Origin of the sequence: Ensifer sp. BR816 (assembly GCF_000378985.1) — a bacterium.
GTDB lineage: Bacteria > Pseudomonadota > Alphaproteobacteria > Rhizobiales > Rhizobiaceae > Sinorhizobium.
The window spans coordinates 507,378-564,478 of record NZ_KB905370.1 but is presented as its reverse complement, the minus strand read 5'-3'; the positions used below and the strand labels follow the sequence as shown (position 1 = coordinate 564,478).

Genomic DNA, 57,101 nt, shown 5'->3' with positions numbered 1-57,101 from the left:
ACCCAGGAGGTTCTCTCCTATGGGCGGACTGCGGAGGCCGAACCGCATCGCCGCTTCGTGGCACTCCGCCCGCTGGTCCAGGATGTCGGCGAGCTCCTGGCGGTCGATCGCAGCGACATCGAATTCGACGTCCAGGTCCGCGACGACATCATGGTCGATGCGGATAGCGAGCAGCTTTTCCGCGTCGTCCACAACATCTGCCGCAATGCCGTCCAGGCGCTGACCAGCCACCACCCCGAGGACGGCCGCCCGAGGGCGATTTCCGTCTCGGCCGTCAGGACCGGCAGCGTCGTGACGATTTCGATCGAGGATACCGGCCCGGGCATGCCGCCCAAGGCTCGCGAAAATCTCTTCGCCGCCTTCCGCGGTTCGGCGCGCTCCGGCGGCACCGGGCTTGGCCTGGCGATCGCGCGTGAGCTGGTGCTCGCCCATGGCGGCACGATCGCGCTCGTCGAGAAGCCGACACCCGGCACGCTGTTCCGAATCGAGCTTCCGGACCGCCCGGTGCGGCTCGATGCTTTCCGCGCGAAGGGACGCTCCTGAAGCCTCTCCTGCGACGGGATTGTTAGCGCAACGCCGGCTTGTCCACCGCTCGCAAAAATGAAGTTTTTTGCCGAAAGGCGCTTGCAATCCCCGAGAGGACGCTTTAGAGGATCGCCACGCAAGCGGTGGTCACCGCTTCAGGCACGCACCCGTAGCTCAGCTGGATAGAGCACCAGACTACGAATCTGGGGGTCAGGAGTTCGAATCTCTTCGGGTGCGCCATTCTTTCCAAATTGACGATTGTCACGCTATTTTGCCTTGTTGGCCGCGATGGCGCCTTTGGCCCTCACTGCGGTCTCTCGCAGCAGTCCCCGCGACATAGCCAAAAGGTGGTGCCTGCTTATCCAAACGAAGTACTGCCGTTGGTTGATGAAAATCAACTAAGCAAGATAGTGGATACCGATCACCTTAATTGAAGCTCTTCGCTGCGAAACAGTCTTGCTACGCTGAACGTTATGCTTGCGGATCATCGGCGGCGTGCGCGCACGACCCGTAGCAGCCGCGCATGGCAGGAAGGATCACGGATGGCTGATCTAAGAAGGTCCGTGGCGACGTGCGACAGCTCTGTATGCCCCAGCAGCGATGGACGAACGAAGGCGGCTTCACGTCATCGCGGTCAGCACGTCTTTCTTGAAGCCGCGCTCCGCTTCATTCCAATCTGCCTTATTGTGCTGTTTGCACCTTCTGCGGGAGGCCAGTCGGCAACTGACGACAGACTCGCCCCGCAAGATACGGTCGAGATACGCGTTTCGGGATGGCTGCTGAACGACACTTTTACGATCGGGACAGACGGGACACTCGAACTTCCGGCGATCGGACGCCTACCCGCGGCAGGTCTGCGTGCGAGTGAACTGGCAAAACGGATAGCCGATCGCTTGCAGGCCAGAAGCGGTAGCGACCTACGGCCGGTCGCGAACGTCCAACGACGAATGCCGGCGCCCGAACTACAGTCATCGCGGGCGCCAGCGGAGGAGCCGCGCGCGGTGGAACCCGAGGCGCCGGAGCCATCCCGAGCTCTGGACCGCCGCAGAGCGGACGATTTGCTCCGTCAACTGGCGGCTACCCGCAACGATGCATTCCAATACAAGCAGAGCCTCGCTGGAGATCATCGACGGATGGCCGCCTTGACGCAGCAACTTGCCGCGGCACGGCAAGAGCTCAAAGCCAACAGGGCTCAGCTGGAGCAGGTAGCGAGTGCGGCGGAGCGAGACAGACGCGCTGCGGAAATTTCGATCAAGGTAGCTCGTGAGCTGGCGGCGCGTGAACGGGCCAAGGGCGTCGCATCGGAGGAAAAGCTCCTCGCGGCCCGCAGGGAAGTCGACGCAATCAAGAACAGCGCTCAAATGGCCGCTGGCGAGCGTGAGCAAATTCTCCGCCGGGAGTTGGACGCGGCCAGGAGGGATCTCGACAGGGCACAGCAGGCGGCCGCCGACGCTGGCGCACGGGCGCGAAAATATTCCGAGATCGCGGCTGACCAGGGACGAGCCCTTGAACAACAGCGGCAAGGAGCCGAAGGGCTCGCGCGCGATCTGATGGTGATGATCCGCGAAATCGAGCGTCTGGAGGATGAGGCGGCCGGACTCACCCGCTCAAAGGCCGCCGTGCTCCGGGCGCGAAACGCTGCGGAGGTGTCGCTGGGGAGCGCCAGACGAACCCTTGAACAGGAACGGCGAAAGTTTGCGGAGGTCGAACGCGACCTTGCCCTGGCCCGACAATCGGCCGCCACTTTGGAGGCTGGCGTCAAGCAGGCAGCGGCAGACCAAGCCGCCGCGGTCGCGGCCGGAAAGCGTGCCGAGGCCGCGGCAACGCGGGCCGGGGAAGCACTCGCCTCGGAACGCGAGAAGGGAGGATTGCTGGCGCGCGATCTCGAAATCGCACGCCGGGAGCGTGAGAGGGCAAAGGAGGAACTGGTCCGGCTATCGGCCGCCGCTGCACAGGCTGGCGTGAAGCAGGCGGCAGAGCAAGCCGCCGCGATTGCGGCCGGAAAACGTGCCGAGGCCGCGGCAACGCGGGCCGGGGAAGCACTTGCCTTGGAACACGAGAAGACAAGATCGCTGGCGCGCGATCTCGAAATCGCACGCCGGGAGCGTGACATGGCAAAGGAGGAGCTGGTCCGGCTATCGGCGATGCAAAGCGGCGAGAACAACCAGGCCCCGGCAGAGGGTCACGACGTTGCAACGGGATCGACGGAAACCGGCGGACTCAAGGCTAGGGTTCAGCGCGTCAAGGCGAGCGTCGAGCGGGAACCGAAGGCACGCGTCGGCAAGCGAACCAGCGAACGTGCAAAGGCGGTTGCGCGCAGGCGCGCCGGATCGGCCGGTGAAGCAAAATCGTTGGAATTCCGCAAGGTCGAGGTCCTCAACCCAGCACCATCCGTTCGATCGTTCACGGTAGCGCTCCCTAGCGCACTGCTCCCAAGACGGTCGCCGGCACGTAGCCGCTGATAGAGAAGATGGAAGGCAAATGAGGAATCGAGCAATGCGCAAGTACTTGGCTGCCACATTGTTGATTGCTGTTGCGATTGGACCTGCTTTGGCCCTTGACGCCGGCCTTGGCGCCAAGGTCGGACCCGTCGGACTCGGCGTGAGTGTGGGGGCCGGCAAGGGCGGCGTGTCGGCTGGGGTCGGCGGAAACGTCGATGGTGTAGGCGGAGCCACAGGCGGAACCTCGGTCGGCACGAAGGGCGCGTCGGTCGGGATTGGAACGTCTGGCAGCGGCGTCGGCGGTGCCAACGCTGGCTCCTCTGTCGGAACGAGCGGCACATCGAGTGGCGGAGCGTCGGCGGCAGCCGCTCCGAAAAGCGGATCGTCGACAGCCGGGGCCGCCGGCACAAATCCGGGGAGCGCTGCAGGGGTCCGGGCAGGTTATGGAAGTGCCAATACGACGACCGTCATCGCTCCGGCAACGGGCGCAAGACCCGCTATCGTGCTGCCGCGAATCCTTTGGCCGTTGAAGGCGAAGCGCCCAGCGAACGAGCGCGGCGAATGGGCTTATCCCTTGCGGCTGCCGATGTCACTTGTTGCTGTTCCGGGTACCCCGAATAATGTGGTTCTCACCTGCCGCCAAGCCATCGCGTCGTCTGCGAGGGCCCTTGGCGCCGTGCGGGTGCAGGCGGCAAGTGCCGGACATTTACTGCGGCATCGCGGCGGTGCGCTCACGGCGCCGCTTGCTGTGCGCATAGACTATCCAGATCAAGGCGGCGTCCAGGTCCGCCAGGCGCGAATCCGCTGTCGCCTCGACCCCTCAGGCACGGTCGTCGCTGTGATCTAGGGTGTGTGCACGATGTGACCGGCTGGCCCGCAACCCGTCGGCGACGCGTGCACGCCCGGGCTCGTCAATACATAACTGTGTTGAGTGTGACGTAGACAGGCGAACCAGCCTCGACCTGTGTGCTGCCGCGTGCGACCAGCCAGCCATCCGCCCGCTCCAAGCGCGCGACGATCCGCAGCCTTGGCGAAGCAGTCGAGCTTGCGGGCGGGAGCAAGGAAAAGGCTATCGCCTTCGACCCGCCGTCGCTCTTGATGCGCGTATCCGAGGCGCGACGTCGCGCATTATCCTGAATGCCAGGGTCGTCGAGGTAAATCTCAAGGTGACCTTCCGGGATGACCGCGCCGCCTTCGAAGGTAACCGTGCCGCGAATCTCCGTCGATTGCGCAGCGACTGCCCCGGCGACCGCGGCGACAGCCGCAGCTCCGACGGTCAACAATATTGTGCGGCGGCCGGTCGGGCGCTTCATCTCACACTCTCCCATGATCGCCCCGCAAGATCCTTGCGGTAGCGGTCTACAACTGAAGCACCAGGCGGGGCGCCTGAAAGCGCCCCGCCTGCGGTCGAGTCAGATGATAACGAAGTCGGCCGCCGAGAGCCTCAGATTTGTGCTCAGTTGCGCAAACTGAATGGCCGCAACCTCGCCGCCGCCATCGGCGTCATAGGACAGGATGCCGCTATCGGTATCGTAGATAATCCGGTCGTCGGCGTCATGAGCGACACCCGCCGCACTCCCGTAGAACGCGCCCAAGGCGAGCGCGCCGTCGGCACCGACGCTCTCAAAGACGAGGTTGTCCAGCAGGATCGTGTCGTCGATGACCCTGAAGTCCTTGATCCAGTCGACATTGCTGTTTCCAAGCTCGGTCGAGAAGCGGAATGTATCCTCTCCCTCGCCGCCGGTAAGCGTGTCGGCCGCCAGACCGCCATCCAGCAGATCGCTGCCAGCGCCGCCATCGAGCGTGTCGGATCCCGCAACGCCCGGCTGGGGCGGCGCAGGGGGGAATTCGACCGATACGTTCAACTCGTAGGTCGAGCCCGTCGGCACGGCTTCCGCCCAGCCATCGCCCGGCACCGTTGGCGACCAGCTGCCTTCCAGTATGTAATAGCTCCCGGTCTCCTGAGCGACGAATACCAGGCTTGAATCCCGGTTGCTTGCAGAGCCGGGGTCGCCGCCGCCATCATCGTTCTGGGCGACGATGTTGCCGGCGCTGTCGAGCAGCCTGACCCAGCTGTCATGGACATTCGGATCGGCAATTCCGTCGATGTCGATCGTAATGACGGTACCGGCCGCCAGGTCGATCTTGTAGTATCCGCCCTGGCCGTTTCCGGTGGCGTTGACGGTCGTATGAGGCACCGTCGTCGAATCGAAGATGTCGGGGTCGGCGGTCAGGGAGAAGTTGTTGGAGATGTCGAAGGCGGCTGCGATGGAGTTGTTCGTCGCGTCCGGTCCGAGCGTCGCATAGCCGGTTCCCATGCCCGGGCGTGGCGGCGCGTCGCCCTGATAGGCAAAGTCGCCGAGCAGGGTGTCATCGCCGCGGCCGCCGTCGATCCTGTCGTTGCCGCCCTGACCGGTCAACACATTGGCTGCGCCGTCGCCGGTCAGACGGTCATTAAATCCCGAGCCGGCAAGATTTTCGATGGAGACATATCTATCTCCGCCGGACCTGCCTCCATCAAGACTGAGCCTGACACCGCTCGTCGCGTCGGCGTAGTCTGCCGTGTCGCTGCCGGCGCCGCCGTTCAACCGGTCCGCGCCGCCGCCGCCGGTCAGCGTATCGTCGCCAGTCCCGCCGGAGAGCGCGTTGGCAAGTGCACTGCCGATCAAATGGTCATCGAAAGACGAACCGACGGCATTTTCGAAGCCCTCGAGGATATCGTGCCGGATCGCAGCACCTCGGCCGACGATTTGCACCGGACCGTCACCGTCGCCGCCATTGGCGGTGCCGTTCTCAAGATCGATCGTCACACCGTCGGAGCTGCCGGCGTAGATCACCGTGTCGATACCGGAGCCGCCGTCCAGATAGTCCTGTCCGGCGCCGCCGATGATCGTGTCGTTGCCGCCTTCGCCATAGATGATGTCGCCATCATTGCCGCCATCCAGAATGTCGTCGCCGTCGCCGCCGTTGAAGTAATCGCCGCCGCCCTGGCCCCAGAAATGGTTTGCGGCGGCCGTGCCGATGAAGCGGTCGATGCGGTCATCTGAACCGATCAGGTTTTCGATGCTGTAGAAAGTGTCACCCGAGGCAGTACCGCCGCTGGCGACATTGGTGGCGAGGTTGACCAGCAGCTGGAAGGGGCTCTCCTTGCTGAAATCGACCGTGTCGACGCCCGCTCCGCCCCTGAATATATCGATACCGTCCTGGCCGCTCAGCGTATCGTCGCCATCGCCGCCGTCGAGAATATCGTTGCCCTGGCCGCCGAGAATGGTGTCGTTGCCGCGGCCGCCGTAGAGCGTGTCGTTGCCGTCGTCGCTTTCGGTCTGGTCTTCGAGGTCGTCCACATCGATCGTGTTGTTGATGTCGCGGCTGGCAAGCGAGTCGCGGCCGCCGATGATCAGGTCGTCACCGCCCTGGCCGAAGATCGTGTCGTCTCCGGCGCCGCCGTCAAGCGTATCGTTTCCGTCGGTGCCGAAGATGATGCTCGCCATCGTGCTGTCGCCGATGCTGGGCGGGGTCTCGCCGCCGCCCTCGCCGGGCTGGATCGTCGACTCGTCGGCATAGATGATGTTTTCGACGTTGGCGATTTTCCTGATCTTCAGGTGCCTGGACAGGAGGATGACCGTGTCGTTGCCGCCGTTCGCCTCCTCGCGAACGATGTCCTGCCATGAATCGACGAAATAGATGTCGTCGCCGCCATTGCCGGCCATGCGGTCGCCGCCGGCGCGGCCGTCGAGCGTGTTGGCGCCGTCATTGCCGATCAGGATGTCCTTAAACCTGCTGCCGATGCCGTTCTCGACATAATAATCGGTCGCATCCGCATTGTGTCCGGCGAAGATCGACACATTGTTGCTGTGGCCGTTGACGCTGGAGAACTGTCCGGCGCGCAGGTCGAGGATCGTGCCCGCCGTCGAGCCGGAGAAGTCGATCGTGTCGGTTCCGCCGGTGTCATGGATCGCAAAGCCGATGTCATGCTGCATGCCCGTGGAGGTCAGCTGGTAGCCATACTGCGTGCTGCCGAAGCCGTAGACATTGTCGCCGGTGTTGAGCTCGATGTGCTGATAGGTGCGCACGCCATTCTCGTCGACGGTCGAGAAAAAGCGGCGAATGACGGCCTCGATGTCGGCGATCAGCGGCGTCGACGCAGACCAGCGGCTGGTTTCGCCGACATCGATCCCATCGAAATAGGACATGACGCTGTATTGCTGGCGGTCATAGGTCCAGGTCGCATTGTTCAGATAGTTGATCTGCACGCCGCCGGGACCGCTGTAATTGTAGAGCCCGGGATGGTTCAGCCCGAATTCATGGCCGAATTCATGGATGAAGGAATCGAAGACGTAGCCGCCGATATCGGTCTTGTTGGGTTCCGTGTCGTGGAAACGCTGACCGACGCTGACATAGCGATCGCTCGAATAGGCGCTGCCGTCGTCCTCCTCGCCGAGCTCGGGGCTGACAACCTCCATCCAGTCCGTGGTGCTGTCGAACGGCGCGTCGTCGACGATTTCGAATTTCAAAGGTGTGACAGCCGCCCACATCTCTAAAGCGCCGATCGCGGCCGCCTTGTATTCCGGATGGTCGTTGAGCTCATAAACGTTGATCCTCAGCGTTCCCGCTGCAATCTCCGGCGTCAGACTGCGGGGCAATGCCCCAAGATAGTCGAGAAAGGATTCATAATCCTCGCTCTTGCCATAAGGGTTGTCCGGCGTCTGATCGTTCACCCACCATTCGTCGCTCGTCTCACTTGGATTGGGCATCGTGAGGTTCCCTCTCTGAGGATTGTGCGCAGTTACGGCCATACCGTTCTGCAGCTAGCCAATTTTCCATCACACGCGTCGCGTGCGCCTGCCTGCCAGCCCCGTCACCCGGCGCGAATAATGTTATTGCAACCTTTGATTTGTCACCCCCACAAAGACGGGGGTGATGTTAACAATTGGGAGCGCGGCGAGCGTCCTGGAGGACGTCAACGGAACGTTGCGAAATTCAGAGACAGACACGCAGCGCGCGCGACGCCGCGCGCTAGATCACTTCATCGTTTCATTGAAACGGTGAAATGATCCAATTCTTTGAAATTACGCAATTCCGGACGGAAAACCGTTACACACTTTTCCTGGAATTGCTCTAGATAAGCCTCGCGACGAAACAGAGCATTACGGATGGGGATTGGCGCGTCCTTGCAATGACCATGAACGGGATCAACGCCGCAGCGATCATAACGCTGCTTCTATCGCGTGCGATCGACCGCTCCGCCTGATGCCGCTCCAGGCGCTGCCGGTATCGCGCCGGCGCGCGCGGCATTCTGCGGCGACCTGTTGCTCGATGCGAGCACAAGCCGCCGCGTCTCGATTTCCTCGGCTGCCGGATGGATACGGGTCAGCCGTCGGCCTCCGCCGTCTTCAATTTCGGCTCGAGCTCATCGAAATGCCCGTGCACTTCGATGTCGTCCAGCAGGCCGACCCAGAGCGAAGCGCATAGGCCGACCATCACGATCAGGAACGGCGCGGCGGCGATGATCGACGCCGTCTGAAGGCCGCCGAGGCCGCCCATGACGAGCAGCACGCAGGCGGAGGCGGCGGCAAGCAGCCCCCACAGCATGACGACGCCGGCCGGCGGATGCACGGTGCCGCGCGACGACAGCATGCCCATGACGACCGAGGCCGCATCGGCGCCGGAGACGAAGAAGATCGCCACCAGGAACATCGCCACGGTCGAGGTCAGCGTTGTCGCTGGATATTGCGACAGGAGCGAGAACAGCGAGACCGGCGCTCCCTTGTCGTTGACCGCTTCGACCAGACCGCCGGCGCCCATCAGTTCGGAATGCAGAGCGGTGCCGCCCATGATCGTGAACCAGACGAACGTGACCGCGCTCGGGATGACCAGCACACCGATCACGAACTCGCGGATGGTGCGGCCACGGGAGATGCGGGCGATGAAAACGCCGACGAACGGCGCCCAGGAAATCCACCAGGCCCAATAGAAGATCGTCCAGCTGCCCAGCCACTTGCCGTCGCTGAAGGCGGCGGTGCGGAAGGACATGGAGACGAGGTCGCTGAGATAATAGCCGAGAGACTCGATCAGCGTATCGAAGATGAACACCGTCGGGCCGGCGATCGCCAGGAAGAGCAGCAGGAGCACGGCGACGGCCATGTTCATGTTGCTCAGGAACTGGATGCCTTTGCCGACGCCGGACACGGCCGACAGGATGAAGGCGAGTGTGAGCGCCGCGATGATCGCCAGGGCGATGGCCGGCGTCTCGCCGGTGTTCCAGAGGAAGTTCATGCCGCTGTTGATCTGCTGTGCGCCGAGGCCGAGCGAGGTCGCCGTGCCGAACAGGGTGGCGCTGATCGCCAGCACGTCGATGGCGCGGCCGATCGGACCGTGGATCTTGTCGCCGAGGAGCGGGTGGAAGGCGCTGGAGACCAGGGTCGGCAGATCGCGGCGATAGCTGAAATAGGCGAGCGACAGACCGACGACGGCATAGATGGCCCATGGATGCAGCGCCCAGTGGAAATAGGCGTACTGCATGGCAACCAGCGCCGCTTCCTTGCTCTGCGGCTCGGCCATGCCGTGCGGCGGAGCGCCGAAATGGAAGATGGGTTCGGCAACCCCCCAGAACATCAAACCGATGCCCATGCCGACGCTGAACATCATACAGACCCACGAGACGGTGGAGAACTCGGGCCGCTCGTCGTCATGTCCGAGCTTGATCCGGCCGAAGCGGCTGATCGCCAGGAAGATCGCGAAGATGAGGAAAAATGCGGTCGAGACGACGAAGCTCCATCCGAAGCTCCGGATAACACCGTTGAGAACGGTACCAGCTACACTTGACAGGCTGTCGGGCGCGACGACGCCCCACAGGACAAATCCGCCGGCAATGACGATTGCAGGCAGGAAAACGCCGGGGTCGATGCCCCGCACTTGCGTCGTTGACATCCGCGATGCCTCCATTTGTAGTCGCCCCGTGCGCCCGGCTTCTTGTAGGAGGGCATTTCCTGATTTTGGGATCAGGTCGGTGCGCACCTTGCTAATGGCCGTATTGCCCAGCGTGAGGCCTATCGGTTGCGACTTCAGGGGAAAAGATTCCGACGTTTCCCCAAATAGGGGCAATGCGCCGGCCGAGGCAGAGGGGGTCTGTTTTGCCACGGGAAGATTTGCGGCCCGGCTTGTGAAGTATTTTATGGGAATTCGGAAATGCAGGAGAAGAAATTTATCCCGTAACTGAATGAAATTGTGTTGAAAATTTTAGAATTTTATCGCCGGAATATCGAGGGTTGCACTATGGTGATGCAGATAGGCTTGCAAGTCCACGCAAGCGCTTCCGCTTTTAACAGCGCCTTCCGCTTTTTTGCGGATGCATAGGGTTCATCGCAGCACTTCGATGTGCTGTGTTCCATCCTTGCAGCGAACTCGGTCCATGCGTCGCGTCGGGAACTGCGCATACGCTGAATGCCCGCGCAGATCGCGGCGCGCCATGCATGCAAGAACCGTTCGGCCCATCAGTGAGGCATCTGCGTCACTCAGCCGGGATGGCTGAAGCGGGCCACCTGGGCGTCCCTCGTCAGGTTGCGGAAACTCGTGCCGCTCATATGCACCAGGGTCCTGTGGTCGCCGCCCTCGAAATAGACATCGTTGGCCTTGTCGAGGCTCTCGTCGAGGATGACCGGCACGCCATAGGCCGACCCGATGGGCGGCACGGCGCCGATCTCGCAATCGGCAAAGAGCGTGCTGACCTCCTCCTCGGAGGCGAGGCCCAGGCGCCGGTTCATGACATCCTGCAGTGTCGAGAGCTCGACCCGGTGCGTGGCCGGCACGACGGCGAGCACATAGCCCATCTCGTGGTGCACGACCACGGATTTGGCCAGCCGGTTGCCCGGAACGTGGGCTGCCTCGGCCGTCTGGCTGGTCGTGGCGGTGCGATGATGAGGGACGGTGTCGTAGTCGATGCCCTCTGTCTCGATATAGTGCTGGAGTTTCTTTGCAATCGTCATCGTAGGCGTCCTTCTGTTTGAGCAGTGACGCAGGGATGATTTTATTCTGCTCTGATCGTCTGCGGAGTCAACGGCGAATGGATCCGGCAAAGGCGGCGCTACCGCCTTCGACGGCAGTCACCACACCAACGGAACGAGCCGATAGCGCACCCGTTCCGCATAGGCGTCGTAGTCCGCAAGGCCGGCGCGCAGCGCCTTTTCCTCGATGCCGATGCGGATGGCGAGCAGGGCCGCAAGCCCCAGCGCGGCGAGGAGACCCCACCAGGAACCGAGCAGCAGCGATGTGCCGGCGACGAAGAGCAGGCTGCCGCTGTAGAGCGGATGGCGGACATAGCGATAGGGCCCGGTGGTGACCACTCTTTGTCCCCGCTCGCTCTGCACCTTCACGACGGGTGCGGCGAAGCTGTTTTCGCGCATGACCCGGTAGCTGAAGCCGATGGATAGCACCAGCAGCAGCGCCCCCGCAGCCTGCACCCATGGCGGCACCGCCGACCATTTGAATCGTGCTGCATCGAGCGCCATGAAGGCGAAGGCGAGGAACAGGAACGGCAGAAGTACGGCAAGGAGCACCTTGTCGGCCTTGGGCTGATCCTTCTGGATCGGTGCGGCCAATCGCTCCTTGAGCAGCGCCGGATCGTGCCAGGCAAGCAGCAGCCCGGTGACGAGCGAAAGTGCCAGCATGATGGCGAGGTAGATCCATGCGGCCGGCCAGGCGAAGGTTCCGGCCGAGGCGAAGAGTACGGCTCCCATGATCCCGAACCAGATAACGGTCTGGGCGATCAACCTGACGACCATGAGCGAACTCCTTGCAACGCTTGTCTGTCGTGGGGCGACTGCTCTCGAACCTAACGGTGCACTGAGGCACGTTTGCGGCAGACCCCGTTTCCATTTTCGCGCGTACACGATGTTGTGCATCGGGCGCGTCTCAAAACCGCTGCTGCGGATTCCCACATGATTCCCGTTGGTAAGCCGTTGAAAGGAGGGGCCTGAGTGTATCGCTACATGATGAAGGAGCTGATGCTGATCATCGTCGCCCTGACGGCCTGCGCCCTTCTGATGTTGTTCATCACCTACTGCATGTGTCCTTAAATCGTAGCCGATTTAAGGACAAAAACATGCAGCAATTTAAAGTGCTACAGCGTCCTTTGTGCGTCTGATAAGACGCACGGCGCTGTGGTTGCCGGTCGCATCGCTTTGAGGCTGGTCGGTGTTCACGTCCTGCCGAGAATTTCCGTCGTTCGAGGATCCCTGGTGCCATCGTAATAGCGGTCGAGCGCTTCCTTGAAGGCGGCGATAGTCGGGTCGGCGGTCGCGAAGAGCGTCATCGACGAGCGGAACTTGAGATCGTCCGGCCGACCGAAGATTTCCAGTGCGCTGCACCCCCTGACAGCATTCACGGCTTCCGTGCATTCGACAAGGCGCCGGCCGAGAAGCGGGTGTGTGAGATAGGCCCGCGCCTCGTCTATATCCGCCAGTGCATAGTATTGTGCCATCGACGAATGGCCGAGGCTGCGGATCTGCGGGAAGACGAACCACATCCAGTGGGTCCGCTTGGCGCCGGCGCGAAGCTCCGCCAGCGCGGTCTCGTAGACGCCTTGCTGTGCCGCGACGAAACGCTCGAGATCGAATGCTTCGCTCATCATTGGCTTGCCTTGTCCGGCCGTTAGGCAAGCGCCGTCGCAGCCCTTACCATCTCTGATGAACATGGACCTTGATCAGCCGCTCGTAAAGCGCGGCGATCGCCTCCATGGCCGCTCCGTCAATCGGGGCAAGCGCGCTGGCGGCCGCATTGGATTGCGCCTGAGCCGCGTTGCGGGCGCCGGGAATGACGACGGAGACAGCCTCCTGCGCGAGGATCCAGCGGAGCGCGAATTGCGCCATCGGCACATCGGCCGGGACCAGGTTGCGCATCTGTTCCACCGCTTCCAGCGCCGCCTCGAAGGGCACGCCGGCGAAGGTCTCTCCGACGTCGAAGGCTTCGCCGTGACGGTTGAAGTTGCGGTGGTCGTCTGCCGCGAAGACCGTATCCCTGCCGATCTTGCCCGAAAGCAGGCCGGAGGCGAGCGGTACGCGCACGATGATGCCGACATTCTTCTTCCTCGCCTCGGCGAAGAAGAGATCGTGCGGCCGCTGCCGAAAGATGTTGTAGATGATCTGGATCGTGGCGACGCCCGGATACTCGATCGCCTTCAGGGCCTCCTCGACCCTTTCGACCGAGACGCCGTAGTAGCGGATCTTGCCCTTGACCACGAGATTGTCGAGCGCGCCGAAAAGATCCGGACGATAGTAGACGTCGGTCGGCGGGCAGTGAAGCTGGACCAGGCCGAGCGTCTCGACGCCGAGATTCGTGAGGCTCCGGTCGATGAAGGCTTCGATATTGGCGCCCGTGTAGCCGTCGGCGACATGCGGATTGAGCCGGCGCCCCGCCTTGGTCGCGACGAACGGCTTCTCCCCGCCTCTTTCTTTCAGCACCGCGGCGATGATCTTTTCCGAACGCCCGTCGCCATAGACATCGGCCGTGTCGATGAAGGTGACGCCGTTGTCGAGCGCGGCGTGCAGGGCGCGCTTGCCGTCCTCCTCGCTGACATCGCCCCAGGAGCCGCCAATTTGCCAGGCGCCGAAGCCGATCTCCGAAATTGCTGCGCCTGTCCGTCCCAAAGTTCTCGTTTTCATCCGCAGGTCTCCTCGATCACGCTATCGTCGTGGCGGCGCCACGCATGTTTTATCGATCATTTGTATGATGATTATGAGACCTACAGCGCCGCGCGTCTTGTCAGACGCGCAAAGGTCGCTGTAGCACTTTGAGTTGCTGCATGTCTTTGTCCTTGAATCGAGGTCGATTCAAGGAGACATGCAGTAGGAAAAGGGCGATCAGTTCTCGAGCGCTATGATTGCCCTGCCGCGGCTGAGATCGCTCACCAACGCGAGCGTCGCTTCCTCCTCCTCCTTCCGCAGTTCGATCTCCAGGACCGCACCCGTGTCGGTAAACCGCTCGCTGGCGATCACGACGCCGCGGGCGGTGAGCCGCGCCTTGAGGATAGCCAGATCGGCGAAGTCGCAGGAGACCGTGGCACGCAGCCTCTCGACCAACTCGACCTTTTCCGCCGCCCTGAGGCAGAGCGCGGCGGTGCCGCCATAGGCGCGGATCAGACCGCCGCTGCCAAGCAACACACCGCCGAACCAGCGCGTAACGACGACCGCGACGCCGGCGAGCGACTGGCCGTCGATCGCCGCAAGGATCGGCTTGCCCGCCGTGCCGCTCGGCTCGCCATCGTCGTTGAAACGATAGGTCTGGCCGACGCGCCAGGCCCAGCAATTGTGATTGGCGGTCGGATCGGAATGGGCGGCGAGAAAGGCCTTTGCCGATTGCTCGTCGTCGATCGGACCGGCGATCGCCAGGAAGCGGCTCTTCTTGATTTCCTGTGTGGCAGTTTCGATGCGCTGGAGGGTGAACATCCGCTTCGTCCGGTTTTTCGAGCGGTGATAGCGGAATGGGGGAGGGTGCGCTAGCAAAGTTCGAAGCGCGATGGGCAGCCCCTCATCCGCCTGCCGGTACCTTCTCCCCGCATGCGGGGAGAAGGGACCATCGGCGGCGCCTTGCCTCTCTTGGGCTTGCTGAGAATGAGAGATTCATATGGGGCACGTACCCTCTCCTCGTCAAAACGGGGAGAGGGTGAGTCCTGGGTTAAACCCGAGGAGAGGGGCAAGATCGAGTGGACTCCTCGCACTCAGCCGATTGCCATCAGGCTGGCATTGCCGCCGGCCGCGGCCGTGTTGATCGAGGTGGAAACCTCCTCGACCAGCCAGTTCAGGCAATAGGCGTCCGGATTGCGGGCGATCTCCTCGCTCGAGGCGGCCTGAACCAGGAGGAGCGGACCGGGCAGCGCTGCGATCGCCTTGTTGACCTCGCGGATGCGTTCGGCATCGCCCTCGACGAGTGCCCCGGCAAAGGGGCCGTCGGCGGCCCAGTCCTTTGACCAGGAGACGCGCAGCGCGACGCTGTGCGGCAGGCTTTTCAGCGAGGCTTGCAGGCCGGAGGCGGCGTCGATAACGGCGCTGTTGCCGGTTGCGAGCGCGGCGGCGAGCTGGTGGTAAAGGCCGCTCTCGCTCGCCGGTACAAGGAGGAGGCGGCCGCGCGGATGGAGCGCATAGAGGTTGCGCTCGCCGACCGGGCCCGGGAGCTCCAGATACATTCCCAGCGCCGAGCTGCTGCCGGCATTGCGAGCCGCTTCCGCTTCGGCCGTCGCGCCCCGACCGTCGAGCCAATTGGCGAAATCGAGAAGCGTCGGGTCGGTATGCACGGAGCTGTGCTGCGGCGGCACCGGTGCGGTCGTCACCAGCCGGCCGAGATAGAGCGGTCCGCCCGCCTTGGGGCCTGTGCCCGAAAGGCCGCGGCCGCCGAAGGGCTGCACGCCCACCACCGCGCCGATGACGTTGCGGTTGACATAGAGGTTGCCAGCCTTGATGCGGCTCGTCACATGGGCGATCGTCTCGTCCAGGCGCGTGTGCAGGCCGAAGGTCAGCCCGTAGCCGGTCGCGTTGATGTCGTCGATCAACCGGTCGAGCTTGTCGCGACGGTAGCGGATGACGTGCAGCACTGGCCCGAAGACTTCGCGCGTGAGATCGGCGAGCTTCTCCAGTTCGATGATCGTCGGCGGCACGAAGGTGCCCTTTTCCGTTTCGGCGGCAAGGCCGATCTGCTCCACCTTGCGGCCGAGCCCGCGCATCCGCTCGATGTGCTTGTCGATGATTTCCTTCGCTTCCGCCGTGATGACCGGGCCGACATCCACGGAAAGCCGATCGGCGCGGCCGATGTTCAGTTCGTGCAGCGCCCCTTTCAGCATGGCGAGCGTACGATCGGCGATATCCTCCTGCAGGCAGAGCACGCGCAGTGCCGAGCAGCGCTGGCCGGCGCTGTCGAAGGCCGAGGCGATGACGTCGCCGACCACCTGTTCGGCGAGCGCCGAGGAATCGACGATCATGGCGTTTTGGCCGCCGGTTTCGGCGATCAGCGGGATCGGCCGGCCGGCGGCCGAGAGACGATCGGCGAGCTGCGTCTGAATGAGCCGCGCCACCTCCGTCGAACCCGTGAACATCACGCCCGAAGTCTCGGACGCTGCCACCAGCGCGGCGCCGACGCGCCCGTCGCCCGGAAGGAACTGCAGCGCACCTGCCGGCACACCGGCCTCGTGCAGGATGCGCACGGCTTCGGCGGCAATCAGCGGCGTTTCTTCCGCCGGCTTGGCGAGCACCGGGTTGCCGGCGACCAGGGCTGCGGCGATCTGGCCGGTGAAGATTGCCAGCGGGAAGTTCCACGGGCTGATGCAGACGACGGGACCGAGCGCCCTGTGGCCCGGGCCAAGGGTGCGGCGCGTCTGATCGGCGTAGTAGCGCAGGAAATCGATCGCCTCGCGCACCTCGGCAATGGCGTTCGGCAGCGACTTGCCCGCCTCGCGGATGATCAATCCGAGAAGGGTCGGCATGCGCGCCTGCATCAGCTCGGCGGCGCGATCGAGGCAGGCCGATCGTTCGGCCGGCGAAACGGCGGCCCAATTCGATGCCGCATCGGCGGCAAGGCGGGCGGCCCGCCTTGCATCCTCCTCGGAGGTCTCGGTGACCGAGCCGACGCGGTCGCGATGGTCGCCCGGATTGACGACCGGGCGGGTTTCGCCGTCGGCAACGCCCGTTGCGAGCTGCGGTGCCGCCGCCCATGCGATCGTGGCGCTTGCCTTGAGCATTTCGGTCAAGTCGGCGAGTATCGCCTCGTTGGAAAGATCGAGCCCGGCCGAGTTCGTGCGTGCGGCGCCGAAGAGCTCTGCCGGCAGCGCTATTTTCTCGTGCTTGGAGCCGACGACCGGCATGGCGCGGACGATTTCCACCGGATCGGCGACCAACTCGTCGATCGAGACGCCCGGATCGGCGATGCGGTGCACGAAGGAGGAGTTGGCACCGTTCTCGAGCAGGCGGCGCACCAGATAGGCAAGCAGCGTCTCATGCGTGCCGACCGGCGCATAGATGCGGCAGGGCCGGTCGAGATTCTCCTGCCCGACGACTTCCTCGTAAAGCGGTTCGCCCATGCCGTGCAGGCATTGGAACTCGTACTTGCCGACCTGAAAGTCCTTGCCGGCCATATGATAGATGGCTGCGAGCGACTGGGCGTTGTGGGTAGCAAACTGCGGGAAGACCACGTCGGTCGCCGACAGCAGCTTGCGGGCACAGGCGAGATAGGAGACGTCGGTGTGGATCTTGCGGGTGAAGACCGGAAAATCCTCGAGGCCGTCGAGTTGCGCCCGCTTGATCTCGGCGTCCCAATAGGCGCCCTTGACGAGCCTGACCATGATGCGCCGTCCGGCGCGCCGCGCCAGATCGATGACGAAGTCGAGCACGAAGGGGCAGCGCTTGCCATAGGCCTGCACGACGAAGCCCATGCCGTTCCATCCGGCGAGATCGGCATCGAGGCAGAGCTCCTCCAGAAGATCGAGCGACAGTTCCAGCCGGTCGGCCTCCTCGGCATCGATGTTGAGGCCGATATCGTATCTCTTGGCGAGGAGGGCGAGGGCCTTCACCTTCGGCAGCAATTCGCCCATGACGCGCGACGCCTGTGCCCGCACATAGCGCGGATGCAGGGCCGAGAGCTTGATCGAGATGCCGGGGCCCTCATAGATGCCGCGTCCGGCGGAGGCCTTGCCGATCGCGTGAATGGCGCGCTCGTAGTCCCGGTAGTAGCGCTCCGCGTCGGCGGCGGTCGTCGCCGCTTCGCCGAGCATGTCGTAGGAATAGCGGAAACCCTTCTGTTCAAGCGCGCGGGAACGGCGCAGCGCTTCATCGATCGTCTCGCCGGTGACGAATTGCTCGCCCATCATCCGCATCGCCATGTCGACGCCGCGGCGGATCACCGGCTCGCCGCAGCGCGAGATCAGCCGCGTCAGCGCCGCCGCGAGGCTGCGGTCGTTGACCGTCGCCGTCAGCTTGCCGGTGACGACCAGGCCCCAGGTGGCAGCGTTGACGAACAGCGACCGGCCGCCGCCGAGGTGCGACTTCCAATTTCCGTCGGCGATCTTGTCGCGGATCAGCGCATCGCGGGTTGCCGTGTCGGGAATGCGCAAGAGCGCCTCGGCAAGGCACATCAGTGCCACACCCTCCTGGCTCGAGAGCGAATATTCCTGCACCAGCCCCTCGACGCCCGAACCCTTGTGCTTGGCGCGCAATGCCTCGACCAGCTTGCGGGCGGTCCGGGCGGCGGCGTCTCGCGTTTCGCGGGTCAGCGTCGCGGCTTCGACGAGCGGCGGCAGGCATTCCGTCTCGGGCCGGCGATAGGCGGCCGTAATCGCCTGGCGCAGCGTGCTCTGGATCCGGATCGGTGGCGCGAAGTCTGCAAACGGCGCGTGGCCGGCGTCGGGGGTGATGCTGGGCTTTTGAAGCTGGGTCTGGCTCATCGAACACGGTCCTCCACGCGGGGTAGCAAGGCGCTCTGGCGCGCTTATATTCGTGGCCGAAAAATACGCTCTGTGGCGCCGAACATCCATCCGGCAATTTTGCCATGCCGTAGGATTTTTCTCTATGCACGCCGCGACAATGGGAGAAACATACGGATCATGCGGGGATGGTCCGGATGGTTCTCACAATTCAAGCCGCGGCGCCGAAAAGGCGTTCGCGGGCCATCAGGCATTCGTCGTCGCCGGGCATGCAAGTCCGGCAGACGATCGGTCGCACGGCGTAGACCTTGCAGGCGACGAATTTGCCGAGCGTGCCTTCGAGTGCCGTGCAGCGGTCGTTTTCGCAGCGCATGCCGCCCAGGTCGGCTGCGACGTGATCGGCCGGTATTCGCTCCAGCTCTTCGTCCGTCTCCAGCGAAAAACGTGGCCATTCGGCCGAATAGGCGCAACAGGCGCCGCAGCTTTGGCAATCGAAGTCGTGGACGGGAGAAAGGGAAAGGGTCATGGCGCCAGCCTATCACGAAGCCGATGGCGCCGGAATGGCTGAAACCGTGCCGTTTTCGACCTTGCGAGGCGCCTCAGGCGACCGCTGCACCGCGCCTGGCGATCTCGTAGTCTTCGGTGTGGACGAGCACGCCGTCGCGCGTGACCAGCGCTATTCCGTAGGCGGCAGGCTCGTCCACCGAGAGCGAAGCGTCCGGAAGTTCGAAGGGCATGGGCTGCTGATGGACGGTACTCTTGAAGATGGAGAAGGAGATGCCGCGGCTGGAGCCGCTTATGGTGCGGTGCACGTGGCCGGCGAAGATGTGGCGCACATTGCCGTGCCGTCGCACCAGCCCATAGAAATCCTCTTCGTTGATGAGGCGGATCATGTCGATGCCGACGAAGCCGGTGACGTGCGGCGGGTGATGCATGAAGATCAGCACCGGCCGGTCGCCGGCGCTTGCCAGTTGCCGGTCGAGCCAGGCAAGGCGCCTGTTGCAAAGATAGCCGGCATGGCTGACCGGGTACTCGTAGGGCGGCGCAAACAGGGTGTCGAGGAGGATGGCGCGGCAATCGGGAAAATCGATCACCTGCTGGACGAAACCATTGTCGTCCTTTGCCGCCTCGGCGAAGACGTCGAGAAAAGTCTCGCGCCGGTCATGATTGCCGATCATGATCGCCGCCGGCGGATTGAGTTCGCCGAGAAGAGATTTCAGTCGCTGGTAGGATGCGCGGTCCGCTTCATGGGTGAGGTCGCCCGCGAAGATCACGCGGTCCGCGTCCGGATGGTAGCGATTGACATGCGCAATGCCGGCGGCGAGCCGCCGATACGGGTCGATCCCGATGATCGCCATGCCTTCGGGAACCATGTGCAGGTCAGTGAAGATGATGAACTTCGTCATCGGGCCGCCCGGAGCGATGCGTCTTGTGTCCACGCTCCCGCGCTTGCGCCCGAGCGTCAAGCGGCAACTTTGGGTGCATGGGGAGCGCGCGTGCCCTTGATAAAAGCTCTTGCCACTGCGCCCGTCGGTGCTCTTGCGGCCGGACCGCGAAGGCTGTATGGATCAAGTCGGGGTACTGATATATCAGGAGCCTCGTACGCCAGATCCGGAGTCACGGTCATGAGATGGAAGCGCACGATCCAGCTGCTGGACGTTCATTGCGAGGGCGAGATCGGCAAGGTGGCGATCGGCGGCGTGCCGAAGATCCCGGGCGGCTCGATCGCCGAGCAGCTGAACCATATCAACACGGTCGATGACAGCCTGCGCCGCTTCCTCTGCCTCGAGCCGCGCGCTGCATCGATCGGCTCCGTCAATCTATTGCTGCCGCCGAAGCGGCCGGAGGCGGATGCCGGCTTCATCATCCTGCAGGCCGATCAGGCCCATGCCATGTCCGGCTCCAATTCGATCTGCGTTGCAACGGCGCTGCTCGAATCCGGCATGATCGAGATGAAGGAGCCGGAAACGGTGGTGATGCTCGACACGGCCGCGGGTCTCGTGAAGGCGACGGCCACCTGCCGCGACGGGCGTTGCGAGAGAGTGAAGCTCACCATGGTGCCGTCCTTCGTTCACGAGCTGGATGTCGGGGTGGACACGCCCGAATGGGGCCGCATCAAGCTCGATCTCTGCTTCGGCGGGGTGTTCTATGCGCTGGTCGACGTCAACCAGATCGGGACGACGATCGACAAGGCGAATGCACGCCGGATCGTCGAAGCGGGCATGGCCCTGAAGGACATCGTCAATCGCACGCTTCCCGTCGTGCATCCGGAAATCCCGGAGATCAAGGGCGTAGCCTATGTGATGTTCCGCGATACGGAGGCGGACGGAACGGTCCGGACCTGCACCACCATGTGGCCGGGGCGGGTCGACCGCTCGCCCTGCGGCACCGGCAGCTCCGCCAATCTCGCCACGCTCCATGCGCGCGGCAAGGTCAAGCCAGGCGACGTGCTGAAGTCCCGCTCGATCATCGGCTCGGAATTCGAAGTGGGTCTCGAAGCCGTGACCACGGTCGCTGGGCGGGAGGCGATCATTCCGACCATTTCGGGCCGGGGCTGGACCTTCGGTCTTCATCAGCTGGCGCTCGACCCGTTCGATCCGCTCGCCGATGGCTTTGCGCTGACCGATACCTGGGGGCCGCAGGCGGGCGAGATTCGGTGAGGCCGGGTTTCGGCGTATGGCGCGCGAACGTTGCCTTCACTGGAGCGGGTCCGTCTTCGCCCGTTCGAACCACTGCGCCGCAAGGGCGCCGTCGACCCGCGTGCCGACGCCGTCTCGATAGGCGACGGCGAGATTGCGGGCGGCGATGACATTGCCCGCAGCCGCAGCGCGCTGATAGAGATCGAAGGCCGCTTCCGTTTCGCCGCGCTCCACAAGGCGGGTGCCGTACATCGCCATCGCCAGGGCGTGGCCGTTTTGCGCGGCCTCGCCGAGAATGCGAAGCGACTTCAGTTTCTCGCCGGCCCGGTCGAGAACGCGGGCAAGCTGGAACTGCGCCCGCGCGCCGCCATGCTGGTTATAGGCCTCGCGGCAGGCCGACAGCGCGACGCCGATGCGGATATCTTCAGTGGCGACGGGCGGAAAGGTTCTGTTGCGCTCGAGATCAAGTTCGCTGCCGGCCTCCCGGTCGCATAGGTCGGCGGCGGTGAGATCGGCGGCGTGCGCCGCAGGCGCGGCGATCGCGGCGAAGGACAGAAGCAGCGCAGTCGCAAGGTGGCTTGCGATGCGATTGGTCGGTCTGATGCGGGTATTCATGACAGTCTCCCTTGTCCGGCCACGATCCTAGAACTGCCGCGAGGCGGCGCCTGTTCCAAGCGAAACAGCCGGAACCCTGAGCGTCCGGAACCTGACAGGGGCCAGTAAGGCGTCTTGCATCCTCTATGCGCCGGTCTATCCTCGGCTGGAACAGGGAGCGCTGCCTCGGCGCAGCGGGAAGAAGCCGATGCCGCAGCTATATATCAGAAGAAGGATGCTGCTCGGCGGCCTGGTCATGGCGGCAATCGGCGGCCGGATGGCTGCGGCCGCCAGCGGTTCGGTCGTCGGCAAGGCGCAGAAGATACGCGGCAATGTCCGCCGTCGGCAGGGGGAGGCCGAGGAGCGGCTTGCCGCAGGCGGTGCCGTACTCGACCGGGACTACGTCACGACGAGTACCAACAGTTTTGCCGATCTCGCCCTCAGCGAAACCCGCATCCTGCTTGGACCCCAAACGGAACTGTTGATCGACAGTTTCATCGCCGGCGAGGGAGGCACGCTCGAGCTCGGCCTCGGCCGAATGGTCTTCGACCGGCCCGAGGGGCTGCCGAAGGTGGACGTCGCGGTCCGCACGGCATTCGGGATGATCGGCGTTCGCGGCACGAAATTTTTCTGCGGTCCGAGCCGCGCGGCTGCCTTCGCCGTCTTCGTCGAACACGGTGCGGTCAGCGTCGCGGGCGGCGGCAGGACGCGGATGCTGACCGCCGGCGAGGGCGTGGATTTCGACCGCCCTGGCGCAGCTCCAGGCGAGGTGACGCGATGGGGACAGGCGCGCATACGCGAGGCCTATGCGAGCGTCGGGCTGAGATAGACTAGTTCAGGCCACGTCGGCGACGGTGAACAATTCCATCGATCCGAAGCTGCGGATCTCATGCTCGCCGAGCGCGCGAAGCGCAACTGTGCACTCGGCGGCGGCTGCCGGGCCGATGCAGATCGCCGTGCCGAGGAACTTGTTGGCTTCCTGGAGACGCGCGGCAAGGCTGACGGCGTCGCCGTGGGCGGTATAGTCGAGCTTTCCGCCGGCGCCGACTTCTCCAAGCACGGCCGGTCCTGTCTCGATGCCGATGCGGGTCCTGCCGAAATCATGCGCGGCAAATTGCGGTCGCTGCCGCATTTCTTCCGTCAGGGCGTGGATGGCGATGGCGCATCGAACGGCCTTGTCGACGTGATCGACGAGATCTTCCGGCGCGTTGAAGAGCGAATGGACCGCATCGCCGACCACCTTGTCGACCATGCCGCCATGGCGGGCAACGAGCGCATTCACCTCCGTGAAATAGATGTCGAGCAGGGCCACCAGGTCGCGAGGCCCGAGTTTCTGAGAAAGCGTCGAGAAGCCTTCGATGTCGGTGAACAAAGCGGTTACCGGTCGCTCTTCGCCGGTCGCACCGCCGCGGTCCGGATCGTCTATGTAGCGAGCCACCACCGATTGCGGCAGATACTGCGAGAATTTCTGACGGGCGATCGCTTCGGCGCGCCGCACCCGGGCGAGTTGCAGTGCGCTCGTCACCACGAGGATCGCCACCAGCGCGACCGAGATGCCGACCGCGTCGAAGAGCCAGCCGGTCGTGCCGTAGATCACGGCGGCGAAGGCACTGACGAAAAGCACGGCCGCGGTGCCGAGCGTCAGGGTCGTCAAGGGACGGAGTTTGGTTGCGCCATAGGCGGCAGCGACACCCGCAGCAAGACTGAACAATGCCTCGATCAGGGGCAGGTCGCCATCGCGATAGGGCACGAAGCCCGTCACCACAGCGTTGGCTATGTCGGCATGAATCTGCACCGAGGGCTCGAGCGGCATCGAGGCGGTCGGCCTCAGCCCGCCAAGGCTCGGCATGCTGCTGCCGAGGAACACCAGCTTGCCGGCGATCCGGCTTTTGTCGATCCGGCTGGCCATCACGTCGGCCGCCGAAACCGTCCGGGCGGCAAGGGCTGCTTCCGAACTCGCCACGAAACGAAGGTTGCCGTCCGCGTCGAGTGGAATGATCGCGTGGTCGAGCCTGAGCCAGGCCGGCTCGCCGCCGAGCACCGGCGTGCTGCTTGCCGCGCCGAGCCGGCCCGCTTCGATGCCGAGTGCCGGAAAAGCGTCATTGTCAAGGATGGCAAAGGCCTGCGCGCGCCGGACGCGCGCATCGCCGTCTCCGACAAGGAATGCCGCCGTCGCCGCCTTCGACCGGTCCATGAAGATCGGGCAGGCGGTCTCCGCGCCCTGGATGAACCATTGCTCGGGGACGGCAAGCTCTCGCCGCAACGCCAGCGGAGGTACCGGGCGCGGGTGCTCCAGGGCGCGTTCGGCGGCCAGGAAGCCGAGCACCACCGGCGCTTCGCCGATCGCCGAGGCGAGGGCGGAATTTGTCGGCGTTGCCGGATCGCAGTCGGAGCTGAAGACGAAGTCGACGGCAATCGCCTTGGCGCCGGCGGCTGCAAGCCGCGATATCAGTTCGGCCGTCGCACCCCTGTCCCAGCTTTCCGATCTCGCCTCGAAGGCCACCCGATCGATGTCGACCACGACGATGTCTGGCGAACGCGGCGAGGGGACCCATTGGGTGAGATTGTCGAAGAAAAGCTCACGCGGCGTGCGGAACACCGTTTCGGCATTGAGGTAGAGCATAAGCGCCGCAGCCAGACTCGCAATGATCCCGCCGGCAAGCGGGCTGATGCGGCGATGCGGCCATGGCGTCAGGCTCAATCGGCCTAGTCCTCCGGTGGATCGGCGATGTTCAACAGGCGTCCCACATTACACGAGACGATGCCGTCCGTCCGCTTGAGAGCGCCGCATTCCTCCAGCCAGACGATGGCGCGGTTCACCTTCGGCCGGCTGGCGCCGAGAATGGCGGCGATGTCGGTCTGGCTCAGCGCCAGGCGAAGATTGGCGCTTGCCGGCAGTTCGTTACCGTGGATCTGCCTGAGCGTCGCCAGAAAGAAGCGTGCGACGCGGGCGTTGAGATCATAGAGCGCGATCGTTTCCAGTCGGTCCGTCGTGTCGCGCAATTGCGCGCAGAGGAAGCGGATGACCGCCTCGGCGATCCTTGGCTTCTGGGTGATGAGATCGAGGAAAGCCTTCTTGCCGATCACATAACCCTCGGCGACGGTGACCGCGGTTGCGTCGGCCGAGCGCGGCTGGTCGTCGAGCACCGCCATTTCGCCGAACAGCGCCCCCGCCTCGTGCTGGCGCAGGATCAACTCCCGGCCCTGCGGCGTGAACAGCGAAAGCTTGATCCGCCCGGAAACCACGACGATCATGTGGTTGCCCTCGTCGCCGCGCTGGAAGATGACCGTGCCCGCGGGCCATTTCCGGTAACTGACGATATCGGCGAGTTCGCAGAGCGTTTCCTTGTCGAACTCTTCAAAAATCGGAAAGGACCGCCAGAAGGCGGGACTCCGGTTGATTTCGGTCATGAGATTTCCCCGCGTGCCCTAAGCGCGGGAATTTTTCACACAGTCGCGGCTTGTTGCAACAGAAAAGAGCTTGGCGACCGAGGCATTTGCCGGAAAGCGTTGACGACATCACGCCGTCGTCTCGAAATTGTGAACGATCTGTTTCCGCCAGGGCGGCTGGCCGATTCGCAAAATGCTGATATTCCTGCTGCAAATCAGTTTCCAACAGGAGCCTCGCGCATGCCTCAGAATGTCATCGTCCTCATCGGGCGCGTTCTTCTCTCGATCATGTTCATCGTCTCCGGCTTCGGCAAGCTCGCCGATCCGGCGGGCACCGCCGGCATGATCACCAATGCCGGATGGCCTGCGGCAACGGCGCTCGCCTATCTCGCCGGTCTCTTCGAGCTCGTCGCGGGCCTTGCCGTTCTGGTCGGCTTCCAGACGCGCGTCGCGTCCTATCTGCTCGCCGCCTTCTGCCTCGTCACCGCCTTCGTTTTCCACAGCGGCCCGATCAACGTTCCCGACTTCCCGGAAGCGGCAAACGGCCTCTTGTCGATGTTCAACCAGATCATGATGATGAAGAACATCACCATTGCCGGTGCCTTCCTGGTGCTTGCCAGCTTCGGCCCGGGTGCGCTCTCGGTTGACGCACGCGTCGGCAACACTGTCGCCGCCTAACGGCGACCGGGTCGTGCGATGATAAAAAGGAACCCGCCGGCACCGCCGGTGGGTTCCTTGCGTTATCGCGTGACCTCAGGGATAGATCACACCCTTGCGCAGGATGACATTGCCGTAGAGCCGAGGTTCGCTGGTCTGCACGACCGTATGGGCAGCTTTCACGCGCGGATAGAAATCTCCGCCGAGAAGCGCAACGACCGGCTGCGACGGTTCGTGCTTGCGGCAGCATTCGACGATGTCCCGGTGAACCGGATCTAGGGCGTCCTTGTCCTGCTTGACCGTGGCACGGAAGATTGCCGCGGGCACGAAATCATCGATCGGCAGCACGCTGAGGATGGCATCGAGCGCCGGGATCAGGTGGTGGCCGTCGAGCCGCACCAGCCGGCGCGCATGCTCCTGGCCCGGATAGTTCCCGTCGACGAGCGCGATCTCGTCGCCATGCCCCATCGCCCTGAGCGCGGCCAGCAGTTCCGGGCTCAGGATGGGGTTTATTCCTTTCAGCATCAGGTAAGCTCCTTGAAGAGGACGTTCGTATCGAGCAGATAGCGGGAAAAGAGGGGCAGGCTCGCTCCGCCGATCGCCCGCGCGTGGCTTCCGACCGCACCCTCGACGAGGTCCGGAACCGTGACGCCCTGAAGGTCGAGTTCCTGCAGCGCCTTGCGCGTCGCGGCCAGCAGGCGGGCCCGCACCCAGGGCGGGAAGCCGCCGTCGATCACGGCGGCGGAGAAGTCGACGATCGACACGGCCGAGACGATGGCCTGGGCAAGGGCTGCCGCCGAATCCTGGATCCAGACCTCGAGCGGCTCGCCGAAATCGATCCAGTCGTCGGCCGAATACCAGAGCGGCTTCGGATCCATGCCGCGATCGCGCAGCAGTTTTTCCAGGACGAACACCGAGGCGATCTTCAGCAGTTGCGTCGTCTTGCCGTCCTTGCCCGAAACCGGCAGCGGACCGACGGCACCGGCCGTGCCGGTCCGGCCGGAGAACAGGGCGGAATTGAGCACGACGCCGCCGCCGATGAACGAGCCGATGTAGAAATAGACGAAATCCGGATAGTTGGCGCCGACGCCGAAGGCGAGTTCCGCGCCGCAGGCGCTCGTGCCGTCGTTCTGCAGGAAGACCGGGTGCGGCGTGCGCGCGGCGACCGCCGCCTCAAGGTCGAAATCGCGCCACCTGTCCATCTCTTCGTGCGGCGCCCCGACCTCCTCGGCCCAGTTCCACAGTTCGAAGGGCGTTGCGATGCCGACGCCCACGATGCGCTTGCGATCCTCGGGGGCGAGTTCCTTTTCGAGTTTGGCGATGCCCTCGACTATGAAGGCGACGAGTTCCTCGGGCAGCGGATAGATGTGGATCTGGTGGAGATGCAGGCGGATGGTGCCGAGAAAATCCATCAGTACCAGGTCGGCGCTGCGGCGGCCGATCTTGACCCCGAAGGAGTAGACGGCATCGGGATTGAGGCGCATGGGGATCGAGGGCTGGCCGACGCGGCCGCGCACGGGCGCGCCGCGCATCAGCATCCCGTCCGCCTCCAGCGCACGCATGATCACCGACACGGTTTGCGCTGAAAGGCCGGATCGGCGCGCAATATCTGCCTTCGACAGGCTGCCGTGGCGGCGCACCAGCGACATGACAAGCCGTTCATTATAGGCGCGCACGCGCGTCTGGTTCGCCCCGCCGCTCGGGTCGATCACATCGGGTTGCGCCGATCCTCCATGCGGATCTGTCAGTGACATGCCACCGTCTCCTCCCGTTGGCATCCTGCTCGCGAGATCTGTCGTTTCTTCTCCCGCCGGCTCTGTCGGCCGCCGGGCGCTCGCGCCGTGGTCTGATACTGCACGCAGAATGCCACATCCAAATAATAATTCAATTTGATTTATTTATTGACACTCCGAAAAATTGGTGTTTGATTGACGCTCGGAAGCGCCGTCCGCAGGAGGAGAATGCTGCGGCGGTGAAGCCTGAAGGCCGGTTCCGGCAATATTTGAACCTTGGGAGGGTTTGATGAAGAAAACTGTTCTTTCCACCGCATTCGGCGCGCTCGCTCTCGGCGTTGCCTTCGCGTCGCCGTCGCAGGCGGCCGACGTTTCCGCCTGCCTCATCACCAAGACCGACACCAACCCCTTCTTCGTCAAGATGAAGGAAGGCGCGACCGCCAAGGCACAGGAACTCGGCGTCACGCTGAAGGCCTATGCCGGCAAGGTCGATGGTGACCACGACAGCCAGGTTGCCGCTATCGAATCCTGCATCGCCGATGGTGCGAAGGGCATTCTCATTGCCGCGTCCGATACCAAGGCGATCGTCGACCAGGTCAAGAAGGCGCAGGCCGCCGGCGTTCTGGTGATCGCGCTCGATACGCCTCTCGATCCGGCAACGGCCGCAGACGCGACATTCGCGACCGACAACCTGCTGGCGGGCAAGCTGATCGGCCAGTGGGCGGCCGCAACGATGGGTGAAAACGCGAAGACCGCAAAGGTCGGCTTCCTCGATCTGACCCCGTCTCAGCCGACCGTCGACGTGCTGCGCGATCAGGGCTTCATGATCGGCTTCGGTATCGATCCCAAGGATCCGAACAAGATCGGTGACGAGGACGATCCGCGCATCGTCGGCCATGACGTGACGAACGGCAACGAGGAAGGTGGCCGCACGGCGATGGAAAACCTTCTGCAGAAGGATCCGGACATCAACGTCATCCACACCATCAACGAGCCCGCCGCTGTAGGCGCCTACCAGGCGCTCAAGGCTGTCGGCAAGGAGAAGGACGTGCTGATCGTATCGGTCGACGGCGGTTGCCCGGGTGTCAAGTCTGTTGCCGAGGGCGTCATCGGCGCCACGTCGCAGCAATATCCGCTGATGATGGCCGCGCTCGGCATCGAGGCGATCAAGAAATTCGCCGAGACCGGGGAGAAGCCGAAGCCGACCGAAGGCAAGGACTTCTTCGATACCGGTGTGGCGCTCGTCACCGACAAGCCGGCTGCCGGCGTCGAATCGATCGACACGAAGGTCGGCACGGAGAAGTGCTGGGGCTGATCGCCCGCCTGTCCGGAAGCAACCGATAGGAAGGGCGGCCCCGGCCGCCCTTCGCATAAGCGCCGATCTCTTTGACAAGGCGCGAAACCTGCGCAAATTTGAGAGCGGGATAGACGGAAGTCGCGATGCGCTTTCGCGCGCGCACCGCTCTGGCTTCTCGGAACCGTCACGGTTGCGACCTGGATGGACAGTCCGGACTGACCGTGATCGAAAAAGGTTCTGAGACCTGCCGTGACAACCGGCGGGCCGCGCATCCGGCAATAATGCGCCCCCTTGAGAGTGGGGGTTATGGGAGGAGTCTCCATGGCCGAGCCAAACACAGCCGCACAACCATCCCAGGAATTCGAAAAGGTCCTGGTCAACAGTTCGACGGATGTGGCGTCCTTCGACACGCACGACAAGACGCCGCTTCAAAAAATCCAGCATTTTCTCCATTCGACGCCAGCCGCCGTGCCGTTCGTCGTCCTCGTCGCGTCGATCCTCGTCTTCGGTCTGGCGATCGGCGGCAGGTTCTTCTCGTCCTACACGCTGACGCTGATCCTTCAGCAGATTGCTGTCGTCGGCATGCTCGGTGCGGCGCAGACGCTGGTGATCCTGACGGCCGGCATCGATCTTTCGATCGGCGTCGTCATGGTCATCTCGGCCGTCGTCATGGGCAATTGCGCCGTGAGTTACGGCCTGCCGGCGCCGATCGCCGTGGCGGCCGGTTTCGTGGTCGGCGGCGCCTGCGGGCTTTTGAACGGTCTTTTGGTTTCCCGGCTGAAACTGCCACCCTTCATCGTCACGCTCGGCACCTGGTACGTCATCATGTCGACGAATTTCATCTACTCGGAAAACGCGACCATCCGCGAGGCGGACGTAACCGCGGTGACCCAGTGGCTGCATGTCTTCGGCGTGACCTTCAAGGTCGGCGCGGCGGTGTTGACCCTCGGTGTCGTCGCCATGGTCGTGCTCGTCTTCGGCCTCTGGTACGCGCTGAACCATACTGCCTGGGGACGCCATCTCTATGCGGTCGGCGACGACCCGGAAGCCGCCAAGCTCTCCGGTATCCGCGTCGGCAAGGTGCTGCTCAGCGCCTATACGATCGCCGGCCTGATCGCCGCCTTGGCCGCCTGGGTCTCGATCGGCCGAAACGGCTCGATCTCCCCGTCGGCAGCCGTTACCGACTATAACCTGCAGGCCATTACCGCGGCCGTAATCGGCGGCATCTCGCTCTTCGGCGGCCGCGGCTCGATCCTCGGAACCCTGATCGGCGCGATGATCGTCGGCGTCGTGTCGATGGGCCTCAACATGCTTGGTGCCGACCCGCAATGGAAGGTCTTCCTGACCGGCGTGCTGATCATCTCGGCCGTCGCAATCGACCAGTGGATCAGAAAGGTAGCAGCGTAATGGCACAGGAACCCATTCTCACCGCCCGCGGCCTCGTCAAGCGCTATGGCCGCGTCACTGCCCTCGACAACGCCGATTTCGACCTCTACCCGGGTGAAATCCTCGCGGTGATCGGCGACAACGGCGCCGGCAAGTCCTCGATGATCAAGGCGATCTCCGGTGCCGTCACTCCGGACGAAGGCGAGATCCGCCTCGAGGGCCAGCCGGTGCACTTCCGCTCGCCAATGGAGGCGCGTGCTGCCGGTATCGAGACGGTCTACCAGAACCTTGCTTTGTCGCCGGCGCTGTCGATCGCCGACAACATGTTCCTCGGTCGCGAGATCCGGAAGCAGGGCCTTTTGGGCAAGCTGTTCCGCACTCTCGATCGCGCCGCCATGGAGAAGATGGCGCGGGCGAAGCTGTCCGAGCTCGGCCTGATGACCATCCAGAACATCAACCAGGCGGTGGAAACGCTCTCGGGCGGCCAGCGCCAGGGTGTGGCCGTGGCGCGCGCTGCCGCCTTCGGCTCCAAGGTCGTCATCATGGACGAGCCGACCGCGGCGCTCGGCGTCAAGGAAAGCCGGCGTGTTCTGGAACTGATCCTCGATGTGCGCAGTCGCGGTCTGCCGATCGTGCTGATCTCGCACAATATGCCGCACGTCTTCGAGGTTGCGGACCGGATCCACATCCACCGCCTCGGCCGCCGGCTCTGCGTCATCAATCCGAAGGAATACACGATGTCGGATGCCGTCGCCTTCATGACCGGTGCCAAGGCGCCGCCCGGCGAGGCAATCGCCGCATGAATGTGCAGTCCTTGAAGGACGAGATCCTGAAACGGGCGGCGGGTGCCGGCCGTTTCATCGTCGCCGTCGCCGGTCCACCGGGAGCCGGCAAGTCGACGCTTTCCGACGGCCTTGCCGAGGCGATCGCCGAGGCGGGGGAAAGCGTCGCGGTGCTGCCGATGGACGGCTTCCACATGGACAATGCCGTCCTCGAGCAAAAGGGATTGCTTCCTCGCAAGGGGGCGCCGGAGACCTTCGACGTGCGGGCGTTCCTGGCGACGCTGGCGGCGGTCCGCGCGGATGACGGTGAGGTGCTGGTGCCGGTGTTCGACCGGTCCCGCGAACTGGCGATCGCTTCGGCGCGAGCGATTGCGCCGGAAACGCGCATCGTCCTCGTCGAAGGCAACTACCTGCTGCTCGACGAGGCGCCGTGGAACAGGCTCGATGGCGCCTTCGACTATTCGATCTTTATCGATCCGGGCATCGATGTGCTCGAGCAACGGCTGCTGCAGCGCTGGTACGACCACGGCTATGATGACGAGACCGCGCGGACAAAGGCTTTCGGTAACGATATCCCGAACGCCCGCCGCGTCGTCGGCAGCCGTCGCGCCAGCGATCTCGTGATCCGGGATTTTTGAAATATGCTTCGAGCCATTGTGTTCGGCGGAGCAATGATGATATCGAGGCGCGGTTCACCACATGAGTTACCGCCCTTTCAAGCGCATCGGCCGGCTTTGACGCCGCCCGCGCGGATCGGGCGCGAGCATCGGGAGAAAGCCTAAATGCAAGAGCTCGCTATTCGCCGCCCGGACGACTGGCATCTCCACCTGCGTGATGGCGACGTTCTGCGTGGCGTCATCGGCGACACGAGCCGGCATTTCGCCCGCGCCATCGTCATGCCCAATCTGGTGCCGCCGGTGGTGACATCGGCGGATGCGGCCGCCTATCGCGAACGCATCCTTGCCGCGATCCCTGCCGGTGACCGGTTCGAACCGCTGATGACGCTCTACCTCACCGAGGGAACCGACCCCGACGACGTGGAGGCCGGCTACAGGAGCGGTCTCGTCAAGGCGGTGAAGCTCTATCCGGCCGGCGCGACCACCAATTCGCACAGCGGCGTCCGCGACATCACGAAGGCGATGCCTGTTCTCGAGCGCATGGCCGAGATCGGCATGCCGCTCTGCGTCCACGGCGAGGTGACGACGCCGGAAGTCGATATCTTTGATCGCGAGGCCGTCTTCATCGAAACGGTTCTCGACCCGCTTCGCCGGCGCCTGCCGGATCTTCGCATCACGATGGAGCATGTGACGACGAAGGACGGGGTCGACTACATCAAGGAACATGCGGCCAACCTCGCGGGCTCGATTACCACCCATCACCTGATCATCAACCGCAATGCCATCCTCGTCGGCGGCGTCAAGCCGCACTATTATTGCCTGCCGGTCGCCAAGCGAGAGAGCCACCGTCTGGCGCTCAGGGAGGCTGCAGTCTCCGGTGACGTGCGGTTCTTCCTCGGCACCGACTCCGCCCCCCATGTCGATCCGCTCAAGGAATGCGCCTGCGGTTGCGCCGGCATCTATACCTCGCTCAACACGATGAGCTGCCTTGCCCATGTCTTCGAGGAGGAGGGGGCACTCGACCGGCTCGAGGCCTTCACGTCGCTGAACGGCCCCGCCTGGTACGGTCTGCCGGCGAATGAGGAAACGATCACCTTGCGCAAGGGCAGGGAGCCGGTCCGCTATCCCACCAAGATCGAGACGGAGGCCGGCCTGATCACCGTATTCGACCCGATGTTCCCGCTCTACTGGGCGGTTGCCTAGTTAAGATTTTTTCGCGTGACTAATCCGAAAACCGATGCCGACTTTTCGGGTCACGCTTTTGAAGGAGAGGTCATGTTTTCGAACGCGTTCACCGACAAGGCGGTGATGGCCGAACTGGTCGCGAAGATGCTTTGGGAGATCAAGGCGGTGCATTTTCGCGCCGATCAGCCCTACAAGCTCTCCTCCGGCATGGCGAGCCCGGTCTATATCGACTGCCGCAAGCTGATCTCCTATCCCCGCATCCGCTCGGCGGTGATGGACTTCGCCGCCGCGACGATCCTCAGGGAGGCCGGCTTCGAGCGTTTCGACGTGGTCGCCGGCGGCGAGACGGCCGGCATCCCCTTTGCGGCGATGCTTGCCGAACGCCTCGGCCTGCCGATGATCTATGTGCGCAAGGCGCCGAAGGGACACGGCCGCAACGCTCAGATCGAGGGCCACATGCCGGAAGGCGCGCGTGTCCTGGTGATCGAGGACCTGACGACCGCTGGCGGCTCCATGTTCAAGTTCATCGACGCGATCCGTGCGGCCGGTGGCGTTGTCGAGCACGGCATCGCCCTCTTCTATTACGACATCTTCCCCGAAGCGCGGGGCGACATGAAGTCCAAGGGAGCCGACCTGCATTACATCGCCACCTGGCGCAATGTGCTTGCGGTCGCCCGCAGCCAGGCGCTGTTCGACGAGAAGACGCTGAACGAGGTGGAATCCTTCCTCAATGCGCCGCTCGCCTGGTCAGCCCGCAACGGCGGTGTCGGCGAACTCGCTGCCCAGTGACGCGACGCTGGTCGATGGAATAGTTTTCAAGGGAGGACGTTGATGATTGTTTGCTGCGGAGAGGCCCTGATCGACATGCTGCCGCGCGAGACGGCGGCCGGTGAAAGCGCCTTTGCACCCTATGCCGGGGGCGCCATCTTCAACACGGCGATCGCGCTCGGCAGGCTCGGCATTCCGACCGGCTTCTTCACCGGGCTCTCCGACGACATGTTCGGCGATATCCTGCGGGAGACGCTGAGAGCGGCGAATGTCGATTTCGGCCCCTCCGCGACGCTGCCGCTGCACACCACGCTCGCCTTCGTGAAGCTCGTCAACGGCCATGCGAGCTACGCCTTCTTCGACGAGAATACCGCCGGGCGGATGATCACCACCGATCATCTGCCGGCCTTCGGCGACTTCTGCGACGCGCTGCATTTCGGCGCGATCAGCCTGATCCCCGAACCCTGCGGCTCGACCTATGAAGCGTTGATGACGCGGGAGCACGAAAAGCGGGTGATCTCCTTCGACCCGAATATCCGCCCCGGCTTCATCAAGGACCGCGAGGCGCATCTTGCCCGCATGAATCGCATGGCGGCGATGTCCGACATCGTCAAGTTCTCCGATGAGGACCTCGCCTGGTTCGGCATGGAGGGAAGCCACGACGCGCTCGCGGCCGAATGGCTGAAGCGCGGCCCGAAACTGGTGGTGATCACCAGGGGCGCGGACGGCGCTGTCGGCTATACGCGGAATCACAAGGTCGAGGTCGCAAGCGAGCGGGTCACGGTCGTCGACACGGTTGGCGCCGGCGACACGTTCGATGCCGGGGTGCTCGCCTCGCTGAAGCTCAACAACCTGCTGACCAAGCAACAGGTCGCGGACTTGAGCGACGAGGCCGTCCGGCAGGCACTCGCTCTCGGCGCCAAGGCAGCCGCCGTCACAGTGTCGCGCGCCGGCGCCAATCCGCCTTGGAAATATGAAATCGGGCTCTGACGCCAGCAAATCCGTGTGCGAGAGGGCGCCAGTTGGCGCCCTTTTTTTGTCCGTCAGCGCGCCGCCTGTAGCAGCGCCGCAACGAGGCCGGCGGTCGAGGAATCGTGGCCCTCGGCGCTCGCCTTACCTTCGACGACCGGCAACAGGCCGGTCGCCAGCTCCTTGCCGAGCTCGACGCCCCATTGGTCGAAGGAGTTGATGTTGAAGAGCGCGCCTTCGACAAAGACGCGGTGTTCGTAGAGAGCGATCAGCCGGCCGAGCGCGAAGGGATCGAGCTGGTCGTAGACGAAGGTCAGCGACGGCCGGTTGCCGGTAAAGACGCGGTGCGGCGCGATCTTGTCCGCCTTCGCCTCGTCCATGCCCTTCGAGGTCAGCTGCGCCTTGGCTTCGGCAAGCGTGCGGCCCTTCATCAGCGCTTCCGACTGCGCCAGGCAGTTGGCGATCAGCAGCTGATGCTGGTGGCGCAGGTCCTTCTCATGGCCGTTGGCGGCGATCATGAATTCGGCGGGAATGATGTCGGTGCCCTGGTGGATGAGCTGGTAGAAGGCGTGCTGGCCGTTGGTGCCGGGCTCGCCCCAGACGACCGGACCGGTCGCAAATTCCACCGGCTTGCTGTCGAGCGTCACGGCCTTGCCGTTCGATTCCATGTCGAGCTGCTGCAGATAGGCCGGGAAGCGGGAGAGGCGCTGGTCGTAGGGCAGGATCGCCCGCGACGGATAGCCGAGCACGTTGCGGTGATAGAAGCCGATCAGGCCGAGGAGCATCGGGATGTTTTCGCGCAGCGGAGCGGTACGGAAATGCTCGTCGATTGCATGGCCGCCATCGAGGAAGCGGCCGAAATTCTCACTTCCGACCGCAAGCATCAGCGGCAGGCCGATCGCCGACCAGATCGAATAGCGGCCGCCGACCCAATCCCAGAAGCCGAAGACGCGGGCGGCGTCGATGCCGAAGGCGGCGACCTTGTCGAGGGCCGTCGAGACCGCTGCGAAGTGGTGACCGACCGCCGCTTCGCCGAGCCTGCCGGCGATGAAGGCGCGCGCCGTCGCCGCATTGGTCATCGTCTCGATCGTCGTGAAGGTCTTGGAGGCGACGATGAAGAGCGAGGTCTCCGGGTCGAGCAGCTTCAACGTATCGGCGATATGGGCGCCGTCGACATTGGAAACGAAGTGCAGCCGCGGACCGTCATGGAAGGGTGCGAGCGCCAGCGTCACCATCGCCGGACCGAGGTCGGAGCCGCCGATGCCGATATTGACGACGTCGGTGATCTGCTTGCCGGTGGCCCCCTTCAGCGCGCCGGAGCGCACGTCGTCGGCGAAGGCGCCCATCGCATCGAGCACGGCGTTGACGTCCGGCATCACGTCCTTGCCGGCGACGACAACCGGCCGGTTCGAGCGGTTCCTGAGCGCCGTGTGCAGGACGGCGCGTTCCTCGGTGATGTTGATGATGTCGCCGCGGAACATGGCGTCGCGCTTTTCCTCGACCTTGGCAGCCTTCGCCAGCGCCTCGAGACCGTCGAGAATCCGGTCGTTGACGGCGCATTTCGAATAGTCGAGGAGAAGATCGTCGAGCCTCGTGCTGAAGCGCGCAAAGCGGTTCGGATCTGCCGCGAAGGCAGCCCGGATGTCGGCTGCATTGGTCTCCTGTGCAGTGGCTTTGAGGTTTTCGACAAGCGCTTTCATCGCAGGGCTCCTTGCATCGGAAATCGGCTGCGATAGCTAGTCGCTTTAGACGTGGCAAATCAAGGGCAGGTGTGCACTGCAGCGAAAAAAGGCCGCCCTCGGGCGGCCGAGAGGTGTCGAGTGCGAGGCGTGCGCTTAATCGCGCAAATCCTTGCGCAGGATCTTGCCGACATTGGATTTCGGCAGTTCCTCGCGGAATTCCACGTGCCGCGGTCGCTTGTAGTTGGTGAGGTTTTCGGCGCAGTGGCGCTTGACGTCCGCTTCCGTGAGGTTCGGATCCTTGCGTACGACGAAGAGCTTGACCGCCTCGCCGGAATGCGGGTCGGCAACACCGACCGCGGCGCATTCCAGAATGCCGGGATGGGTTGCGACGACCTCTTCGATCTCGTTCGGGAAGACGTTGAAGCCGGAAACGAGGATCATGTCCTTCTTGCGGTCGACGATCTTCGTCAGCCCCGCGGCGTTCATGAAGCCGATGTCGCCGGTGCGGAAGAAGCCGTCCGGCGAAATCGCCTTCGCCGTTTCGTCGGGGCGCTGCCAATAGCCGGCCATCACCTGCGGGCCGCGGATGCAGATCTCGCCGATTTCGCCGGTCGGCAGCGCATTGCCGTTCTCGTCGCGGATTTCGACCTCGGTGGAAGGCAGAGGCATGCCGATCGTGCCGGTGAACTCGTCCGTATCGAGCCGGTTGGCGGTGGCGACCGGCGAGGTTTCGGAGAGTCCATAGCCTTCATGGATCGGGCAGTGCGTCATCGCGAGCCAGCGCTCGGCGACCGGTCGCTGCACGGCCATGCCGCCGCCGAAGGTCAGGATCAGCGAGGAGAAGTCTAGCTTCTGGAATTCCGGATTGTTCATCAGCGCGTTGAACAGCGTGTTGAGGCCGGGGAAGATGTTGGTCTTGTACTTGCCCAGTTCCTTGACGAAGGCTGGAATGTCGCGCGGATTAGGGATCAGGATGTTGTTACCGCCGGTCGCGAGCCCCATCAGCGAATTCACCGTCAGCGCGAAGATGTGGTAGAGCGGCAGGGCGCACATGAAGGTGAGGTTTTCCGGGCGCGGCTTGCGCAGGAAGGCCGTGTTCAGCCAGAGCTCCATCTGCGCCATGTTGGCGAGAAGATTGGCATGGGTGAGGGTGGCGCCCTTGGAAACGCCGGTCGTGCCGCCGGTATATTGCAGGAAGGCGATATCGGTCGGCCCGATATTGGGTTTCGCAAGCTGAAGCTTCTCGCCCTTGGCAAGAACCGTTCGGAACGAGTGGTGACCCGGCAGCGACCAGGCGGGAACCAGCTTCTTGACGCGGCGTACGACGAGGTTGACGACGAGGCCCTTCACCCCGAGCATGTCGCCCATTGTCGCGACCACCACATGCTTGACCTTGGTGCGGGCGACGACCTGCTCGACCGTATGGGCAAAGTTTTCCAGCACGAAGATCGCCTTGGCGCCGGCATCGACCAGCTGATGCTCGAGCTCGCGCGGCGTGTAGAGCGGATTGACGTTGACGACCGTGTAGCCGGCCCTGAGGATGCCGTAGACGATGACCGGATTCTGCAGGATGTTCGGCATCATCACGGCGACGCGATCGCCTTTCGCCAGGCCGAGCGATTGCAGCCAGGCGCCGAGCCGGCTCGAATGGACATTGAGATCGGCAAAGCTCAGCGACTTGCCCATTGATGTGAAGGCGGGTCGCCAGGAATGCTGCGCCACCGCATGGTCGAAGAACTCGCCGAGCGATCGGTAGGGGAGTGGTCCGATGTCGGCGGGCACGCCCGGCGGATAGGACTTGACCCAGTTTTTAGCCGCGCCGGAACCCGCCTGCTGCATGCTTGCTTCCGCCATGATCTCTCTCCCTGTAATGGCAACGAACGGCCTTGCTCACGGCGAAGAAAAATCCCTCCCGATCTTCCCTCCCGAGCGAAGATGCTGCTTTTCCAGCGTATCTTCAAGCACTAATCGGAATTATATAACTTTGACGTAAACGTCAATAATGCCGATGCGATGCGCGTGACGGATTTTGACGGCAACGGCGCTCGAATGCATCGAAATCTCCCTGTCATGTCCGTCCGCTACGCCTTCGCCGGACGATCACGGCAATTGTGAATTGATCGCTGACCGTGGCGATGATTTGGAGACGCAGCTCTCTTGATGTCGAAAGCTCTCATAGGGGCAGGAGACGGGCTGGCAAGCCTGCGGGATTGATGTAAGGTTCTTGAAAGACGGAGGACTACAGGTGCAATTGGGCAATCGTGAGCGAGAAAATCTCCCGGCGGAGCCGCGGCTCTTCGGGCAGCCTCCCCATTCGCGCTCGGCCCTCGTCCTGCCGATTTCGGCTGCCCGCTGGCTGCTCGTCCTCGTGCTCTTCGCCGGTGTCTACTTCTTCCACGGCTTCGTCGTCCCGGTGCTTGCCGCCGTCGTCATCGGTTTTGCGAGCTGGCCGATCTATCGGCGGCTGCTTCAGGCCCTGACCGGCAATCGGACGCTTGCGGCGACCATTGCGATTACCTCCGTTGTCGCCTTTATCGTCGTGCCGATTTCGATCGCCGCGGCCTATGCGGTGGACGAGGTGCGCGACTGGCTCGTCTGGTCGGTGGAAACCAACGTGAATGGAGCGCCGGTCCCGGCCTGGCTGACGACAATCCCCGTCGCCGGCGCCTGGCTTGGTCAGCAATGGGTGAAATATGTCGGGCATCCGGGCGCGCTTGGCGAACTGGTTCAGCTCGTCAGCGGCTCCAATATCGGCAACATCTACCGCGGCGTCCTGGTGATCGGCGCTTCTGCCTTCCAGTCCTTCCTGACGCTGCTCTTCATGCTGATCACGCTGTTCTTCGTCTATCGCGACGGCCATGCCTTCTCGAAGCAGCTCGATCGCCTCGGCGAGCAGATCTTCCCGATGCGCTGGGAGCGGCTGTCGCGCGTCGTGCCGCTGACGATCAGCTCGACCGTGACCGGCATGGGCACCATCGCGATCGGCGAAGGCATCGTGCTCGGCGTCGCCTACTGGCTGGCCGGCGTGCCGTCGCCGGTGACGCTCGGCATCATCACTGGCCTCATGGCGCTCATTCCGGGCGGCGCACCGCTCTGCTTCACGCTCGTTTCGATCTATCTGGTGGCGAGTGGCTCGCCCTTCCACGGCGTTGCGCTCTTTGCCTGGGGTACGACTGAGCTCTTCATCGTCGACAAGACGCTGCGTCCGAGGCTCGTCGGCGGCCCGATCAAGCTTCCCTTCCTGCCGACCTTTTTCGGCCTGGTCGGCGGGGTCAAGACGATGGGCTTCCTTGGCCTTTTCGTCGGCCCGGTGCTGATGGCGCTGCTGGTCGCGATCTGGCGGGAGTGGATGCACGAAGTGGCGAACCAGCCGGAACCGACGGCCAAGCCGGTTGCCAGAGTCGATATCGCCGCCAAATAGGGCCGTGACAGGCGGCACGGCGCTGCGGGAGTGAACCTTCTCCAAGGACCGAGTTCGAGAGATTGCATGTCCGAGATTGATCGCGACCTGGCGAGCCGCCCCGATCCCGATGCCCTGCTGGCGCTGGCCGAACGAGGCGGCAGAGGCAAGCTGACGGTGTTCCTCGGCGCCGCGCCCGGCGTCGGCAAGACCTACGCCATGCTGACGAGGGCACAGCGTCTCAGGCAAGAGGGCGCCGACATCGTCATCGGACTTGTCGAGACCCATGGACGCAGCGAGACCGCGGCGCTGCTCGAAGGGCTGGAGATCTTGCCGCGCCGCGACGTCGCGCACAGCGGACGCACGCTCCACGAGTTCGATCTCGACGCCGCACTGGCCCGCCGTCCGCGGATCATCGTCGTCGACGAACTCGCCCACACCAATCTCGGCGAAGGCCGCCATCCCAAGCGCTACCAGGATATCGAGGAACTGGTGGATGCCGGCATCGATGTCTGGACGGCGCTCAACATCCAGCATCTCGAAAGCCTGTCGGACATCGTCGCCCAGATTGCCGGCGTGCCGGTGCGCGAGCGGATTCCCGACACGGTCCTGAACCGGGCCGACGAGGTGCTGCTGGTCGACCTGCCACCGGCGGAACTGATCGACCGGCTGAAGGAAGGCAAGGTCTACCTGCCCGACAGTGCCAAGCGGGCCGCGGACAATTTCTTTCGGCTCGGCAATCTGACGGCGCTGCGCGAGTTGGCGCTGCGTCGGACCGCCGACCGGGTCGACGACCAGATGGTCGACTACCTGAAGCAGAACGCCATAGAGGGTCCGTGGCCGGCGGGCGAGAGGCTTCTCGTCTGCATCGGCCCGGATCCGCTGTCGGAAAAGGTGGTGAGGACGGCAAGCCGGCTTGCCTCGGGATTGAACGCGGACTGGATCGTCGTTTCCATCGAGCGCGCGGATCGAGAATCGGGCGACGGCGAGGCGATGCGGCAGCTCGACGAGACCTTCCGTCTCGCCGAGCAGCTGGGCGCCGGGACGCTCCGCATCGTCGGCAGCGATTTCGTCGAGGAGATCCTGAAGCTCGCAAGGCGCGAGAATGCGACGCAGATCGTCATCGGCGCGCGCCGCCACTGGTTCCCGCTGAGCCTGTTCCGTGCCTCCTTGCCGGATGCGCTGGCCAAGCGCGTTTCCGGTGTCGGCATTCACCTCGTCACGGGCAAGAGCGAGCCGCCCGCGAAGCCGAGACGGACAAGCAAGCGGCCGCTGCCGGAGGGACTGGGGCGGGCCTTCGGTATAGCCGCTGGTACGGTCGGGCTGGCGACGGCGTTCGGCCTACTGGTCGAGCAGTTCATCATCCTGCAGAATATTTCGCTTCTCTATCTGCTCGCGGTGATCGCCTCGGCCATTTACGCCGGCTACTTCGCGGCTCTGGCGGCCGCGCTGTTTTCCGTTCTCGCCTATAATTTCTTCTTCATCGAGCCGGTCGGCACATTCACGGTGGCCGAGCCGCACGAGGTCTTCGCTCTCTTCGTTTTCCTGGCGGCAGCGGCGCTCGCCGGCGGCCTTGCCTCGCGCATTCGCGAGCAGGCGAAGACGGCACGGGGCCGAGCGACAACGACGCAGGCGCTCTATGATTTCTCCCGCAAGCTTTCCGGCACCGCCAATGCCGAAGACGTGCTCTGGGCCGCCGTCACCCAGATGCAGGCGACGCTGAGGCGCAACGCCGTGCTGTTGCTGCCGGAAGACGGTGATCTTGCCTTGAAGGTGGCCTGGCCGCCGGACACCGAACTTTCCGTCAGCGACAGGATGGCGGCGCGCTGGGCCTTCGAGAAGAAGGAGGCGGCCGGCAACGATACCGGAACGCTGCCGAACAGCCCGTTTCAGTTCAGGCCGCTCACGAGCCCACAGGGTGTCGTCGGTGTTTGCGGCTTTCTGCAGGAGGACCGGCCGCTCGAGATCAACGAGGAGCGGGCCCTTGCCGCGATTCTCGACCAGACCGCGATTGCCGTCGACCGCGCCCGGCTGTCGCGTGAAACCTCCGATCAGGCTGCCCAGCTCGAGGGCGAGAAATTCCGCGCGGCCCTACTTTCGTCGCTCTCCCAGGACCTCACGACGCCCCTGGCGACGATTGCCGGCGCCGTGACCACCCTCCGCCAGATTGGCGACGGAATGCCGAAGGAGGACCGGGAGGATCTTCTGCAGTCGATCGAGGAGGAAAGCGGCAGGCTGACGCACTTCGTCGCAAACCTCTTCGACATGAACCGGATCGAGGCCGGGACGATCAATGCCAGGCGCGATCGGGTCGATGTGGCTGAAGTCGTTCACGTCGCCGTCGAACGGGCGCGGAAATACTTTCCCGGCCGCATATTCGAGACAAGCATCGCCGCAGACCTGCCGTCGATGCGCGGCGACGGCCTCCTGCTCGGCCAAGTCCTCTTCAATCTGCTCGACAATGCCGACCGGTTCGGCGGCGACGAACCGGTCAGCATCTATGCCCGGCGGGAGGGCGACGCGGTCGTGCTGTCGGTGACCGACCTCGGCAAGGGTATCGCGCCGGCCGATCTCGAGCACGTCTTCGACAAATTCTTCCGCAAGGGCAAGCCGGACGCTCGCTCGCTCGGCACCGGCCTCGGCCTGACGATCAGCAAGAGCTTCGTCGAGGCCATGGGCGGACGGATCAAGGCGGAGAGCCCGGCGCTCCGGCGCCGCGGAACGCGTATTTCCATGCGCTTCCCCGCTGCTGACGCTGGAACCGCGGAGAAGGGCGGTGGATGACGGCGCATTCGACGCCGTCGCCGCTATCCAGTCGCGCGGCGACGGAAGTTGCTGTTAGGCCGCCATATGGCCTTTGCCGTGAAGTTGTTTTATGACGGACTGCAATCATGAATTTGTAAGGGCTGGGGTCCACAGAGATGAATGTCGCTCCGGATGGCGGAGAGCCCGGCGGGCCGGGCGCTGATCGGCGCCCCATTGCGGCGCGAGACAGCGGCTTCGCGCGTCGCCTGACGGCGCTGCTCCTCAAGACGCCGATCACGCCGAACGGGATTTCGCTGTTGAGCATCGGGTTTGCCGCGATCGGCGCGGCGGCGCTCGTCTTCGCGCCGCGCTGGCCGTTGCTCTATCTCGTCGCCGTCGCCGGCATCCAGTTGCGGCTTCTCTGCAATCTGCTTGACGGCATGGTGGCTGTCGAGGGCGGCCGTGGCTCGCCGGTCGGCGCGCTCTACAACGAGTTTCCCGATCGTGTCGCAGACACGCTGCTGATCGTGGCGCTCGGCTACGCCGCCGGCGCCGGCTGGCTCGGCTGGGCTGGCGCGCTTGCCGCGGCCTTGACCGCCTATGTGCGCGTCTTCGGCGGCTCGCTCGGCCAGGCCCAGGACTTTCGCGGTCCGATGGCCAAGCAGCATCGCATGGCGCTGATGAGCCTTGCCTGTCTCCTGGCGCTCGGCGAAGCCTGGCTGACGGCGGAGCGCATCGTGCTTTACGCGGCTGGGTGGATCATCCTCGCCGGCGCGCTTCTCACCTGCTGGACCCGCACCCGGGCGATCGTCTCGCGCATTTCGGGAGCCGCAAAGCCGTGATCGATCTGCTTTTGATCGGCCTCACCCGGTTTCTCGTCGGCGGGCAGGCGCAATGGATCGGGGCCGTGCCGGATACGCGCCAGCGCATCTATTTCGCCAATCACGCCAGCCATCTCGACACGCTGTTGATCTGGTCGGCGCTGCCGCGGCCGCTGCGCGCATCCACCCACCCGATCGCCGCCGCAGACTATTGGGGCAGGGGCAAGCTCCGCCGCCACATTGCGCTCAAGGTGTTGAATGCCGTGCTCGTCGACCGTGCCACGCAGGGTCCGCCCGGGGCGGCGCTCGCCCCCTTGCGCGGCGTGCTCGCCGAGGGCGAGTCGCTCGTTCTCTTTCCCGAGGGAACGCGCGGCAGCGAGCGCCTGCCGGGACCGTTCAAGAGCGGTCTCTACTGGCTGTCGCAGGAATTCCCGGAGGTCGAACTGATTCCGACCTATCTCGACAACCCCTCGCGCGCCTTCCCCAAGGGAACCTTCCTGCCGGTGCCGATCAGCTGCACGGTTCGCTTCGGCGCGCCGCTTGTAAGACGGCCGGGTGAGGAGAAGGACGAATTCCTCGAACGCGCCCGCACCGCCGTCAGCACGCTCGCTTCGGATCCGGTTTCATGAGGCCGCCATGTCCTTGAGCGACAAGCTGTTCATCCTCTTCGGCGGCATCTCGACGCTGCTCGGCATCGCCTCGGTGATCGGCTTCGTGCTGTCGCGCAAGGTGACTTCGGAGAGTGGCCGGGCGACGGTGGATAATCTCAACGCCCGCATCAAGGCCTGGTGGGCCATGGTCGCGATCTTCGCGGTCAGTTTCGCGCTCGGCCGCGGCGTGACCGTCGTGCTCTTCGCGCTCACCTCCTTCTACACGCTGCGCGAGTTCATATCGCTGACGCCGACGCGCGGCGCCGATCACCTGCCTCTGGTCGCCGCCTTCTACGTGCTGCTGCCGCTGCAATACTGGCTGATCTGGACCGACTGGTACGCGCTCTTCACGATCCTCGTCCCGGTCTACGGCTTCCTTCTCCTGCCGAGCCTGGCCGCGCTGAAGGGCGATGCCGACGAGTTCTTGCTGCGCGTCTCGCGCATCCAGTGGGGCCTGATGCTGACCGTCTATTGCATCAGCCACGCGCCGGCCCTGCTGACGCTCGACATTCCCGGCCGTCCGAACGAGGGCTTCCTGCTGCTCTTCTTCCTGATCACCGTCGCGCAGTTCAGCGACGTGATGCAATACGTGTTCGGCAAGCTGTTCGGCCGCACGAAGGTGGCCCCCGTCGTCAGCCCCTCGAAGACCGTCGAGGGCCTTGTCGGAGGCGGCCTATCCGCCGTCGCCGCTGGCGCCGGCCTCTGGTGGATCACCCCGTTCACGCCGCTGGAAGCCGCCGCCATGGCGCTCGCCATCGTCGCCATGGGTTTTTTGGGCGGCCTGTCGCTCTCGGCCGTCAAGCGCTCGATGGGGGTGAAGGACTGGGGTACGATGATCTCCGGCCACGGCGGCGTGCTCGACCGCATGGATTCGCTGAGCTTTGCGGCACCGGTGTTCTTTCACCTGGCGCGGTATTTTTATACGTGAGGAGCGGGAATCGACTGTGTCACGGTAAGCGGTGCAGGAAGAGAATGGTGCCGCTTACGTGACTCGAACACGTGACCCCATCATTACGAATGATGTGCTCTACCGACTGAGCTAAAGCGGCACTAAAGCGTCCCGCGGGTGGCCGCGGAACGAATGTGAGGCGCTGATAAACGCAAAGCGCCGGGATTTCAAGTCATCAGTTTCGAGAAGTTGAAAATTCCTTCGGCGCGGTGAGGCCGGCCGAGGAGGCGAGGCCGAGGCGGGCGCGGGCGGCGTCGTATTCGCGCTCCAGCCGGTCGACCAGTTCCGCGACCGGGCTGACCTCCTGGATGGCGCCAATGCCCTGGCCGCAGCCCCAGATGTCCTTCCAGGCCTTGGCCCCGTCGGTGGCCTTGCCGAAGTCCATCTTCGACGGGTCGGCTTCCGGCAGGGTATCCGGATCCATGCCGGCGGCGCGGATCGAGGCCTTGAGATAGTTGCCGTGAATGCCGGTGAAATAGTTGGAGTAGACGATGTCGGCGGCGTTGCCGTCGACGATCGCCTGCTTGTAGGCGTCGCTGGCGCGGGCCTCTTCGGTGGCGATGAAGGGCGAGCCGATATAGGCCATGTCGGCGCCCATCGCTTCCGCCGCGAGGATGGCGTCGCCGGTGGCGATTGCGCCCGAAAGCAGCAGCGGACCGTCGAACCAGGCGCGGATTTCCTGGATCAGCGCGAAGGGCGACAGGGTTCCGGCATGGCCGCCGGCGCCGGCGGCGACTGCGATCAGCCCGTCGGCCCCCTTGCGGATCGCCGAGTTGGCATGGCGGTTGTTGATGACATCGTGCAGCACGATGCCGCCATAGGAATGGATCGCAGCATTGACCTCCGGCACCGCGCCGAGCGAGGAGATGACGATCGGCACCTTGTATTTGACGCAGAGCATCAGGTCCTGCTCGAGCCGGGCATTCGACTTGTGGACGATCTGGTTGACGGCAAAGGGGGCGGCCGGACGGCCTGAATGCTTGGCGTCGTGGTCGGCGAGCGTTTCGGTGATCTCGGCGAGCCACTCGTCGAGCTGTGCTTGCGGACGGGCGTTGAGCGCCGGGAAGGAACCGATGACGCCGGCCTTGCATTGGGCAATCGTCAGCTTGGGATGCGAGACGATGAAAAGCGGCGCGCCGACAACCGGCAGTCTCGTCGTTCCGGAAAAAATTGGCGGCAACGGCATCGGGTCTCACTCCATCCCAATTTTTGACGTTTGCGTAAACGTCAATGTAGATAGCAGCAAAGGCCGTGCTTGCAAAGAGAGGTTTTCCGCCCCGCATTTTGACGGGTCAAGGCGCCTTTTCCCCGTGCAAGACCCGGCCGCAACGCCGCCGGACTTGCAGATTCCGAAAGCAGCGGTTACCCAATCGTTAATAAAACCAACGGCGTGCCGCGGGAAGAGGCGGGGCCCTCCGATACTTGCCCCCGTTTGGGCGTAAGCCTGGTGTGCAGAAGGATTTGATGTGAGCGGACTCGAGACGGCAATCAGGAATGCACTGGAACGCTCGGAGCGGAGCAATGCCGAAGTCCGCGCGCGGATCTATCAGTCGGCCCGTCAGGCGCTGGAAAATGGCCTCCAGAAGCAGGAGATCGAGGACCCGGACATCATCGCCAAGCAGCGTCATCGGCTGGAAGCGGTCATTCACGCGATCGAGACCGAGGAGCGCGCTGCCCTGAAGGCGCGCGCCGCGACGCCGGTCGTCAGCCTATCGGACGTGAAAGGCAAGGCCGATGCGGCAGCGCATGAGCCGGGCTTCAAGGCCGAGGCGCGACCGGGATCGGCCGTGGACGGCGGCCTCGGCGCCCTTCGCCCGGAGCGCGACGGGCAGACGCAGCCGGTGACCAACGGTGGCAAGTCCGTCGAGCCGGGAAAGCCCGGCTCGATCGCGCCGGATCTGGGCGTTACGGACAAGCGCCCGCCGAAGCGCAGACGCGGTCGGCTTCTCTCCTTCGTCATGGTTGTCGCGACGCTTGCCGCCGCGGCGGGCGCGGGGGTCTGGTGGGTTCAGACCAATGACCTCCTGAAATCGCCCGCCGAGCGCGACACCAATGTCGCCAATCCGCCGGCCGTCGTGGAAACGGAGGATTTCCCCGCTGCCAGCTTGCCGACGCTCGGCGCGCAGGAGGGCTTTTCGGGCGAGTGGATCGAGGTCTTCACCTCGGCGGACGCAGCGGCCGTCAAGCCTGGCGCCCGCGCCAGCGCTCAGCCGTTCGACGACGATGGCGGCGAGCGCATCCGGTTGACGTCGTCGGCCGGCTCGAAGGAGGGCGAGGTGGCGGTCGACATTCCCGCCGATGTCCTCTCCCAGCTTTCGGGCAAGTCCTCGACGCTGGCGCTGAGTGTCCAGGCACTGCCGGGCAAGACGACGGAGTTCTCGGTCGAATGCGATTTCTCGGCGATGGGCGCCTGCGGTCGCCATCGCTTCACCGCGCATGACGAGCGCATCGACATGCTGTTCAAGATCAGCTTCGATCGCCCTCTCGCGCCTGGCAGTTCCGGAAAGTTGCTGATCAACAGCGATGTCAGCGGCGCCGGCAACAGCCTCGATCTCTTCGCCATCCGCGTGCTGCCGGGTCAATGATCCGGCATCGCGCAGCTTCGCAGATCACCTGAGGAAGCCGGGCCCGGAGCCGATGACCTTGTCGTCCGCCTTGCCGATCGCCGCCTTGTCCTTGCCGTCGTAGTCGAGCTTCGTCAGAATGTGGCGGATCAGGTTGATCCTGGCGCGACGCTTGTCATTGCCGCGGATGACGGTCCACGGCGCGTGGTCCGTGTGCGTTTCCTTCAGCATCCGGTCGCGCTTCGCGGTGTAGTCGTCCCATTTGGGCAGAGCCGCTATGTCCATCGGCGACAGCTTCCAGACCTTCAGCGGATCATGCCGGCGATCGTGGAACCGCTTCAGTTGCATCTCGCGGCCGATATTGAGCCAGAATTTGAAGAGCTGGATGCCCTCGTTGACGATCATTTTCTCGAAGCGCGGTGTCTCCTTGAGGAAGTGTTCGTATTGCTCCGGCGTGCAGAAGCCCATCACCGGCTCCACGCCGGCGCGGTTGTACCAGGAACGGTCGAAGAGGACGAATTCGCCGGCCGTCGGCAAGGTCGAGACATAGCGCTGGAAGTACCATTGGCCGCGCTCGGTCTCGGTGGGTTTGGTCAACGCGACGATGCGGGCGGATCGAGGATTCATATAGGCCATGGTCGCATGGATGGCGCCACCCTTGCCGGCTGCGTCGCGCCCCTCGAAAACGGCCATGACGCGCTTGCCGGTCGCCTGCATCCAGAACTGGACCTTGACGAGCTCGATCTGCAGCTTCGTCAGCGTCTCCTCGTATTCCTCCTCGCTGAGCTTCTTCTCGTAGGGGTAGTCGTCGGACGAAAAGGCTTCGTCGTCGATCCATTTCGGCAGTTCCGGATTGTCGATGTCGAACACCCGGGTCTTGCCGCCGATCTCAAGCTCGACCGCCCGGCTCCCGGGCTGGGCCGCGTTTCCCGCCGCTAGTGCCATTTTGCCTTCCTCCCGCTGGTGCCCGATATCTCCGGAGCAGGCCATAATTGCGTTGCGGATTCAAGCACGTCGTGAAAATCATGTCATGAAGCGCCGCTATCTCTCAGCCCTTGCGGCCGAATCGGGAGAGGGAACGCAATGTTCTGTTTCCGCTCTCGGCACGCGCCACCGGGGACGGATTTCGCCTGGTGGTCGGGATTGCACCGCACGAGAAGGGTCTGGCAGGAGGCGGCAAATTGGAAAATGAGGGTATCGTCTTGGATGGCGCGAAGGTGTTCTGGCAGGACCTCAAGCCGAAACTGAAGGCGGAGCGCTGGATTCTTGGCCTTTCCATCGTGCTCGCCGTCCTCGCGGCCCTCGCCGGCATCCATATCCTGGCGGTGCTTCCTTTCTGGATCGTCCTCGTGACAGCACTTCTCAAACGAAGCGCGCCATTGGCGAAGGCAGTGCCGGAGGTGGCGCCGAGAATGATGGAGGCGCGGACGGACCCGCTGACCCCGGTTCTCAACGCGCTCGACATGCCGGTGCTCGTCATCGCCGCGGATGAGACCGTCCTCTTCCAGAACGCGGCCGCCGAGAAGGCCTTCGGCACCATTCCCCCGGAAAGCTACCTCTCGGCACGTGTCCGCTCCCCCGGAATACTCGACATGGTCCGCGAGACGATCGCGACCGGCAAGGTCAACCAGATCGAGCATTCGGAGCGCCTGCCGTCGGATGCTGTCTATGTCGTCCGCGTCGCCCCGGCCGATATCGGCGGCGATAGCCCGGGCGGGCGGGTCTTCCTGCTGACCTATCGCGACATCTCGCAGACCCGCCGCATCGACCGGATGCGATCGGATTTCGTCGCCAATGCCAGCCACGAGCTGCGCACGCCGCTTGCCTCGCTGCGCGGCTTCATCGAGACGCTGCAAGGTCCCGCCCGAAACGATCCGAAAGCGCAGGAAAGATTTTTCGGCATCATGCATGAGCAGGCGACCCGCATGAGCCGCCTCGTCGATGACCTCCTGTCGCTGTCGCGGCTGGAACTGAAATCGCACATCGCCCCAGAGGACACGGTCGATCTGGTGCCGCTGCTCGGACATGTGCGCGACAGCCTCCAGCCGCTGGCAAGCGATCTCGACGTGACAATCGTGCTCGACGTGCCCGACGGGCCGGTCCTCGTCCAAGGCGATCGCGACGAGCTGATCGAAGTCTTCGAAAACCTCATCGAGAACGCCTGCAAATATGGCCAGGAGGGCAAGAAGGTCGACGTGCGGCTGACCGGCAAGGGTAACCAGGCAGAGGCGACGATCACCGACTACGGTCCGGGCATCCCGGCCGAGCATGTGCCCCGAATTACCGAGCGTTTTTATCGTGTTAACGTCGAAGCGAGCCGCTCGAAAAAGGGGACCGGCCTCGGGCTTGCCATCGTCAAGCATATCCTGACCCGCCACCGTGCCCGGCTGCTCATCCATTCGCAGGTCGGCAAGGGCACGGTCTTCACCGTGCGCTTCTGACACAAAGGCGGCATGTCGTCCGCGGGCATCATGAATATATAAGTATATTCAAAGGCATAGCCTGTCATAAATGTTTCACCAAAGTGACATAAAACCAGTAGTCATCGGCGGCTAACTAGGGCAGCCGATCAGACGGCGATGAGAGCGCTGGACCTTGGCGCACCAACACGAGCCCATTCCGGGAGAACATCTATGAAAGTCCTTAAACTCACTGTAGCGGCGCTGGTTGCATCCGCCGCTTTCGCCGGTGCCGCAGCGGCTCGCGACCAGATCCAGGTCGCTGGCTCCTCGACCGTTCTTCCCTATGCCAAGATCGTTGCCGAGACCTTTGGCGAGACCTTCCCGGACTTCAAGACGCCGGTCGTCGAATCCGGTGGCTCTTCCGCCGGCCTCAAGGAATTCTGCAAGGGCGTCGGCGAGGACACCATCGACATCGCCAACTCCTCGCGCAAGATCAAGGACAGCGAGATCGAGGCCTGCAAGGCCGCTGGCGTCACCGAAATCCAGGAAATCAAGATCGGCTATGACGGCATCGTCTTCGCGACCGACGCCGGCAATGCAGACCTCGCTCTGAAGCCGGAGCAGCTCTACAAGGCGCTCGCCGCAGAAGTCGTCGTCGACGGCAAGCTCGTTGCCAATCCCTACAAGAAGTGGTCCGAAATCGACGCTTCGCTGCCGGACGCTGAAATCGCGGCCTACATCCCGGGCGAAAAGCACGGCACGCGCGAAGTCTTCGAAGAGAAGATCCTCGCCCACGGTTGCAAGGACGCTGGTGCCGTGGACGTCATCAAGGCTGCCATCAGCGACGAAAAGGCCGCCGCCAAGAAGTGTGTGGCCGTGCGTAAGGACGGTCTTGCTGTCGACATCGACGGCGATTACACCGAAACGCTCGCCCGCATCGCTTCCAACAAGAGCGGCATCGGCGTGTTTGGCCTGTCGTTCTACGAAAACAATGCCGACAAGCTGAAGGTGGCGACCGTCAACGGCATCGTTCCTTCGACCGAGACGATCGCTTCCGGCGAATATCCGGTTTCGCGTCCGCTGTTCTTCTACGTCAAGAAGGCGCATCTCGGCGTCGTTCCGGGCCTCAAGGAATATGTCGAGTTCTTCGTCGACGACCAGATGATCGGCCCCGACAGCCCGCTCGCCGAGTACGGCCTGGTTGCTGCACCGGACGCCGAGCGCGAGGAAATCCGCAAGGCCTTCGCAGCCGGCAACCTGCTCTGATACTGACATGCCCCGGCGCAGTTCTGCTGCGCCGGGGTCCATTTCTATCTTTTCCGGTGGCTTTTGACGGGCTTGCCGCGGAGACGTGCCGATGAGTACTTCGCTCCTTCTCCTCATCATTGTTTTGATTGGTTTCATTGCCTATTTTACCGGCCGCGCCCGATCGCTGGCGCTGACGGGCGGAAAGCTCGCCAATCTGCACTCCCTGCCCGGCTATCACGGCAGCTACGTGGCCATTTGGGCGGTCCTGCCCGCCGCTCTCGTGCTCGCCGCATGGCTGATCGCCTCGCCGCTCTACATCGACTCCGCGGTTCGGGCGGCCCTTCCAGGCTCGGTTCAGAGCCAGGGTGCTGCGAACGTTCAGCTCGCTCTAGGCCAGGTCAAGTCCGTCGCCGTGGGTCTCAATCGCCTCAATGCGGCGGAAGTGGCCGCGATTGAAAGCGGTTCGGCCAATCTGCGCCAGACGCTTGCTGCCAAGGGCGTCGCGCTTGCGGGCGAAGGCGAGCCATACATGGTCAAGGCCGCCCAGCATCTCAACGCAACGCGGCTCCATAGCCGCTGGCTGATGAGCGCCGCCGTGCTGCTTGTTGCCGTCGCCGGCGGTCTCTATGCGATCCGCAACATCGCCGCCCGCTTCCGCGCCCGCAACCAGGTCGAGCGCGTCATGCTCGGCTCGCTCATCGTCGCCTCGTCGATCGCCATCCTGACGACGATCGGCATCATCGGTTCGATGCTGTCGGAGGCTGGCCGCTTCTTCAGCATGGTCTCGCCGACGGAATTCTTCTTCGGCACCGTTTGGGATCCGCGCTTCGCCGCGGCCGGCAGCGAGGCTGCCTCCGGCCAGTTCGGCCTGCTGCCGCTTCTCGGGGGCACGCTCTATATCGCCTTCGTTGCCATGCTGTTCGCCGTCCCTGTCGGGCTCTTCGCCGCCATTTACATGGCCGAGTATGCGAGCCCCCGGCTGCGTTCGACGGCGAAGCCGCTGCTGGAGGTGCTCGCCGGCATCCCGACGATCGTCTATGGCTTCTTCGCCCTCGTGACCGTCGGTCCGTTCCTGCGCGACATCTCGACGCAGCTGAACGGCCTCGTCACCGGCAACTACCAGAACTTCATTCAGGCACAGAGCGTGCTGACGGCCGGTATCGTCATGGGCATCATGCTCATTCCTTTCGTCTCCTCGCTCTCGGACGACATCATCACGCAGGTGCCGCGGGCGCTGCGCGACGGCTCGCTCGGCCTCGGCGCGACGCGGTCGGAAACGGTGAAGAAGGTCATCCTTCCCGCCGCGCTCCCCGGGATCGTCGGCGCGCTGCTGCTGACCGCCTCGCGCGCGGTCGGCGAAACGATGATCGTCGTACTCGCAGCCGGCGTCGCCGCGCGCATGCAGGTCAACCCCTTCGAGCCGATGACGACGGTGACGGTCAAGATCGTGCACCAGCTCACCGGTGACCTGGAGTTCACCTCGCCGCAGACGCTGGTTGCCTTCGCGCTCGGCATCACCCTCTTCGTCATCACGCTCTGCCTCAACATCTATGCGCTCTACATCGTGCGCAAATATCGGGAACAGTACGAATGACCGACCTTGCTTCTCCCGCGGTAATGGTCTCGAGCCGTTCTGCCGAAAACCGCCGCGACATCGGCATCAAGCGCCGCTATGCCGCCGAGCGCCGGTTCCGCGCCTATGGCATCAGCGCCATCGCCATCGGCCTGTTCTTCCTGGCGGTTCTTCTCTGGAGCGTCGTTTCGAAGGGCTATACGGCCTTCCAGCAGACGACGATCACGCTGCCGATCGAGTTTTCCGAGAAGGTGATCGACCCGAAGAATGAGCGGGCGACCGATCCGAAGCGGCTGCAAACGGTCAACTATCCGGTGCTCGTCCGCGACGCCCTGGTCAAGCAGCTCGGCATCGACCCGAAGAAGCGGCCGCTTGTCAAGCAGGCGAGCGACATGGTCTCCGACAGTGTCCGCACGCAGTTGCGCGACATCGTTGTTGCCGACCCTTCGGTCATCGGCAAGACGATACCGGTGACGCTGCTCGCCGACGCGAACATCGACTCGGCCTTCAAGGGGCAGATCGACCTCAAGGTCGCGGAATCGAAGCGCAAGGTCAAGGACCAGCAGGTTGCCTGGATGAATGAGCTTGCGGAGGCCGGCGTGCTGAAGAAGAGCTTCAACACCGGCATCTTCTCGTTCGGTGCATCGAGCCGCCCGGAAGCGGCCGGCGTCGGCGTGGCGCTCGTCGGTTCGGCCTATATGATGCTGATCGTCCTCGTCCTGTCGTTGCCGATCGGCGTCGCTGCCTCGATCTATCTCGAGGAGTTCGCGCCGAAGAATCGCCTGACCGACCTGATCGAGGTGAACATCAACAATCTCGCGGCCGTGCCGTCGATCGTCTACGGTCTTCTTGGTCTCGCCGTTTTCGTCAACTTCGCCGGCATGCCGCGCTCGGCGGCACTCGTCGGCGGCTTCGTGCTGACGCTGATGACCCTGCCGACAATCATCATCGCAACGCGCGCCGCGCTGAAGGCGGTGCCGCCGTCGATCCGTTCGGCCGCGCTTGGCCTCGGCGCCTCGAAGATGCAGACGATCTTCCACCATGTATTGCCGCTCGCCATGCCCGGCATCCTGACCGGCACGATCATCGGCCTCGCGCACGCGCTCGGAGAAACCGCGCCGCTGCTCCTGATCGGCATGGTCGCCTTCGTCGTCGACTATCCGGGCTCGCCGCTGGAGCCGTCCACGGCGCTGCCGGTGCAGATCTACATGTGGGCGAACGAGGCGGAGCGCGCCTTCGTCGAGCGGACATCCGGGGCGATCATCATCCTCCTGATCTTCCTCGTCTTCATGAACCTTGGGGCAATTCTCTTGCGGCGTCGCTTTGAGCGTCGTTGGTAGTGGGGTAAGACAATGAACATCATGTCGGAAGCTGCAGTCGAAAAGGCTCTGGATCAGAAAATGAACACCGTGCCCTACAAGATGATCGGCAAGGATGTGTCGGTCTATTACGGCGAGAAGCGCGCGCTCTTCGACGTCAACCTCGACATCCGCGAGAACACGGTCACCGCGCTGATCGGCCCCTCCGGTTGCGGCAAGTCGACCTTCCTGCGCACCTTGAACCGGATGAACGACACGATTGAGAACTGCCGCGTCACCGGCAAGATCACGCTCGACGAGGACGACATCTATGATCCGTCGATCGACGTTGTGGAACTGCGCGCCCGCGTCGGCATGGTCTTCCAGAAGCCGAACCCGTTCCCGAAATCGATCTACGAAAACGTCTCCTATGGCCCGCGGATCCACGGTCTGGCTCGCACCAAGGCGGAGTTCGACGAGGTCGTCGAAACGAGCCTGCAGAAGGCGGGCCTTTGGAACGAGGTCAAGGATCGCCTGCATGAACCGGGCACCGGCCTGTCCGGTGGCCAGCAGCAGCGTCTCTGCATCGCCCGCGCCGTTGCCGTCAGCCCGGAAGTGATCCTCATGGACGAGCCCTGCTCGGCCCTCGACCCGATCGCGACGGCGAAGGTCGAAGAGCTCATTCACGAGCTGCGCGCCAATTTCACGATCGTCATCGTGACCCATTCGATGCAGCAGGCGGCCCGCGTCTCGCAGCGCACCGCCATGTTCCACCTCGGCAACCTGGTCGAGGAGAACGACACCGACAAGATGTTCACGAATCCGGACGACCAGCGCACCCAGGATTACATCATGGGTCGCTTCGGCTAAGGCGGGATGCGGGATTCGAGGGCTTCTCCCCGCGTCCCGCTCCTGCCCATTGGAATCGACAGAGGGTCCACTCAGAACAGCGCGCGCCCCGAGGATACGCACATGACTCACGCACATATCACGTCCGCCTTTGACGAAGAGCTGAAATATCTCACCCGCCGGATCTCCGAGATGGGCGGGCTCGCTGAGCAGATGGTGGCGGACTCCGTCAGGGCTCTCGTCAACTCCGACCTGGCGCTTGCCCAGAAAGTCATTTCGGATGACGCCATCCTCGACGATGCCGAGCGCCAGATCGGCGAGAAGGCCATCGTCACGATCGCCAAGCGACAGCCCATGGCCTCGGATCTGCGCGAGATCATGGGCTCGATCCGGATCGCCGCCGATCTGGAGCGTGTCGGCGACCTCGGCAAGAACACCGCCAAGCGCGTCATCGCCGTTGCCGGCTCCGGCATTCCGCGCAAGCTCGCGCGCGGCCTCGAGCATCTGGCCGAGCTCGCCCTCGTCCAGCTCAAGGAAGTGCTGGATGTCTACGCCTCGCGTTCGCCCGAGAAGGCGAACAGCATCCGTGAACGCGACGAGGAGATCGACGCGATCTACACGTCGCTTTTCCGCGAGCTGTTGACCTATATGATGGAAGACCCGCGCAACATCACGCCCTGCACGCATCTTCTGTTCTGCGCCAAGAACATCGAGCGGATCGGCGACCATGCGACCAACATCGCCGAGACGATCTACTACATGGCGACGGGCGCGCAGCCGCAGGGCGAGCGGCCGAAGGACGACACGACATCGACGCTGGGGTCCGTCATCGATTGAGACGGGCGCCCGCTACCTTATCGATCGAGGCAGGGAGTCTTAGCTGAATGTTGCCGAAGATAGCAGTTGTCGAGGACGAGGAAGCCCTGAGCGTTCTCCTGCGTTACAATCTCGAGGCCGAGGGCTTCGAGGTCGATACGATCTTTCGCGGCGACGAGGCGGAGATCCGCCTGCAGGAACGCCTGCCCGACCTCCTGATCCTCGATTGGATGCTGCCCGGCGTCTCCGGTATCGAGCTTTGCCGGAGACTTCGCCAGCGGCCGGAGACGGAGCGGCTGCCGATCATCATGCTGACGGCGCGCGGCGAGGAAAGCGAGCGCGTGCGCGGGCTCGCGACCGGTGCCGACGACTATGTCGTCAAGCCGTTCTCGACGCCGGAACTGATGGCCCGGGTCAGGGCGATGCTGCGGCGCGCGAAGCCCGAGGTGCTGTCGACGGTGCTTCGCTGCGGCGATATCGAACTCGACCGAGAGACCCACCGCGTGCACCGTCGCAGCCGCGAAGTGAGGCTCGGTCCGACGGAGTTCCGGCTGCTGGAATTTCTGATGGCCTCGCCGGGACGGGTCTTCTCGCGCTCGCAGCTGCTCGATGGCGTCTGGGGACACGACATCTATGTCGACGAGCGCACGGTGGACGTCCATGTCGGCCGCCTGCGCAAGGCCCTGAATTTCTCCAATATGGCCGACGTGATCAGGACGGTGCGCGGCGCCGGCTATTCGCTGGAAAGCTGAAGCTGTCGCTCGCCTTGTCCGGCGCAGCGCGGTGCGCGCCTTGATATCCTCCAAAAAAAGGGCCTCCGCAAGGAGGCCCTTCGTTCTTTCTGTGTGGTCGGTCAGCGAACGCGCCGGCGCTCGGCCGATGGCTGGTAGGCAAGCCGTGCATGGTAACTGCAATAGGGCGAGGATTCCGGCGAGTCGTTGCCGCAGAAGTGGAATTCTTCCTTGAGCGGGTCGCCGATCGGCCATTTGCAGGTCCGCTCGGTCAGCTCGGTGAGCTCCAGCCGGCGCGACATCGGTACGATGATGTTCCTATCGAGCGCGATTTCCTGCTCCGCCACGAGATCGACGGCGACCTCTTCCTTGAGCACCGTCGTACCGACAGTGCGGGTGACGGTCCGCGTAACGGCGCGCGCGGCGTAGTTCGGAGCGCGGGGCGCCGAAGTCGTCCGCTTGGGCCGGGCCGTTGCCGCCGTTCCGCCGGCCTTGGCGCGGCCCGGCAGGCTCAGCCGGTGAACCTTGCCGATGACCGCGTTACGGCTGACGCCACCGAGCTGCGCGGCGATTTGGCTCGCGCTCAGACCCTCCGACCACAGCTTCTTCAGCTTCTCAACCCGCTCGTCCGTCCAGTTCATCTCTGCACTCCCCGTTCTCGGCGTTGGGATGGCAGAATCCATCACCGTTCTCCGGAAAAGCCCCGGAGTTGCAACGCGATAACTATTTTGGTGACTAGGTCCGCCGCATGCGTCTAGTAATTGAATATTAACCTACCGGCAGGGTGACTCCGTGGCAAGAGTCGCCGGAATCGCGCCGAATCGATTTCGCAGTTTTCCCCAACTTGCTGTCGGATAGTTGCATTTTTGCAAGCCCCGCCAAGCGATTTTTTCGCACTGCGGAATCTGTCCCGGTGAGGCCGCTGCAAGCCTTGGTTTTGTTGACATCGCGGCTTGAAATGGGAATAGTGCCTGCGCCGCCGAAAGGCGG

47 protein-coding genes, 2 tRNA genes and 1 pseudogene (1 of these 50 only partly in view) are annotated in these 57,101 nt (G+C 63.9%); 28 read left to right on the top strand and 22 right to left on the bottom strand.

Annotated elements, in window-relative coordinates; all coding sequences use genetic code 11:
* The 5 genes and pseudogenes from RHIBR816_RS0102665 to RHIBR816_RS0102650 all read left to right on the top strand — a co-directional run.
* Positions 1 to 543, top strand: the 3' portion of a protein-coding gene (locus RHIBR816_RS0102665; protein WP_018234985.1) for a HAMP domain-containing sensor histidine kinase. It extends 936 nt beyond the left edge of the window; the window shows 543 of its 1,479 coding nt (coding positions 937–1,479); its start codon lies off the left edge, out of view; its stop codon occupies positions 541 to 543.
* 145 nt (positions 544 to 688) lie between these two features.
* A tRNA-Arg gene (locus RHIBR816_RS0102660) sits at positions 689 to 765 on the top strand.
* Between the two features lie 233 nt (positions 766 to 998).
* A pseudogene (locus RHIBR816_RS38260) lies at positions 999 to 1,415 on the top strand (polysaccharide biosynthesis/export family protein); the annotation flags it as partial.
* A gap of 243 nt (positions 1,416 to 1,658) precedes the next feature.
* On the top strand, positions 1,659 to 2,987 hold the full coding sequence (locus tag RHIBR816_RS33620) for a hypothetical protein (protein WP_245262747.1): 1,329 nt from the start codon (positions 1,659 to 1,661) through the stop codon (positions 2,985 to 2,987).
* 34 nt (positions 2,988 to 3,021) lie between these two features.
* The gene (locus RHIBR816_RS0102650; RefSeq protein WP_018234983.1) at positions 3,022 to 3,813 is read left to right on the top strand and encodes a hypothetical protein; all 792 of its coding nucleotides are present in this window, start codon (positions 3,022 to 3,024) and stop codon (positions 3,811 to 3,813) included.
* Between the two features lie 64 nt (positions 3,814 to 3,877).
* Here RHIBR816_RS0102650 and RHIBR816_RS0102645 read toward each other — a convergent pair whose 3' ends face one another.
* The 11 genes from RHIBR816_RS0102645 to RHIBR816_RS0102585 all read right to left on the bottom strand — a co-directional run bounded on the left by RHIBR816_RS0102645 (position 3,878) and on the right by RHIBR816_RS0102585 (position 19,772).
* Positions 3,878 to 4,279 (bottom strand): hypothetical protein, encoded by a 402-nt coding sequence (locus tag RHIBR816_RS0102645; RefSeq protein WP_018234982.1) that lies wholly within the window; start codon positions 4,277 to 4,279, stop codon positions 3,878 to 3,880.
* 99 nt (positions 4,280 to 4,378) lie between these two features.
* Positions 4,379 to 7,720, bottom strand: a complete 3,342-nt coding sequence (locus RHIBR816_RS0102640) for a M10 family metallopeptidase C-terminal domain-containing protein (protein WP_018234981.1) — start codon at positions 7,718 to 7,720, stop codon at positions 4,379 to 4,381.
* 616 nt (positions 7,721 to 8,336) lie between these two features.
* A complete protein-coding gene (locus tag RHIBR816_RS33615) occupies positions 8,337 to 9,896 on the bottom strand; it encodes a BCCT family transporter (RefSeq protein ID WP_018234980.1) in 1,560 nt (519 codons plus the stop codon).
* A gap of 584 nt (positions 9,897 to 10,480) precedes the next feature.
* Positions 10,481 to 10,951, bottom strand: a complete 471-nt coding sequence (locus tag RHIBR816_RS0102625; protein ID WP_018234979.1) for an aminoacyl-tRNA deacylase — start codon at positions 10,949 to 10,951, stop codon at positions 10,481 to 10,483.
* A gap of 117 nt (positions 10,952 to 11,068) precedes the next feature.
* Positions 11,069 to 11,746 carry an isoprenylcysteine carboxylmethyltransferase family protein gene (locus tag RHIBR816_RS0102620; protein ID WP_018234978.1) on the bottom strand — a complete coding sequence of 226 codons (678 nt, stop codon included), beginning with the start codon at positions 11,744 to 11,746 and terminating at the stop codon, positions 11,069 to 11,071.
* Positions 11,747 to 12,162: 416 nt separating this feature from the next.
* Positions 12,163 to 12,594: a DUF1810 domain-containing protein gene (locus tag RHIBR816_RS0102610; protein ID WP_018234976.1), complete on the bottom strand. Its 432-nt coding sequence runs from the start codon at positions 12,592 to 12,594 to the stop codon at positions 12,163 to 12,165.
* 43 nt (positions 12,595 to 12,637) lie between these two features.
* The gene (locus RHIBR816_RS0102605; RefSeq protein WP_026186572.1) at positions 12,638 to 13,624 is read right to left on the bottom strand and encodes an aldo/keto reductase; all 987 of its coding nucleotides are present in this window, start codon (positions 13,622 to 13,624) and stop codon (positions 12,638 to 12,640) included.
* A gap of 198 nt (positions 13,625 to 13,822) precedes the next feature.
* A complete protein-coding gene (locus tag RHIBR816_RS0102600; protein ID WP_018234974.1) occupies positions 13,823 to 14,407 on the bottom strand; it encodes a YigZ family protein in 585 nt (194 codons plus the stop codon).
* Between the two features lie 272 nt (positions 14,408 to 14,679).
* Positions 14,680 to 18,387, bottom strand: coding sequence for a trifunctional transcriptional regulator/proline dehydrogenase/L-glutamate gamma-semialdehyde dehydrogenase (gene putA / locus RHIBR816_RS0102595; RefSeq protein WP_018234973.1), 3,708 nt, complete (start codon positions 18,385 to 18,387; stop codon positions 14,680 to 14,682).
* 190 nt (positions 18,388 to 18,577) lie between these two features.
* On the bottom strand, positions 18,578 to 18,892 hold the full coding sequence (locus RHIBR816_RS0102590) for a YkgJ family cysteine cluster protein (RefSeq protein WP_018234972.1): 315 nt from the start codon (positions 18,890 to 18,892) through the stop codon (positions 18,578 to 18,580).
* A gap of 73 nt (positions 18,893 to 18,965) precedes the next feature.
* Complete coding sequence (locus tag RHIBR816_RS0102585) at positions 18,966 to 19,772, bottom strand: phosphodiesterase (RefSeq protein WP_026186570.1); 807 nt, start codon at positions 19,770 to 19,772, stop codon at positions 18,966 to 18,968.
* Positions 19,773 to 19,991: 219 nt separating this feature from the next.
* Here RHIBR816_RS0102585 and RHIBR816_RS0102580 point away from each other — a divergent pair, with 219 nt between their 5' ends.
* Complete coding sequence (locus RHIBR816_RS0102580; protein ID WP_018234970.1) at positions 19,992 to 21,026, top strand: proline racemase family protein; 1,035 nt, start codon at positions 19,992 to 19,994, stop codon at positions 21,024 to 21,026.
* Between the two features lie 36 nt (positions 21,027 to 21,062).
* On the opposite strand, the gene RHIBR816_RS0102575 is transcribed toward RHIBR816_RS0102580, so the two are convergent.
* Positions 21,063 to 21,620 carry a sel1 repeat family protein gene (locus RHIBR816_RS0102575; RefSeq protein ID WP_018234969.1) on the bottom strand — a complete coding sequence of 186 codons (558 nt, stop codon included), beginning with the start codon at positions 21,618 to 21,620 and terminating at the stop codon, positions 21,063 to 21,065.
* A 187-nt stretch (positions 21,621 to 21,807) separates the two neighbouring features.
* Between RHIBR816_RS0102575 and RHIBR816_RS0102570 the strand changes: the two genes are divergently transcribed.
* A complete protein-coding gene (locus RHIBR816_RS0102570; RefSeq protein ID WP_026186569.1) occupies positions 21,808 to 22,428 on the top strand; it encodes a FecR domain-containing protein in 621 nt (206 codons plus the stop codon).
* 6 nt (positions 22,429 to 22,434) lie between these two features.
* Here RHIBR816_RS0102570 and RHIBR816_RS0102565 read toward each other — a convergent pair whose 3' ends face one another.
* Positions 22,435 to 24,222: a CHASE2 domain-containing protein gene (locus tag RHIBR816_RS0102565; protein ID WP_052522712.1), complete on the bottom strand. Its 1,788-nt coding sequence runs from the start codon at positions 24,220 to 24,222 to the stop codon at positions 22,435 to 22,437.
* A gap of 83 nt (positions 24,223 to 24,305) precedes the next feature.
* The gene (locus RHIBR816_RS0102560; RefSeq protein ID WP_018234966.1) at positions 24,306 to 25,010 is read right to left on the bottom strand and encodes a Crp/Fnr family transcriptional regulator; all 705 of its coding nucleotides are present in this window, start codon (positions 25,008 to 25,010) and stop codon (positions 24,306 to 24,308) included.
* Positions 25,011 to 25,229: 219 nt separating this feature from the next.
* On the opposite strand from RHIBR816_RS0102560, the gene RHIBR816_RS0102555 reads away from it, so the two are divergent.
* Positions 25,230 to 25,667: a DoxX family protein gene (locus RHIBR816_RS0102555; RefSeq protein ID WP_018234965.1), complete on the top strand. Its 438-nt coding sequence runs from the start codon at positions 25,230 to 25,232 to the stop codon at positions 25,665 to 25,667.
* A 75-nt stretch (positions 25,668 to 25,742) separates the two neighbouring features.
* On the opposite strand, the gene RHIBR816_RS0102550 is transcribed toward RHIBR816_RS0102555, so the two are convergent.
* Both RHIBR816_RS0102550 and RHIBR816_RS0102545 read right to left on the bottom strand, forming a co-directional pair.
* Complete coding sequence (locus tag RHIBR816_RS0102550) at positions 25,743 to 26,171, bottom strand: RbsD/FucU family protein (protein WP_018234964.1); 429 nt, start codon at positions 26,169 to 26,171, stop codon at positions 25,743 to 25,745.
* A complete protein-coding gene (locus RHIBR816_RS0102545; RefSeq protein WP_018234963.1) occupies positions 26,171 to 27,400 on the bottom strand; it encodes an ROK family transcriptional regulator in 1,230 nt (409 codons plus the stop codon). Before RHIBR816_RS0102545 ends, RHIBR816_RS0102550 begins: the two co-directional genes overlap by 1 nt.
* Before the next feature lie 268 nt (positions 27,401 to 27,668).
* Here RHIBR816_RS0102545 and RHIBR816_RS0102540 point away from each other — a divergent pair, with 268 nt between their 5' ends.
* From RHIBR816_RS0102540 to RHIBR816_RS0102510, 7 genes are all read left to right on the top strand, one after another.
* Positions 27,669 to 28,694 (top strand): sugar ABC transporter substrate-binding protein, encoded by a 1,026-nt coding sequence (locus RHIBR816_RS0102540; protein WP_018234962.1) that lies wholly within the window; start codon positions 27,669 to 27,671, stop codon positions 28,692 to 28,694.
* Positions 28,695 to 28,997: 303 nt separating this feature from the next.
* Positions 28,998 to 30,083 carry an ABC transporter permease gene (locus tag RHIBR816_RS0102535; RefSeq protein WP_018234961.1) on the top strand — a complete coding sequence of 362 codons (1,086 nt, stop codon included), beginning with the start codon at positions 28,998 to 29,000 and terminating at the stop codon, positions 30,081 to 30,083.
* Complete coding sequence (locus RHIBR816_RS0102530) at positions 30,083 to 30,865, top strand: ATP-binding cassette domain-containing protein (protein ID WP_018234960.1); 783 nt, start codon at positions 30,083 to 30,085, stop codon at positions 30,863 to 30,865. Before RHIBR816_RS0102535 ends, RHIBR816_RS0102530 begins: the two co-directional genes overlap by 1 nt.
* Entirely contained in the window at positions 30,862 to 31,482 is a 621-nt protein-coding gene (locus RHIBR816_RS0102525; RefSeq protein WP_018234959.1) for a nucleoside triphosphate hydrolase, read from the top strand. Before RHIBR816_RS0102530 ends, RHIBR816_RS0102525 begins: the two co-directional genes overlap by 4 nt.
* Before the next feature lie 144 nt (positions 31,483 to 31,626).
* On the top strand, positions 31,627 to 32,664 hold the full coding sequence (gene pyrC / locus RHIBR816_RS0102520) for a dihydroorotase (RefSeq protein ID WP_018234958.1): 1,038 nt from the start codon (positions 31,627 to 31,629) through the stop codon (positions 32,662 to 32,664).
* A gap of 72 nt (positions 32,665 to 32,736) precedes the next feature.
* The gene (locus RHIBR816_RS0102515) at positions 32,737 to 33,435 is read left to right on the top strand and encodes an orotate phosphoribosyltransferase (RefSeq protein ID WP_018234957.1); all 699 of its coding nucleotides are present in this window, start codon (positions 32,737 to 32,739) and stop codon (positions 33,433 to 33,435) included.
* A 42-nt stretch (positions 33,436 to 33,477) separates the two neighbouring features.
* Positions 33,478 to 34,404 (top strand): carbohydrate kinase, encoded by a 927-nt coding sequence (locus tag RHIBR816_RS0102510; RefSeq protein ID WP_018234956.1) that lies wholly within the window; start codon positions 33,478 to 33,480, stop codon positions 34,402 to 34,404.
* A 53-nt stretch (positions 34,405 to 34,457) separates the two neighbouring features.
* On the opposite strand, the gene pgi is transcribed toward RHIBR816_RS0102510, so the two are convergent.
* Complete coding sequence (gene pgi / locus RHIBR816_RS0102505) at positions 34,458 to 36,083, bottom strand: glucose-6-phosphate isomerase (protein WP_018234955.1); 1,626 nt, start codon at positions 36,081 to 36,083, stop codon at positions 34,458 to 34,460.
* A 135-nt stretch (positions 36,084 to 36,218) separates the two neighbouring features.
* On the bottom strand, positions 36,219 to 37,919 hold the full coding sequence (locus RHIBR816_RS0102500) for a long-chain fatty acid--CoA ligase (protein ID WP_018234954.1): 1,701 nt from the start codon (positions 37,917 to 37,919) through the stop codon (positions 36,219 to 36,221).
* Between the two features lie 391 nt (positions 37,920 to 38,310).
* On the opposite strand from RHIBR816_RS0102500, the gene RHIBR816_RS0102495 reads away from it, so the two are divergent.
* From RHIBR816_RS0102495 to RHIBR816_RS0102475, 5 genes are all read left to right on the top strand, one after another.
* Positions 38,311 to 39,486 (top strand): AI-2E family transporter, encoded by a 1,176-nt coding sequence (locus RHIBR816_RS0102495; RefSeq protein WP_026186568.1) that lies wholly within the window; start codon positions 38,311 to 38,313, stop codon positions 39,484 to 39,486.
* 66 nt (positions 39,487 to 39,552) lie between these two features.
* Positions 39,553 to 42,249, top strand: a complete 2,697-nt coding sequence (locus RHIBR816_RS0102490; RefSeq protein ID WP_018234952.1) for a sensor histidine kinase KdpD — start codon at positions 39,553 to 39,555, stop codon at positions 42,247 to 42,249.
* Positions 42,250 to 42,386: 137 nt separating this feature from the next.
* Positions 42,387 to 43,052, top strand: coding sequence for a CDP-alcohol phosphatidyltransferase family protein (locus RHIBR816_RS0102485; protein WP_018234951.1), 666 nt, complete (start codon positions 42,387 to 42,389; stop codon positions 43,050 to 43,052).
* Complete coding sequence (locus RHIBR816_RS0102480; protein ID WP_018234950.1) at positions 43,049 to 43,660, top strand: 1-acyl-sn-glycerol-3-phosphate acyltransferase; 612 nt, start codon at positions 43,049 to 43,051, stop codon at positions 43,658 to 43,660. Before RHIBR816_RS0102485 ends, RHIBR816_RS0102480 begins: the two co-directional genes overlap by 4 nt.
* Before the next feature lie 7 nt (positions 43,661 to 43,667).
* Positions 43,668 to 44,609: a phosphatidate cytidylyltransferase gene (locus RHIBR816_RS0102475; RefSeq protein WP_018234949.1), complete on the top strand. Its 942-nt coding sequence runs from the start codon at positions 43,668 to 43,670 to the stop codon at positions 44,607 to 44,609.
* Positions 44,610 to 44,654: 45 nt separating this feature from the next.
* Here RHIBR816_RS0102475 and RHIBR816_RS0102470 read toward each other — a convergent pair.
* Together RHIBR816_RS0102470 and RHIBR816_RS0102465 are read right to left on the bottom strand one after the other, a co-directional pair.
* A tRNA-Thr gene (locus RHIBR816_RS0102470) sits at positions 44,655 to 44,730 on the bottom strand.
* A gap of 75 nt (positions 44,731 to 44,805) precedes the next feature.
* Positions 44,806 to 45,816: a nitronate monooxygenase family protein gene (locus tag RHIBR816_RS0102465; RefSeq protein ID WP_018234948.1), complete on the bottom strand. Its 1,011-nt coding sequence runs from the start codon at positions 45,814 to 45,816 to the stop codon at positions 44,806 to 44,808.
* Between the two features lie 280 nt (positions 45,817 to 46,096).
* Between RHIBR816_RS0102465 and RHIBR816_RS0102460 the strand changes: the two genes are divergently transcribed.
* Entirely contained in the window at positions 46,097 to 47,215 is a 1,119-nt protein-coding gene (locus RHIBR816_RS0102460) for a hypothetical protein (RefSeq protein WP_018234947.1), read from the top strand.
* 24 nt (positions 47,216 to 47,239) lie between these two features.
* On the opposite strand, the gene ppk2 is transcribed toward RHIBR816_RS0102460, so the two are convergent.
* Positions 47,240 to 48,139, bottom strand: coding sequence for a polyphosphate kinase 2 (ppk2, locus tag RHIBR816_RS0102455; protein ID WP_018234946.1), 900 nt, complete (start codon positions 48,137 to 48,139; stop codon positions 47,240 to 47,242).
* Positions 48,140 to 48,375: 236 nt separating this feature from the next.
* Here ppk2 and phoR point away from each other — a divergent pair, with 236 nt between their 5' ends.
* From phoR to phoB, 7 genes are all read left to right on the top strand, one after another.
* A complete protein-coding gene (gene phoR / locus RHIBR816_RS0102450) occupies positions 48,376 to 49,635 on the top strand; it encodes a phosphate regulon sensor histidine kinase PhoR (protein ID WP_026186567.1) in 1,260 nt (419 codons plus the stop codon).
* Positions 49,636 to 49,827: 192 nt separating this feature from the next.
* Positions 49,828 to 50,862 (top strand): substrate-binding domain-containing protein, encoded by a 1,035-nt coding sequence (locus tag RHIBR816_RS0102445; protein ID WP_018234944.1) that lies wholly within the window; start codon positions 49,828 to 49,830, stop codon positions 50,860 to 50,862.
* Between the two features lie 91 nt (positions 50,863 to 50,953).
* Positions 50,954 to 52,438 carry a phosphate ABC transporter permease subunit PstC gene (gene pstC, locus RHIBR816_RS0102440; RefSeq protein ID WP_018234943.1) on the top strand — a complete coding sequence of 495 codons (1,485 nt, stop codon included), beginning with the start codon at positions 50,954 to 50,956 and terminating at the stop codon, positions 52,436 to 52,438.
* Positions 52,435 to 53,757 carry a phosphate ABC transporter permease PstA gene (gene pstA, locus RHIBR816_RS0102435; RefSeq protein ID WP_026186566.1) on the top strand — a complete coding sequence of 441 codons (1,323 nt, stop codon included), beginning with the start codon at positions 52,435 to 52,437 and terminating at the stop codon, positions 53,755 to 53,757. Before pstC ends, pstA begins: the two co-directional genes overlap by 4 nt.
* A 12-nt stretch (positions 53,758 to 53,769) precedes the next feature.
* Positions 53,770 to 54,585, top strand: coding sequence for a phosphate ABC transporter ATP-binding protein PstB (gene pstB / locus RHIBR816_RS0102430; protein WP_018234941.1), 816 nt, complete (start codon positions 53,770 to 53,772; stop codon positions 54,583 to 54,585).
* Positions 54,586 to 54,687: 102 nt separating this feature from the next.
* Complete coding sequence (phoU, locus tag RHIBR816_RS0102425; RefSeq protein WP_018234940.1) at positions 54,688 to 55,401, top strand: phosphate signaling complex protein PhoU; 714 nt, start codon at positions 54,688 to 54,690, stop codon at positions 55,399 to 55,401.
* A gap of 47 nt (positions 55,402 to 55,448) precedes the next feature.
* Positions 55,449 to 56,132, top strand: coding sequence for a phosphate regulon transcriptional regulator PhoB (gene phoB / locus RHIBR816_RS0102420; RefSeq protein ID WP_018234939.1), 684 nt, complete (start codon positions 55,449 to 55,451; stop codon positions 56,130 to 56,132).
* Between the two features lie 101 nt (positions 56,133 to 56,233).
* On the opposite strand, the gene RHIBR816_RS0102415 is transcribed toward phoB, so the two are convergent.
* Positions 56,234 to 56,752: a GcrA family cell cycle regulator gene (locus tag RHIBR816_RS0102415; protein ID WP_018234938.1), complete on the bottom strand. Its 519-nt coding sequence runs from the start codon at positions 56,750 to 56,752 to the stop codon at positions 56,234 to 56,236.
* Positions 56,753 to 57,101: the final 349 nt, after the last annotated feature.

Bases quoted from the DNA above. Each gene is read 5' to 3' on its own strand.
- RHIBR816_RS33620 (WP_245262747.1), top strand. From the start codon at position 1,659: ATGGCCGCCTTGACGCAGCAACTTGCCGCGGCACGGCAAGAGCTCAAA.
- RHIBR816_RS0102650 (WP_018234983.1), top strand. From the start codon at position 3,022: ATGCGCAAGTACTTGGCTGCCACATTGTTGATTGCTGTTGCGATTGGA.
- RHIBR816_RS0102645 (WP_018234982.1), bottom strand. From the start codon at position 4,279: ATGAAGCGCCCGACCGGCCGCCGCACAATATTGTTGACCGTCGGAGCT.
- RHIBR816_RS0102640 (WP_018234981.1), bottom strand. From the start codon at position 7,720: ATGCCCAATCCAAGTGAGACGAGCGACGAATGGTGGGTGAACGATCAG.
- RHIBR816_RS33615 (WP_018234980.1), bottom strand. From the start codon at position 9,896: ATGTCAACGACGCAAGTGCGGGGCATCGACCCCGGCGTTTTCCTGCCT.
- RHIBR816_RS0102625 (WP_018234979.1), bottom strand. From the start codon at position 10,951: ATGACGATTGCAAAGAAACTCCAGCACTATATCGAGACAGAGGGCATC.
- RHIBR816_RS0102620 (WP_018234978.1), bottom strand. From the start codon at position 11,746: ATGGTCGTCAGGTTGATCGCCCAGACCGTTATCTGGTTCGGGATCATG.
- RHIBR816_RS0102610 (WP_018234976.1), bottom strand. From the start codon at position 12,594: ATGATGAGCGAAGCATTCGATCTCGAGCGTTTCGTCGCGGCACAGCAA.
- RHIBR816_RS0102605 (WP_026186572.1), bottom strand. From the start codon at position 13,624: ATGAAAACGAGAACTTTGGGACGGACAGGCGCAGCAATTTCGGAGATC.
- RHIBR816_RS0102600 (WP_018234974.1), bottom strand. From the start codon at position 14,407: ATGTTCACCCTCCAGCGCATCGAAACTGCCACACAGGAAATCAAGAAG.
- putA (WP_018234973.1), bottom strand. From the start codon at position 18,387: ATGAGCCAGACCCAGCTTCAAAAGCCCAGCATCACCCCCGACGCCGGC.
- RHIBR816_RS0102590 (WP_018234972.1), bottom strand. From the start codon at position 18,892: ATGACCCTTTCCCTTTCTCCCGTCCACGACTTCGATTGCCAAAGCTGC.
- RHIBR816_RS0102585 (WP_026186570.1), bottom strand. From the start codon at position 19,772: ATGACGAAGTTCATCATCTTCACTGACCTGCACATGGTTCCCGAAGGC.
- RHIBR816_RS0102580 (WP_018234970.1), top strand. From the start codon at position 19,992: ATGAGATGGAAGCGCACGATCCAGCTGCTGGACGTTCATTGCGAGGGC.
- RHIBR816_RS0102575 (WP_018234969.1), bottom strand. From the start codon at position 21,620: ATGAATACCCGCATCAGACCGACCAATCGCATCGCAAGCCACCTTGCG.
- RHIBR816_RS0102570 (WP_026186569.1), top strand. From the start codon at position 21,808: ATGCCGCAGCTATATATCAGAAGAAGGATGCTGCTCGGCGGCCTGGTC.
- RHIBR816_RS0102565 (WP_052522712.1), bottom strand. From the start codon at position 24,222: ATGCTCTACCTCAATGCCGAAACGGTGTTCCGCACGCCGCGTGAGCTT.
- RHIBR816_RS0102560 (WP_018234966.1), bottom strand. From the start codon at position 25,010: ATGACCGAAATCAACCGGAGTCCCGCCTTCTGGCGGTCCTTTCCGATT.
- RHIBR816_RS0102555 (WP_018234965.1), top strand. From the start codon at position 25,230: ATGCCTCAGAATGTCATCGTCCTCATCGGGCGCGTTCTTCTCTCGATC.
- RHIBR816_RS0102550 (WP_018234964.1), bottom strand. From the start codon at position 26,171: ATGCTGAAAGGAATAAACCCCATCCTGAGCCCGGAACTGCTGGCCGCG.
- RHIBR816_RS0102545 (WP_018234963.1), bottom strand. From the start codon at position 27,400: ATGTCACTGACAGATCCGCATGGAGGATCGGCGCAACCCGATGTGATC.
- RHIBR816_RS0102540 (WP_018234962.1), top strand. From the start codon at position 27,669: ATGAAGAAAACTGTTCTTTCCACCGCATTCGGCGCGCTCGCTCTCGGC.
- RHIBR816_RS0102535 (WP_018234961.1), top strand. From the start codon at position 28,998: ATGGCCGAGCCAAACACAGCCGCACAACCATCCCAGGAATTCGAAAAG.
- RHIBR816_RS0102530 (WP_018234960.1), top strand. From the start codon at position 30,083: ATGGCACAGGAACCCATTCTCACCGCCCGCGGCCTCGTCAAGCGCTAT.
- RHIBR816_RS0102525 (WP_018234959.1), top strand. From the start codon at position 30,862: ATGAATGTGCAGTCCTTGAAGGACGAGATCCTGAAACGGGCGGCGGGT.
- pyrC (WP_018234958.1), top strand. From the start codon at position 31,627: ATGCAAGAGCTCGCTATTCGCCGCCCGGACGACTGGCATCTCCACCTG.
- RHIBR816_RS0102515 (WP_018234957.1), top strand. From the start codon at position 32,737: ATGTTTTCGAACGCGTTCACCGACAAGGCGGTGATGGCCGAACTGGTC.
- RHIBR816_RS0102510 (WP_018234956.1), top strand. From the start codon at position 33,478: ATGATTGTTTGCTGCGGAGAGGCCCTGATCGACATGCTGCCGCGCGAG.
- pgi (WP_018234955.1), bottom strand. From the start codon at position 36,083: ATGAAAGCGCTTGTCGAAAACCTCAAAGCCACTGCACAGGAGACCAAT.
- RHIBR816_RS0102500 (WP_018234954.1), bottom strand. From the start codon at position 37,919: ATGGCGGAAGCAAGCATGCAGCAGGCGGGTTCCGGCGCGGCTAAAAAC.
- RHIBR816_RS0102490 (WP_018234952.1), top strand. From the start codon at position 39,553: ATGTCCGAGATTGATCGCGACCTGGCGAGCCGCCCCGATCCCGATGCC.
- RHIBR816_RS0102485 (WP_018234951.1), top strand. From the start codon at position 42,387: ATGAATGTCGCTCCGGATGGCGGAGAGCCCGGCGGGCCGGGCGCTGAT.
- RHIBR816_RS0102475 (WP_018234949.1), top strand. From the start codon at position 43,668: ATGTCCTTGAGCGACAAGCTGTTCATCCTCTTCGGCGGCATCTCGACG.
- RHIBR816_RS0102465 (WP_018234948.1), bottom strand. From the start codon at position 45,816: ATGCCGTTGCCGCCAATTTTTTCCGGAACGACGAGACTGCCGGTTGTC.
- ppk2 (WP_018234946.1), bottom strand. From the start codon at position 48,139: ATGGCACTAGCGGCGGGAAACGCGGCCCAGCCCGGGAGCCGGGCGGTC.
- RHIBR816_RS0102445 (WP_018234944.1), top strand. From the start codon at position 49,828: ATGAAAGTCCTTAAACTCACTGTAGCGGCGCTGGTTGCATCCGCCGCT.
- pstC (WP_018234943.1), top strand. From the start codon at position 50,954: ATGAGTACTTCGCTCCTTCTCCTCATCATTGTTTTGATTGGTTTCATT.
- pstA (WP_026186566.1), top strand. From the start codon at position 52,435: ATGACCGACCTTGCTTCTCCCGCGGTAATGGTCTCGAGCCGTTCTGCC.
- pstB (WP_018234941.1), top strand. From the start codon at position 53,770: ATGAACATCATGTCGGAAGCTGCAGTCGAAAAGGCTCTGGATCAGAAA.
- phoU (WP_018234940.1), top strand. From the start codon at position 54,688: ATGACTCACGCACATATCACGTCCGCCTTTGACGAAGAGCTGAAATAT.
- phoB (WP_018234939.1), top strand. From the start codon at position 55,449: ATGTTGCCGAAGATAGCAGTTGTCGAGGACGAGGAAGCCCTGAGCGTT.
- RHIBR816_RS0102415 (WP_018234938.1), bottom strand. From the start codon at position 56,752: ATGAACTGGACGGACGAGCGGGTTGAGAAGCTGAAGAAGCTGTGGTCG.